A 57,043-nucleotide genomic window follows, 5' to 3' on the forward strand; every position below is an offset into this window, starting at 1 on the left:
CATCTCGGATGCGTCTTCTGGCGGCGCACCCCATGGATCTTCTAAAATTCCACATTCGTTGCTGCGTCCCCATAAGTTTTGATCGATTGAAAACGGGCTATCTAAATTAATTGGAATCGGTATATCATTTTCTTTTGCATATGCAATTTCTTCTTCACGTGACCATTTCCATTCACGTACGGGCGCAATAACTTCTAAATATGGATTCAACGCTTGAATAGAAACTTCAAAACGAACTTGGTCATTCCCTTTCCCTGTACATCCATGTGCAACTGCACTTGCGCCTTCCTGCTCTGCAATTTCTACTAATTTTTTTGCAATAAGCGGACGAGATAATGCAGAGACAAGAGGATATTTCCCTTCGTATAACGTGTGAGCTTGCATCGCTATCAATGCATATTCATTCGCATATTCTTCTTGAACATCAATCATATATGATTTAATTGCACCTACTGAAAGTGCTTTTTCTTTTACAAACGCTAAGTCTTTACCTTCCCCTAGATCTAAGCAAAGCGCGATAATATCATAATTCTTTTCTTGTAACCATTTAATCGCAACGGAAGTATCAAGACCTCCGGAATATGCTAACACAACTTTTTTCTTCTCCATTTTGCATCCCCCTAAAGAATAAATATTCATTTTATCTTATAATAATCCAAACTTTAACACCTTTCATAAAATGAATCAAGGGGAATCCATAAATTTTTTTCAAACAATTTCGTCGAATTTCTTTCTTTTTTTATGTAAAATAGAGGCAGGAAAATGGAGGGGTTTCTATGAAAAAGTATTTTATATACAATGAACATCTAGGGATTGAATTGCCGAACATACAAGAAAAATGGGAAGACATCTCTGAACAAGCGCAGCATTCTATTTTATTAAAATGGGAGCAAGTTCGCGGAAAAATACCTGATCGTATACAAGAGCTTGAACGTCATATTAATCAAAAACAACATTGCTTAAATAACGAAGAGAATTTCGAAATTTCCTGTAGGCTTAATTCAGAAATTGCCGATCTTGCTTCAATTATTAATGATCTTTGGCTTTGGTATCGTCTAACCCAAAACGTATCTGAGGGAAAAGCACACCAATGAAAAAAGCATGCCCCTCAATTACTTTGGGTCATGCTTTTTTGTCGTAACACGATTTACAATATATTTCTTGTGCTGTTTTCGCCAAACACACATCAAACGGACCAACTAATATACTTCTTTCTTTTGGCAACTTTACAAAAGCAACTAGCTCTTCTTCATATTGAATCTTTTTCTGACATGAAACACATTTTAATTCTTTTCTTTTAAACATGTCTTTTAGCATATCTCCATTCTCCCCCTCATCTATCTATATTAATATACTCTCATAATAGTTAGAACTTGTAAAAAAATGGCACATTCCGAAACAAATTATTCATATACTATGTACAAAAGGAGGTCTCAAACTTATGCGAGCTTTCATTATTATCGCTTTAACTTTTTTAAGTATCATTAGCTGGGATGCATTTTTTAAAGATAAAAGTGATGAGAACAATACAATTGAATAAAAACCCTTCTTTTCTTACTTATTGGACAAACTTCTAAAAGTTGTCCAGTTCTACGAAATAACTTAGGCTTTTCTACAAAAATATTTAAACATAACATTTTTTGTAGATTCCCTCCGGTTATTGTCGGTTTCCATCCGCATGCATTTTTTGAAAGTATGATATAATAATATAAATCTTGAAGGAAGGGATTTTGATATCATGATCGCTCGAAGGAGCATGTGGCATCGTATTGACGAATCATACACGTAGCGTATTTTTCAGCTCAGATACTTTAGTCTAGCGAAAAAAATACGAGAGTGGGGAAATTATGATTGCCCGAAGGATAATTTGGCAAAAAAAAGACTCTTCTTACACATAGCGTTTTGTTTAGGACTTAATTGTTACTAGCTAAACAAAACAAAGAAGAGCAGGATTGCTAAATGAAGAATCCTACTCCACGTTTTGTTTAGTCGTTTTAAGACTTAAACTAAAACGAAGGTAGGGAGAATTGATGGACGAGAGGATTATTCGTTATTTCTTCAGCGACATATAGCGTAGTTAGTTTTTTTCGTAAACTAACTGAAAGCTACATGTGAGCTCGTAGTTAGTTTACAACACAACAAGGACTACTAACTACGGAAAGAAGGAATAACGATGAGGAACATCCAAAGTCGACAAATTATTAAAGAAGTTTTTATGGTTTTAATCGGTTCATTTATTTTAGCAGCAGCGCTATATCACATTCACTTCCAAAACCACTTAACAGAAGGTGGCTTTGTAGGTATTGCACTATTTATCCAAAATTTTTATGATATTTCACCATCCATTTCAACTGTAGTAATGGATATCCCTATTATTTTACTATGTGCTTCATTTTTAGGTAGAAAAATGGTTGGCTACTCATTCCTAGGTTCGATTTCATTCGGAGTATTTTATTCTTTTATGGAAAATTATTCTCCATTTACGGTCGATTTATCAAATAATTTATTTATAGCTGCAGTAGTTGGCGGTGCGTTAGCTGGTATTGGACTCGGTTTTATATTGCGATTTGGCGGTGCAACCGGCGGAGACGATATTTTAACAATTATATTAAGTAAACGAACTCGGTTTACAATTGGGCAAATTTTCTTCGTCTTTGACGCGATTGTTCTTGCGCTTTCATTATATTATTTAAATTGGACAGAAATTGCTTTTACTATTCTTTCGATTGCCGTACAGGCAAAAACATTGGATTTAATTTATTATCCAAAAGCAGAAAAGAAAGCAGAAAAGCAACCAGTATCTATTCCAATGTCCAAAAAGCATGCAACAAATTAAAAAAGCGAAAGGCCTCGGCCTCTCGCTTTTTTTATGCTCTTTTTTCCTTCTCGACTATGTGGCGCACTTGATAAAATCTATTTGCAAATTCAGTAACGCTTCTTGTTAAACGATAGTTCACTGTAGACCCAATTGCCATTCCAATGACCGGAATACCTTGGAATAATTTACGACGAAGAGCATAAATCGAAAACGTCTTCAAAATTTGTTTTAACACAACCTCAGTAGAAGCTGGCTTTAACACCTCTTCGTCTCCTTCATAAAAGAATGAATCTTCTTGCTCAAGTTCTCTCAGTAAATTGTACCATGCATATTGCTGAAGTCTCGCCGGCAATAATGCCGCGTGGAATACCTTTAACGCAAGCATCATTTCATACGGCTTGTTCACATCATGTCCAAATGATGTTGCAATAAGTTGAACAGCTTTCACATTTAACGCGATCATAACCGGAAAATCAGCTGTTAATAATAATAACCCCCCAGCACCCGTTGCTCCGCCTTGTACGAATGAATATAGGCGATGTCTTGCTGTTTGCTGCTCTGCTATGTATGTTAATTGATCAATAGATAACGCCTTCAAATCTTCAAGTTGCTCAATTGATTCATCAAATAATCTCGATGTTCCTAAAATGCGATTACGTGCATCTAACTGTGATTGTGAACTTTGAATAAGTGCATGCAAATGAAAGAGCCATCCATCTGCTTTCGTAAAGAAATCTTTTCGTTTTTTCTCAGGCAATTTCGCAATTGTAGTATGTACCCATTTATCAAACATTTTTTGAAAATCGGTCGCTTCTTGCTCAACTAATTGCGATTCCCATTCTTTTATATTGTCTAAAATGGCTTGTTCTCGCTTCGATCGCATCGCAACAACCACCTCGTTCGATTTTTTTCTATTGTAACATATTTCCGCTTGTTCTTTGCAAATATGCTTGTCTATCTTTATTCACATACCATTTTTTAATGACATAAAATATTAGCAAAAAGGACGAGATGAATCACATGAATCTATCCAATATAAAAAAAGAATATAATGCAATATTCAGCTTAGGACAAAACTGCTGGCCTGCTTGGGCTTTATATCAATTCGAATTATCACCATTTTTTGGTGTTATCGATTTTATGCTAAGCCCTTCATTAGAAAAAGTGAATTTATTATTACAAAATCGATTTGACCGTTTTTTACAGTTCGAAAACTTATCCTTCATCTCATTTTGGGATGATGATGCGAAATTAAGACTACGTGACAGCCTATATGAAATCGACTCCTGTCACGACTTTAAAACAGATGTAAACACACCAACATCCTGGCCTTCTTATACAGAAATTAAGTTAAACTATGAGCATCGAATTAATCGTTTTCTAACTACAATCGAAACGGCAGAATCCACATTGTTTATTCGGACGGGAGGAACATACGAAGAAGCACGTTCCTTGGAACAAATTTTATCTCAAATAGTTAAACATACATTCTCTGTCCTATTACTCATTCCTGAAGATGTACCAACTATCGACCAAGAAGATTGGGGATTACAAAACATTTGTGTTATAAAATGCCCTATTATGGATGTATATCAGTACAATGAAGCATTTTGGAATGACTTATTTGATGGAATCACGATTCGGCCAAACGCTTAAATACACGTCACCTTTTATCACACCCTGCCTTATAATCATCCTTATACAAAATAAATAAGGAGTGATTATATATGTATCCACGTGCAAAAGCTTTTGGCATTGCTATACATCACGGTCGCCTTCTCGTACAAGAATATCATACAGGCGATGAAACATATTACCGACCTCTTGGCGGATCAATTGAACTTGGTGAAAAATCAGCACATACTGTTATTCGCGAATTTCAAGAAGAGCTTCACACAGAAGTGGAAATCACCAATTATTTAGGCTGCTTAGAAAATATCTTTCATCTTGATGGAGAAATTGGTCATGAAATCATTCAGCTATATTCTTTACGCTTATTAGACACATCACTATATGAAATGGAAAAAATGAATATACAAGATGAGCAAACCGTATCGTATGCGAAATGGATTCCCATTACAGCTTTCATTCAGAAGGAAAAAGTGCTATATCCAGGTGGAATTTTAAACTATATCCAAAAGAAAAAAGACGAAATCCTATAGGATCTCGTCTTTTTTTATATAGTATATTAACCAATATCTCCAAGACGTAATACGTCACGAGCAATCATAACTTCTTCGTCAGTTGGAATTACGATAATTTTTACTGGAGAGTGTGGGAAGCTAATGAATGCTTCTTCACCGAATACGTTATTGCGTTTTACGTCGAAGTATACGCCCATGTACTCAAGGCCTTCTAATACGCGCTCACGAATAATTGCACTGTTTTCACCTACACCAGCTGTAAAGATGATAGCGTCAACGCCTTTCATACGAGCTGTGTAAGAACCGATGTATTTATGGATACGGCTCACGAACACGTCAAGTGCTACTTTCGCACGGTGGTCGCCTTCTTCTTCTTTCGCAATGATGTCACGTAGGTCACTAGAGTAACCAGTAAGACCTAACATACCACTCTTCTTGTTTAATACGCTAACTACTTCTTCTACAGTTTGGCCTGTTTTTTCCATGATGTATGGAATTAACGCAGGGTCAATGTTACCAGAACGTGTACCCATTGTTACACCAGCAAGTGGAGTGAAGCCCATAGAAGTATCGATAGACTTACCGCCTTCTACTGCTGCGATACTTGCACCGTTACCTAAGTGACAAGAAAGTAGGCTTAAGCTTTCAATTGGACGACCTAATAATTCAGCCGCACGCTCAGTTACATATTTATGAGAAGTTCCGTGGAAACCGTATTTACGGATGCCAAATTTCTCATAGTACTCATATGGTAAGCTGTATAGGAATGCAGATTCCGGCATTGTTTGGTGGAATGCTGTATCGAATACTGCTACTGCTGGTACGTTTGGTAGTACTTCTTGGAATGCTTTAATACCAACAAGGTTTGCTGGGTTGTGAAGTGGTGCTAAATCGCTTAATTCTTCGATATCAGCTAATACTTCAGCATCAATTAAAACAGAATCAGCAAATTTTTCACCGCCGTGTACAACACGGTGACCGATACCGCCAATCTCATCAAGAGATTTTACGATTCCGTTTTCAGTTAATTTCTTAAGAAGCATGTTAACTGCTACTGCATGATCTGGGATGTTTGTAATTTCTTTTTGTTTTTCGCCATTTACAGTAATTGTGAAGATACTATCTTCTAAACCGATACGTTCTACTAAACCTTTTGTTAATACTGTTTCACTTGGCATTTCAAATAATTGGAACTTTAACGAAGAGCTTCCTGCGTTAATCGCGATGATTTTTGACATCTAGTCTTTCGCCCCTTTTTCTCTTGGTAGTTGTGTGGATCATTCCACAAACCGCTCGATTTTATCTAATTAAATTCACTCATTATGAAAACGTTTCATCATTAGTAAATTTTATACTCACGATTTTAATTTAAACATCGTCCGACATATATTTCAAGTGAAAAAATTGTAACACCAAGAAAAAAAATATATTACAGATTTCAAAAAAATTCAGTTAAATCTTGTATATATTAAAAAACATTACATATCCTATAAAACTGTACTACATTAATTACTAACCCTGTTACATATATATCGTATTATTTATGTGTTGCAAACCAAGTATTCAATTGATCCATAATGTTCTCCATAGCCTTCATGTTAGAGAATTTAGGTAATTCCACTAGTAGTGCCTGTTTCGGCATTGTTACACCTTGGCCTTTCTTTTGGAGAACAAATATACTTTTTGCATTTTTCTCGTTTTTAAACATGGAAACAGGAAGCTGTAATAATCCTTGAATAAAACATGTCTCTTTAATGAATGCATGTAGCTTTGGCGCTTGATCACTTTCAAAAATGAAGTTTGGTACTAAGAAGAATAAATACCCGCCTTCTTTCGTATGTTTCACACTTTGTTCAATAAATAAGTGATGTGCATATGACATTCCTTCATTTGCTTTTAATGTATATTCACTTGCAACAATTTCATTTGGATAATAACCAATTGGTAAATCTGAAACGACTGCATCAACTGGATCAATATAAAGTGGTGCTAGTCCATCTTGGTGGAAGAATTCGATTGCATGCTTTTGTAAATTTGCATTTACTAAAGCAAGTTTAATTAACACCTCATCCACTTCCACACCAAATCCACTCATTGTTAGTTCTTCTTTGGCGCTATTAAACAATGTAGTCATTAAGTTACCAGTTCCAATTGCAGGGTCTAAAACAGTAATTTCTTTTTGACCTTGCATAAACTTATGGAATAAGTAGCTCATGAACATTCCAACTGCATCTGGCGTCATTTCGTGATTCGCTTGTACGCCCTCTTTCATTCCTTTTAAAATGGCTAGCTGAAATGCTTTACGAATTTCTTCCCCTTTATATGTTTCTTCATTAAACGTACTATATTCACGATTCAACCTTTCAATTGTTGATTCGGATAATTCCTCTTGTAAAATCGCTCCTTCAAACAAGTTATCACCTGTTTCTACAAGCGCCTCTAAATATGTTACATCTAATTCTTTACGTAAAACTACCGTAGAAGAATCAAAAATAGAAAATAATGTTTCTACTGCCTGACTCACGTACATTCCTCCTTCTCTCTTTTACACATAACTTATATCATACCATAATCTAAATTTTTCCCAAAAGAAAAAGCGACCTCTTGCAAAGAGCTCCCCTTCAAGTTGTTTATGATGTAACGTCTTTTCTCATATATTGGTTCAGTTAACAATATATGAGAAAAGACGACCTCTTCTAAAGTAAAACTTTAATGAGAGGTCGTCTTCATTTACATTACTTCGCAGATTTAGCTGCTTCTAATGCTGCTTCATAGTTTGGATGGCTTGTACCTTCGCCTACGTATTCTGCGTAAACTACTTTGTCATTGCTATCTACTACGAATACTGCACGAGCAAGTAAACGAAGTTCTTTCATTACTAAGCCGTAAGCTTCACCGAATGAAAGGTCACGGTGATCAGAAAGTGTTACAACATTTTCTAAACCGTTTGCTGCACACCAGCGTTTTTGAGCGAATGGTAAATCAGCGCTAATTGTTAATACTTTCGCGTTTTCAATACCTGCTGCATCTTCGTTAAAACGACGAGTTTGTGCATCACATACACCTGTGTCGATTGAAGGTACAACACTAATTAATTTCACTTCACCTTTGTATGTTTCTAAACTTACTGGAGATAAGTCATTTGCTAATACTTGGAAGTTAGGCGCTTGATCGCCAACTTTAACTTCTGTTCCAACTAAAGTCATTGGGTTACCTTTAAAAGTTACATTTGCCACTTAAAAATCCTCCCTTATTTTAAACAAAATATGTACAATGTAAATGATAGTTTGTCCCTATCGATAATGCAAATAAAATCGCTTTATTTACAAAAAAATTAAAGAAGCTAATCCACTGATCAGCTTCTTTATTCGTTAAATTTGAAATTCAGGATCATCTTCTTTTCGTTTATCCATCATTTCTTTCACTTTATCAACAGCTTGTGGCGCTAATTCAATTATTTTATCGATGACGTGTGTTTGCTTATCTAAGTGTAATACTTTCACACCTTCTCCATTTATAACAAGAAAGGCAACAGGATTAATAGAAACTCCTCCACCACTTCCCCCGCCAAATGGATGACGGCCTGAATGTTCTACTTTACCAAATTCACTTCCACCAGCAGCAAATCCAAAACTGACTTTCGAAACTGTAAGAATTACACTTCCATCTGCCGCTTTAATTGGGTCACCAACAATTGTATTTACATCAGTCATTTGTTTCAAATGCTGCATTGCGGTTGTCATTAAACCTTGAATTGGATGGTCCATTCTATATCCCCCCTATGCTTGAACAGATTTTTCTGTCATACCAGATCTTTGCTTTCTCATAAACATGAGTAATTTTATCGCTGTTTTTACAGTACGGAATATACGAAAAGATGCTGTTAACTCGCATCTTGATGCAAATCCCTTTCCTTGAAAAACAGGAGTAATTTCAAATTCTGGTATGTCGACAATATGCATATATTGTCCTACAACTCCAGCAGCCATTCCTTTTGTCCCCCATGCATATCCAGTGACAATTCCAGTACTAGCCGCGTCGCCTACTCCAATTTGCGTATGCCATTTCCAACCATTGATTTTCACTCTTTTGAGAAAATCTTTAACAATAGTATGAACGTCTTGAAGCTTTTTTATCAGTTCCCCTATACTATCGAGTTGTGCCATAATTTTATTATCTATTCCGCCGTCCTCTTCAGCTTTTTTAATTTTTTGTCCTGTCTTCTTCTGCTGTTTTTCAATTCTTTCCAATACATCAAACGTATATCGAATCATCCATATTTTCACTTGAAATAAACATTGTTTTTCCATTTCTGAATATAAAAACGTCACCTTAAGCGATATTTTCGATAATAGTATAAGCAAAATAAAAAGTAGAAGAATTATCATTCCAATTACGAGCCACTTCATTCGTACCATCCTTTCACTCCATACCCATTATCGACAAGTTTATTCATCATTAAACAGACTTTGATAAAATTGAATATAAAAATTTTTCTAAAAATAAAAAGGAATTTTGACAATTTATATCGAAATATACTATTTGAACATATCATCCAGAAACATACTCTGACGATATGTAGCACTAAGACTAGAAAATTTAACTGCAGTGGAGGGATACATAATGGCAAATCGTCGCAATTTATTTTTCTTTTATGGTGATGACAAAGTAACGCTCGTTGAAAAAATGAAACCAGTATATCGTATTTTAGAGGAGAATGGATTTACCATATTAGATCATCCAAAAAATGCAAACGCTATCGTCAGCGTTGGAGATGATGGGACTTTCTTACAAGCCGTTCGTAAAACCGGCTTTAGAGAAGATTGCTTATACGCAGGTATTTCTACGAAAGATGAAATTTCTTTCTACTGCGATTTCCACATCGATCACGTTGATACAGCCCTTCAAGAAATTACAAAAAACGAAATTGAAGTGCGAAAATATCCAACAATTAAAGTAGATGTAGATCACGGTACATCTTTCCATTGTTTAAATGAATTCACATTACGCTCTAGTATCATTAAAACATTTGTCGTAGATGTACACGTCGACAATTTACATTTCGAAACCTTTAGAGGTGATGGATTAGTTATCTCCACACCAACAGGAAGTACCGCTTACAATAAATCATTACATGGTGCAGTTGTCGATCCACTTATCCCATGTTTCCAAGTAAGCGAACTAGCATCTTTAAATAACAACACATACCGTACACTCGGATCACCGTTTCTTTTAAATCACGAGCGTACGTTAACTTTAACACTTAAACCAGATGGCAATGATTATCCTGTTATCGGCATGGATAACGAAGCGCTTAGCATTAAACAAGTGGAGAAAGCCGTTGTTCGTTTAAGCGATAAACAAATTAAAACTGTTAAATTAAAAAACAACTCTTTCTGGGAAAAAGTACAGAGAACATTTTTATAGTATTAAAATAACCGCAGAATTATGGGATTCCATAATTCTGCGGTCTTTTATTTCCCCCGATTGGTGTGGGCAGCCATCTCTTACTATGCAGTCGCCATTATTGTCAGCTTTTGTCGGTAAGTCGATATATTTTAATAATCGCTGATATATTTCAAGTTATGGTCGATATATTTCAATAATCGCTGATATATTTTCACACGTCTTTTCTATAAACAATCTTCCCATCAATGACGGTCATTTCTGCCTGTACTTCTTTTATTTCTTCCGCCTCAATTTCAAAAACATTGCGGTCTAATATCGTAAAGTCTGCTTCATATCCTTTTGTAATTTGTCCTCGCTTTCCTTCTTTTCCAATTGCATACGCACTTCCTGTTGTAAATAAAGAAACAGCCTCATACACCGTTAATCTTTCTTCTGGGATATAACATACACCATCAATAAAACTTCTACGTGTAACAGCACTATATATACCTAAAAACGGATTCACTTGTTCAATTGGAGCATCAGAGCCTCCATTACAGTGTAATCCTGCGTCCAGTAACGTCTTCCAAGCATACGCATAACGAAGACGATGGTCTCCTAGTTTTTCAATCACTGATGGAAAATCTGACGAAACAAAGACTGGCTGAATATCAATAATAGCTGGCAAGTGTTTCATTCTTTCAATCAACTCTTCACGAGCTAGCTGACAATGAATAATACGGTCACGTAATCCTTCTGCTGGTGGATGTAATTCAAGCGCATCAATGACATATTCAAGCGATAAATCACCAATTGTATGAATCGCAACTGGCATATGTAAATCTCGTGCTTTTTTCACTAAACCTGCAAGCTCTTCACGTGAGAAAATGGCAACTCCATTTGTTTCCTTCGCATCTTCATACGGTTCACTTAATAAAGCTGTTCTTCCACCAAAAGAGCCGTCAGAAAAAATTTTCATCGCACCAAATTCAATATAGTGCTCATTTTCATATTCTTTTCGTTCATTCGCTACTTCATGGTGAACGAGTAAATGCGCTTTAAACCGCATTTCTTTTATAACGTGTGAAAACGCATTGTACGTTTTTTGAAAGCCGCCATAATAATTTAAGTCTTCCGTATGTCCGCCAACGAGTCCGTATTGCCAGCAGTCTGAAATCGCTGTTTGCAGAACACTTTGCAAATACACTCCATCTATTTCGGGCTGAACATGTTTAATTAACTCTTGCCCTTGCTCATATAAAAGTCCTGTTAAATTATTTGACGCATCACGGCTAATTTTCCCGCCCTTTAGATCTTGCGTCGCTTCTGTTATATTCGCTTCTTTCAATATGTATGAATTCACCCATGTCACGTGACGACAAACACGCTTTAATAAAATCGGATGTTCTTTAGAGATTTCATCTAAATCACGTACATGAACTTGTTTTGTATCTGTAAAATTATTTTCATTCCATCCTTCTCCGATAATCCAAGATCCTTTTGGCGCTTCTTCTACGCGCTTCTGAACAAGAGTAAGCACTTCTTTATAAGATGTACAATTTGATAAATCTAGACGAAGTAACCTCTCCCCATGCCCAATAAGATGCATATGGCTATCAACAAGACCTGGAATCATCGTTTTCCCTTTTAAATCGTACAACTTCACCGCAGAATATCGGTTCTCTAACGCTTCTTTATTCCCCACATCAACAATGACGCCATCTTCGACGTAAGCGGCTTCTACTTTTTCATTCTCTTCTCGCATTGTGTAAATGGTGCCGCCATACCAAATTTCTCCCATATGCCCATCCCCTTTTTCCTTTAGTCTACGAAATTAGTACGTATAAAAAAAGCACCATTTCGATTAAAAATGGTACTTTTCCAAAAATTAATTTTGTTCAGTAGGGTTCGTTGTAATTTGCCATTCAATGCTAAATTTATCTTTTAATTGTCCGTATGCTGGGCTCCAGAACGTTTCTTGAAGTGGCATAATAACTTCTCCACCTTCTTGTAACTTATCAAATACTTCTTTCGCTTTTTCTGCATTATTAATTTGAATTGCGATTGTTACTTGAGATCCGATTGCATGCCCTTGACCTGGGAATGTATCAGAAATCATAAGGTCCGTATTACCAACTTTTAAAGTAGCATGTAAAACGCGCTCTTTCGCTTCAGCTGGAATTGGGTATTCTGGATTTTCAGGCATGTCACCAAAAGTTTGCATTACTTCTACTTTTGCGTCTAACGCCTCTTTGTAAAACTGTACAGCTTCTTGCCCACTACCATCTAAAACTAAGTACGGATTAATACCTAAAATCATACGGACACCTCTTTTTTAAATTTATAAAATCGAACTTGTGTTCGTTTTTATAATATCATCGTTTTACATTTCATTCAACTATTTACTTCCCTATTTTCAAAATTATTTTGAAGGAAGCTCCATTTCTTGTTTTCTAAGTTCAATACGGCGAATTTTTCCGGAAATCGTTTTTGGTAGTTCATCTACAAATTCAATTTTGCGAGGGTATTTATATGGTGCAGTCAATTCTTTGACGTGTTGTTGGAGCACTGGAATTAATGTTTCTTCGTTCTTGTCTATATTCTCTCTTAATACGATAAATGCCTTCACGACACTTCCGCGAATTTCATCAGGGCTTGCAACAACCGCACATTCTCTTACGTAAGGATGTTTTACAAGCGCATCTTCTACTTCAAACGGACCGATTGTATAGCCGGAGCTAATAATAATATCATCACCGCGCCCTTCAAACCAGAAATAGCCTTCTTCATCTTTTTTCGCTTTATCACCCGTAATATAATAATCACCACGGAATTGCATCGCTGTGCGCTCATCATCTTTATAATATTGCTTAAAGAGGGCTGGTGTTTCAATGTGAACTGCAATATCGCCAACTTCTCCTACCTGTACAGGAGTTCCTTCTTCATTTACGATATCAACATGATTTCCTGGCGTCGGTTTTCCCATTGATCCTGGTCTAATGTCCATCCCTTTCATTATTCCAACAAGCAGTGTATTTTCCGTTTGCCCATAGCCGTCTCTTACTGTAATATCGAAATGCCTTTGGAACGTTTCAATGACTTCCCTGTTTAACGGCTCACCTGCCGATACAGCGCTATGTAAAGCTTCTAAATCGTACTCACTTAAGTTTTCTACCTTTGCCATTAATCTATACTCAGTCGGTGTACAGCAAAGTACATTCACCTTATTATCACCTAATAAATTTAAATATGTTTTTGGTTCAAATTTGCCGTTATATACAAATCCTGTTGCACCTGAACCGAGAGTCGCTACAAACGGGCTCCAAATCCATTTTTGCCAACCTGGACTAGCCGTTGCCCATACAACATCTTCTTCTTCGATTCCGAGCCAGTTCGGAGCGCTTGTACGTAAATGAGCGTATGCCCAGGCATGCGTATGAACAACTCCTTTTGGATTTCCTGTCGTCCCTGACGTATAAGATAAAAAGACCATATCTTCTTTATCCGTCTTCGCCATTTCTAACGTATCACTTTCCGTTTCTAATGCTGTTTTTAAATTCGTCCATCCATCTACTGATCGCTCGCTCAGGACGAATTTTTGAAGAGATTCCACCGCTTCTACGCCGTCAAATTGTCCAATATACGGTTCGTAACTTACGATAGCCTTTACTTCTCCGTGCCCAATACGATACTCGATATCTTTTTTACGCAACATTTCTGAGCTTGGAATAACGACAAATCCTGCTTTAATCGCAGCAATATACGTCATGTAAGCTTCAATTAAGCGCGGCATCATAATAAGGAGCTTGTCCCCTTTTTGTAAGCCACTTTTTATAAAAGTGTTTCCAATTCTATTCGCACCTTGCATTAATTCAAAATATGTAATCTCTCGTCTATTCCCTTTATCATCTTGCCAAATTAAAGCAAGCTTCTCTTTATCACTCGTATATTTCTCTATTTCCGAAACTAAATTATAAGACGGCGGCGCTAACAATTCCTCTCTCTTCATATAACATCCTCCTTTATTTCTATGCCTCCCTTATATAATAAAGAATTTTCAGTAAATTTTGAACCCTCTTCTTTTGACAATTTTTTTATATTTATGTCGAATTGATGTATGAATGTATAGCGACGATGTTTTTAACATAACGATTCATCGGCAAATAACGACGAAAACGACAAAAAGAAAGAGCGGGAGAACCCGCTCTTTCTAAGCCATCGTATATGGGATTATTTTTGGTAACCGCCTAATTGTTGCTCAGCTAGTGAAACTAGACGTTTAGTAATTTCGCCACCAACAGATCCGTTAGCGCGAGATGTTGCATCAGCTCCAAGTTGAACACCAAACTCTTGAGCGATTTCGTATTTCATTTGATCTAATGCTGCTTGAGCACCAGATACTGCTAATTTATTTGTGCTTGCCATGTTGTATCACCTCCTTGTGAGTATAGAGTGTGATAAACAACATGACTTCATGCACATTTGAACGTGGTAATTTATGGGTTTAGAAAAGTTCTTCGAATTTTTCTTCTTCAGCCACTACTTCTACTGTTTGTAATACCATTGTTTCTTTGTTCGCTACAGCCTCTTCAATTAACGGCGCGAAATCGTACTTCGCTTCAAAACGATTTGCTTTCTCACGCTTCGGTTTCGTCGATGGACTTGCTGGTGTAAACACTGTACAGCAGTCTTCATATGGACGAATTGAAATATCATACGTTCCAATTTCTTTTGCAATTTTAATAATTTCTAATTTATCCATCGTAATAAGCGGGCGAATAACAGGATAGTTTGTCACTTCGTTAATCGTATGCATACTATCTAACGTTTGGCTCGCTACTTGTCCAAGACTTTCACCAGTCGTAATTGCAAGTGCATTACGCTCCTCTGCAATACGCTCTGTAATACGCATCATCATACGACGCATAACTGTCATAGAATAGCTAGATGGAATTTCTTTATTAATCGTTTTTTGCACTTCAGTAAATGGAACAAGATGAAGTGTTACACGTTTACAGTATTGCGTTAACTCTTGTGCTAAATCGATTACTTTTTGTTTCGCGCGCTCGCTTGTGAAAGGTGGACTATGGAAGTGAACTGCTTCCACAGATACGCCGCGTTTCATCGTTAAGTACGTTGCTACCGGGCTATCGATACCACCAGAAAGAAGTACCATTACTTTTCCGCCAACGCCAACTGGTAAACCGCCAGCTCCCATGTGCTCACCACACATAATATAGCTGTAACCACTGCGAATTTCTATACGTACATTCACATCTGGATTATGAACATCTACTGTGATATCCTCTGTATTTTCTAAAATGTGCCCACCGATTTCTGGAAGTAACTCCATCGTCTTCATTGGGAAGCGCTTATCAGAGCGGTGCACTGTAATTTTAAATGTTTTCACATCACCTTTTACTTGTAAGAAAGCTGCTAATGCACCTTTTTTAATATCTTCTAATTCTGATGGTACTTTCATTGCTAAGTTAAACTTATGAATACCAAATACATCTTTCAATCTTTCAGAAATTGCTTCATGGTCTTCACCATTTAACTGAATGTACATACGATCATGTGTTGCATCAATTTTAATGTTTGGGAATTTTTTTAATTTGAATTTCACATTATCTTTTAACGTACTTACAAACTTAGAACGGTTCTTTCCTTTTGTCGTCATTTCTCCATAACGAACTAAAATATATTCATATGTCATCATATTTCTTTACCTCATCACTTCATATAATTTTGGCATCGTCTCTTTAACAATACCTTCAAATTGTTTTACTTCTTCCATCGTGTTGTCTGGTGCTAGACTAATGCGAATCGCACTTGTAGCTGCGGCGTGCGGTACTCCCATTGCCACTAGTACTCTGCTCACTTCATTTGCTTTTGAAGAACAAGCAGACTTCGTCGATACATATACACCATGCTCTTCTAAAGCATGAACGACTACTTCTGGTTTTAAACCGACAAATGATACATTTAAAATGTGCGGTGCCGCATATTCAAGTGATGTATTAATCGTTACAGTTTCCATCTCTTTAAAGAAACGGACCAGCTCTGTTTGTAAATTTTGCAAATGAACTATCTTTTCTTTCACTTGTTCCATCGTCATACGAAGTGCTTTCACCATCGCTACAATACCAGGTAAATTTTCTGTACCTGAACGATACTTGAGCTCTTGTTGACCACCTGATAAGATTGGATCTAATCTTACACCATCACGTACGTAAAGAAGACCTGTCCCCTTTACGCTATGAAATTTATGTCCAGATATTGAACAAAGGTCAATATGAGAAGCGTATAAATCAAGTGGTACTTTTCCTATCCCTTGTACATGGTCCACGTGGAATCTTATTTTCGGATAGTTCGTTAATAATGTTCCAATTTCAGTAACGGGCTGAATCGCTCCAGTCTCGTTGTTCACGTGAATAATTGACACAAGAATCGTATCTTCACGAAGTGCTCGTTTTACATCTTCTACCGATACAACACCGTGCTCGTTAACCGGTAAATACGTTACATCAAAACCGAGATCTTCTAATTGTTTATATGCTTCAAACACAGACGCGTGTTCAATATTTGTTGTAATGATATGTTTGCCGCGCGAACGATTCCTCATCGCTATCCCTTTAATCGCAAGGTTATTCCCTTCCGTTCCACCTGATGTGAAAATAATTTCAGCAGGTTTAACGTGAAGGAGCTGTGCCGCAATCGTTCTCGATTGTGTTAATAGACGCTCTGCCTCTCCTCCAAGCGAATGAATAGAAGAAGGATTACCAAAATATTTCCCTGCAACCGTTACGTACGATTGAAGCGCTTCTGGATATGGCTTCGTCGTCGCACTATTATCAAAATAGATCATCGTTCTTCCCCTTTCAGCGCTATCACATCATATAATCATATCACAAATACGTGTAATTACGCTAAGACTACTCAAAGGTTCCGTTTTTATATAAAAGTGTACATTTTCCCCGGCCATTTGCAGGCATACTGAGTGGTGAAGATTAATAATCAGTGGTGGATGAAACCCCATCACTTATGGTTTCACTTTATTTTGAAACGAACAACCTTACTGTATTCCGCTATTCATTATAGCAACATCGACTTCAAAATTACACAAAAAAACAAACCCTTTATTAAAGGGTTTGCTCATTGTCTACATATTCAGCTATTTTTTGAACAACACCAGGTTCAAGTTGCTCTAATATAGAAGCCGCTTGTTCTAAAGCTGCATCGTATTGATATTCACGGAATAATTTCTCCGCATAATTTAAGCTTTCTGCAAGATTCTCATCATGACTGCGGTATCGGTTACCGTATTGAATTAGTTTTTCAACTAAATAAGCTTGTCCAATTAATTCTTCTGTCATTTCAGATACACCATTCACAACTGTGTATGCTTCTTCTAAACTGCTATTTACAGTATTCATATTTAACGGCTTTACTTCTAATTGCTCATATACAGCTTGCATCGCCATTTGCCCTTTTTGTAAATCTTCCATAATACTCTCTGGAAGACCTGGTAAATTCGACTTTTGCATAAAACGTTTCGTCTCAAAAATTGTATTTCGCATTTCTTGTAACTTCTCACGTGCTTCAAATTCTTCTTTGCGCATCGTTTGTAGCATTTCTTTATATTCTGCATGAAGTACTTTTAAAGTTTCACATTGCTCATAAACCTCTTCTAGTTCCTCACGAATGATAGAGAATGCAATATCTTGTTCAGCAACGCGTATTTGTAACACTTCAAAACGTTTCATTAAAATATGCATTTGTTTTTCAATTACTTTTTGTGACTCAATATCTTTGTCTTGTAATTGATAACTTTGTTTCACAAGTTGTGTTTCTATTTTCGTTTCAATTGTTTCTGTACGAATTTCTTCTAAATCTTCATAAACAGACAGTGTTTTTTGCTCCACATAATGTTTCGCATGCACTTCTTGTTCAAGTTGATCATAAAAACTGTCTAAACGAGTTTTTAAGTTCTCTACTTTTTCTGCTGCTTCTGTTATATGAAGTTCCTGTATATCCATTAAACATGTGTGTAGTTGTGTCGTCATATCGCGGACTTCTTTAGGGATTTCCAAATACTCTAATACATAGCCTTGTCTTATCATATCATCATGACCTTGTAATAAATCTTCCAGCTGAACTGGTAATGTCGCTTGACACTCTACCAATAAATCCGGAATTTGATGAATAACGATTTCTAAACTTGCTAAACCTTCTTCTAAACTAATAACAATTTCTCTCGCTTTTAAATAATCACCATTATCTGTTGCCTCTTCAAAAGTTTTGAACTTCTCGGATTCAACATCTAACATCTCTTCAATTTTTTGCTCAGCTGCTCCATACATGTGTCGATGAGCAAGAACGCTCTTTTTCATACTACGATATGTATCACGTAACCCTTCAATTTCCGCGCTATTTTTCTCATGGCTTTCTAACAGTTGCTGTAATTCATTTAAAATGTCTGTAATACGATTATCAGCGTCATCTAAACCACTTATGGATTCTTTCATCGCATGCTTTGCTTTGCGGAAGGAGAATTGCGAGGCGAATTTTCGCGCTTGCCCTAAATCTTTTTCAGCTTTCGGAAGAGTTGTTGATACAATTTCATCCCACTCTTCACGCCATTTACCAAACAGCTCTTCTGTTTGACCTGTCATATTTAAATCTTTTACCCGCTTTAGTTCATCTGCCACAGGTTTATCTTTTATCTCTTGTTTCCACTGCTCCAGTGCTTCAATATCTTTATATGAACGATTTCTTATCACAAGCTCTATCATGAGCAGCACTAGAATAGAGCTTACTACAATGATAACGATCGTCAGGATAGAATCCATGCAAAAAAGCCTCCTAGTTATATCTCTTTTTTTGTCCGTTCCGTTTATGAAATGGAAGGCATTATGTATAAAAAGGGAATTCCCCTATATTTAACAACTAACAATGTTCTAATCATACCATGTAATGACGTGTTTTTGACCTAGTTTTTTTTAAAATTTCATGTTTCTTTACATGTGATTGTAATATTTCTTAATATTCCACTTATTCCATTATCCGTCCTCAAATAAATGCAATAAAGGTAAGGCTTTTACGGGCAGTTAATGCAGGATAACGAGCTCTCTTTCATACGAGAGACGAAATAAATCTTTCGCATTAGTGGTGGTTCTACAGAAATCGCACGTACGTTACCTTGCATTACGGCTTACTGTAAAGCGGTTTCCGGAAGCAATGTTATACCAAGTCCAGCCCCTACCATCGCAATCATCGGTTCTGCATAAGATGTTTCAACCGCAATTATTGGTTTCGCGCCCATACATTGAAACACATTCATAATCATTTTCCTTACATCACATATTTCTGGGTATACAATTAGCTGTTCATTAACAATTATTGCGCTAGTATGCAACAATTTATGGCAAAGAAAACAACATATAAAAATCCCCACCTCAGTTCGTTAGGTGGGGATTTTTCACATATGAACAGCTCTTGGTAGTTCATAATACATACTCGCTTTATATAATGTTCGTTCCATCCATTGCTCAATTTCCTTCGTATACATTTCTAAGAAAAACGTCTCAGACGGAAATGAGTGTAGCACCTCAGATATATATTGTGGATATAAAAACGGCATATTCATCATGCCTTTTAATTGTGTCATAAACATTGTAAAAGATACCTTTTTAAATTCTTGATTCATTTGTCCTTGTTTAATGATTTGCTCTATATAATATCTTTCTCTAGAAAAATAAACGGTCATCACTTCACGAATTAATGTCGTATCAAGCGAAAGCTCTCTATAAAAAAAACGTGTCAGTTCTCTATTATCAAATTGATATCGTAAAATCCCGCGCACCATTTGCACCATCACATCTTTAGCCGATAAATATTCTCTCTGTTCAAATGACGTTTCAATTACGTGAATATATCCTTCTAAAAAATCAGTAATAAGCTGTTCTAATAACCCTTGCTTTCCAGCAAAATAATATGAAATATTCGCTACATTCACATCCGCTCGCTTTGCAATTTCTCGCACCGACGTTCCATCATAACCTTTCGTATTAAACAACGATATTGCCGCATCAATTACTTTTTGTTTCGTCTGTTTCATGCGCTCACTTCCTCTCAATGAACAGCTATAGTCTAAATTTCTTGACTTTTAAGACAAATTCCTTTAATTTTCTATCGACAAAGTCATGTGAAATACATCGTATTTTGCTAATATTTTACACATCTCGATAAAAAGGGAGTTGTTTCCATGTTTACAAAAGAAAGTTATGCAGGTTCTCGCGTGCAGCAATACGAGACAGTAATTAAACAACTGGATGCATTATTAACTGGCGAACCGAACTTAGTCGCAAACTTATCAAATGCGTCCGCACTATTAAATCAATTTTTAGATCACGTTAATTGGGTTGGCTTTTATGTAACAGAAGGAAATCAGCTTGTTCTTGGACCTTTCCAAGGAATGCCCGCTTGCGTGCGTATTCCGTTCGGACGAGGCGTTTGCGGCGTTGCAGCTGAAACAAAAACGACGCAGCTTGTAGCAGACGTTCACCAATTCCCAGGACATATCGCTTGCGATAGTGCTTCGAATTCAGAAATCGTTGTACCGATCGTGAAAGAAGGAACTGTCATTGGTGTACTTGATATTGATAGCCCTGAAAAAAATCGTTTTGATGAAGTAGATCAGCGCTATTTAGAAAAGTTTGTGGAAACACTCCTAAAACATATTTAAAAAAGAAAAGAGCGAGTTATCGATTGAGTACATCACGTACGAAACCGATAGCTCACTCTTTTTTATTGATTACTAACAGTAGATATTTTCTTTAGTGCCTGCTCTAAATCAGAAACGATATCCTCCCATGATTCTAAACCGACAGATAAACGTATTAAATTATCGTAAATACCCATTTCTTGTCTTAGCTCAGCTGGAATCGCAGCGTGCGTCATCGTTGCCGGATGCTGAATTAACGTTTCTGTATCACCTAAACTTACGGCAATTGTAATAAAATGCAGGTCATTGATAAACGACTGTGTTTCCTCTTTCACGCCTTTAATTGAAAAAGAAATAACGCCCCCACCTCGTTTCATTTGCCGAGATGCTAGTTCTCCCTCCGGATACCAAACACCTTCTACTGCTTCATGATTTTTCAAAAACGATACAATTTTTTCTGCATTATCACAATGACGATCCATTCTTACTGCTAATGTTTTTAATCCACGTAACAATAACCACGCGTCAAACGGTGCCATAATACCTCCGATATCTTTTCGCATCGGACGGATTTTGTCAGCTAACGTTTTCGTTCTACAAATTGTTACACCCGCTACAACATCCCCGTGACCACCAATATATTTTGTCGCACTGTGAACGACGGCGTCACAACCAAGCTCAAGAGGTCTTTGTAAATAAGGTGAACAAAACGTATTATCGACAATAACAAGCAAGTCATTTCGCTTCGCTACCCCGATCACCTTTTCTAAATCAATTAATTTCATCGTTGGATTAATCGGTGTTTCAACGAAAATGAGCTTTGTATTTGGACGAATTTTATTTTCAATATCAGTCTCTGTCTCCATATCACAAAACGAATGAGTAATCATAAATTTCTCTTCTAATACTTCTAAAAAACCGTACGTACATCCATATAATCCATTTGAACAAATAATATGATCTCCAGCCTTTAGAAAACCGATTAACGTTGCTGAAATGGCTGCCATACCTGAACCGAACGCCAGCGCTTCCTCTCCACCTTCTAAAACAGCCATACGTTCTTCAAATAATTTCACAGTTGGATTCCCAAGCCTTGAATAAATATAAGATGGATCTTCTCCCGCAAAACTCGCTTCTCCTTGCTGTGCTGTCTCAAACGTAAATGTAGAAGTTTGAAATAAAGGTGGTGTTAAACTCCCTTTATTTTCATTTGATTCATATCCGTGATGAATTAATGCTGTCTCTATATGTTTCTTTTTCATAAAAACATCCCCCTTATGTCTTTATTTGCACATATCCACCAGGAAAAATCTGATGAACGTCTTTACTACATTTTATGTAAGCGTTTTATTTGTGTTTCTATCTTTTCTTTTATATTGTTTTAAATTCCTTCTTGTTAATTTCCAAAATTTATCTGCATAAAACAAAAAGGGAGTCTCTTGACGAAACTGTAAGTAAAAGATATAATAGCGTTTGTGTAAAATAAAAAGGCAGCCTTGTAATGTGAGTTTATCGTTTGTATTTTGTTCCTCTGCGGAGGTGTATCTCGTAACTCCCTGCTGCTGGAGCGAAGGTACATGAAAACAAAATACCCGTAAATATCGATTACGTCTGTTTTTATTTTACGAAAATAAAAACATTTTTAAAGGAGGAGTCAACTATGGCTCGTTATACAGGTCCAGCATGGAAACTGTCTCGTCGTCTTGGAATCTCTCTAAGCGGCACAGGAAAAGAATTAGAAAAACGCCCTTACGCACCAGGTCCTCACGGTCCTAACCAACGTAAGAAACTTTCAGAATACGGTTTACAATTACAAGAGAAACAAAAACTTCGTCACATGTACGGCATGACTGAACGTCAATTCCGTCGCACATTTGACCAAGCAGGTAAAATGCCTGGTAAGCACGGCGAAAACTTCATGATCCTTCTTGAAGCTCGTCTTGACAACTTAGTTTACCGTATGGGCTTAGCTCGCACTCGTCGTGCAGCTCGCCAATTAGTAAACCACGGTCACATCATGGTTGATGGCGCTCGCGTAGATATCCCATCTTACCGCGTTAAACCTAACCAAACTATCAGCGTTCGCGAAAAATCTAACAGCCTTGTTGTTGTTAAAGAAGCGATCGAAGTTAACAACTTCGTACCAGAATACTTAACTTTCGATGCTGATAAGTTAGAAGCTACTTACACTCGTCACGCTGAGCGTTCTGAGTTAGCAGCTGAAATCAACGAAGCATTAATCGTAGAGTTCTACTCTCGTTAATCTCGGTACTCTGCAAAGAGTATTATTAAAAGCCTTAGGAACCTTGTTTATCAAGGGGCCTGGGCTTTTTTTATTTATATAAATGTCGTATGTATAGTAAGATACTTCAAGGAAGTTTTTTCATGAGTTATGGATAATCGTCCTTACTTCTCTTTTATTCATTCCAACGATTGGATTCTCTTTAATACTGGCTCCGTTTATTGTGCAAAATTTTATAATCCATCTTCATTACATGCTGTTATACTTATTCCCTTAAACATATAATCATTTCGTTTTCAGACTACTCCTTTTTTCATTACTTCCAAATTATATCTCAATAGAAAAAGCTACCAAAGAAACTAAAACTTTCTCTCTGGTAGCTTTTATTTATATATTAAAATTATTTATTTTCCTCTTTTTGAACATATACATAAGCATCTTTCTGCTCTTTATGTACATCAACCTTCGAATGCTCTGCAAGCTGACCAGCGTTTAGCAAAGAAAAAATAATGAGCGCTTCTAGTGACATTTTGTTTTACCACTCCTTTCTATTTGTTATACATTTATCATACCGCTTACATGTGATTTCCGTATGAACTCGAAAAGGAGATTACAACAAAAAGGTTACAGGAATACGAATGCACGCTATAATAACCATTAAATAGGAGGTTGTTTCATTTTGACAATAAACCAAATGGTTCAGTTAGGCAGTGCATTTATGCTGTTTATTACTTCAGCACTTATGAGTTGGTATCAAGGGAGTAATTTAATAGATAATCCTGATGAATGGAAATATAGCGCTAAGTTTACGAATTATTTTAAAGGGTACGTTTCACATTATGACGATATTTATCAAATCGATTTCTTTATATATGCGGCAAAATTTTATCCCGGAGCATTTGTCGTTATGCTAATTAGCTTACTTTACATGCTCGTATTAATTCTTCATATTCTATTTAAAAGAAATCATGAGGCAATTTAAATGCATACATAAAAACCCCGAACGATAGACTTTTCAGCCTACCATTCGGGGTACTATTTGTTTTACATTCGTTTCTGATTAGTAACGAATTAAGAAATATTTCTTCTTACCGCGGCGAATGATTGTGAATTTACCTTCGATGCGGTCGTTTTCTGTTACAACGTAGTCTAACGCTTGTGTACGCTCACCGTTTACGTAGATTGCACCGTTAGTTACATCTTCACGTGCTTGACGTTTAGATGGTGAAATTTTACTTTCTACAAGTAAGTCGATTAATACTGTATCTTCTGCAGTGCGTTCTACAGATGGTACGTCTTTGAATCCTTGCTCGATTTCGCTTGCAGTAAGTTCTGCTACAGAGCCACTGAATAATGCAGCTGAAATTTTAATTGCTTGCTCTAACGCTTCTTCGCCGTGAACAAGTTTTGTCATTTCAGATCCTAATGATTTTTGTGCTGCACGTTTTTCTGGTGCTTCAGTTACTTGCTTTTCAAGCTCAAGAATTTCTTCATGAGATAAGAATGTGAAGTATTTTAAGTATTTAACAACGTCGCGGTCATCTGTATTGATCCAGAATTGGTAGAACTCGTAAGGAGTTGTTTTCTCTGGGTCTAACCAAATTGCGCCGCCCTCTGTTTTACCAAACTTCGTACCATCAGATTTTGTAACTAGCGGAATTGTTAAACCGAATGCTTTCGCATCTTCTTCTGATTTACGGATTAATTCAAGACCAGCTGTAATGTTACCCCATTGGTCACTACCACCGATTTGAAGACGGCAATTATGGTTTTGGTATAAGTTTAAGAAGTCGTATGATTGTAAAATCATATAACTAAACTCAGTAAATGAAATACCAGTATCTAAACGAGATGCTACTGTATCTTTTGCTAACATATAGTTTAAACCGAAGTTTTTACCGATATCGCGTAAGAATGAAATTACATCTAAGTTACCAAGCCAATCATAGTTGTTAGCCATCGTTGCTGGGTTGTCCACGTTTTCAAACTCTAAGAAATTTGAAAGTTGGTTTTTAATGCTTTCTGTGTAGTAAGCAACTGTATCTTTCGTATTTAATGTACGCTCTGCTTTTTTACCACTTGGGTCACCGATCATGCCAGTACCACCGCCAACAAGTGCAATTGGTTGGTGACCAGCTAATTGGAAACGACGTAACATTAATACTGGTAACATATGACCGATGTGTAAGCTATCCGCTGTCGGGTCGAAACCACAGTATAATTTAACGCTTTCTTTTTCTAATAATTGCTCAAGTCCCTCAGCATCTGTTTGCTGATTAATTAAACCGCGAAATTCAAGATCTTGTAAAATACCCATATCCTACATACTCTCCTTTAAGTTCATTACTGGCGTGAAGGTTGAAAACATAAAAAATCGCCCCTTAAATAAGGGACGATTTTGATTATCGCGTTACCACCCTAGTTGCAGGCAAAAAAAGCCTACCACCTTATTTACATAACGGCTTAGCACCGTCTTTTCCCTTTTGAATACACTTCAATCGAAAAAAGATGCTCTAGGGGCGTAATTCGCGATCATCTATGTGCTGATTTCCACCGACCATCAGCTCTCTAAAACAGGGAAATGATCACTACTTCTCCCTTTCCACGCTCAATTATTCATATACTTTTCTTTATACCATCATTTATATAGGCGTGTCAAATAGAGGTATGAGTTCTTTCACTACCAATCCTTTATAAAGTCGCAAGGAATATCGTAATAAGAGAAAGAACTGGAACCCCAACTAATAACGATACATGAAACACAACCGATAAATCATTCCCAATCGTCGCTTCCACAGGATCTTTCGCTGGAGAAGCAAGAAATCCAAGTAATCGCTCGAAGCGGCTTACCGTTTTTGGAAAATCCGGTATTTCTACATGATCGCTATCTAAATGCTGCTTTAATTTATATTCATTCTTAAAAGGATTTTCGCTCAATTTCATCCACCTCCAGCAATTGTTTCAATTTCTTTATCCCGTTATGAAGTCTCGACTTCACTGTTCCAACAGGAATATCTAGTACCTCTGCAATTTCTTTTTGCTGCATATCATGATAATAAGAAAGAATCAGGACCGCTCGCTGTTCTTCAGGAACTTTCAAAATTGCTTCTCTTACCGTAAGTCGGTCTTCGTGGGAAAACTCTACCTCTTGCATTGGTACTAAAAACGGTAAGAGCGAACGCCACTTTTTTCTTCTATTTAATTTATTAATCATAAGACGGTAACCGATTTGAAATAAATACGTTTTAATTTTTCCTTTTCGGGTTTCATACATATGTTTCTTACGCTCTAGAGTCAAAAACGTATCTTGAACGAGATCTATACTCAGTTGTTCATCACGATTAAATCGATACAAAAATGTATATAGCGCTGGTTTGATTAAAACATATAGTTTTTCTCCAGCTTGCTTATCTCCATTTTGGTACGCAAGCATGAGCTCCTCCTCAATCCCAATCTGCGCCATTTTTTTTGATCTCCTTTATTCCTTTTAACGTTAATGAAATACGGGAAATTAAATATACACTTGCGACAATGACCCATGCTTGTGACTGATTCGTAAAAAATTGAACATATGGGTTTTGAATCGTATGGCCGGTTGAAACTAAAATATTTAACGCCAGCACACATATACATGCATACACTGCAAGACAGACCGAAATTGTATCAAATACATTCCAACGAAAATATATTTTTGTTTTTGTAAAATCAATTTTATTTCCATTTTTTCGTACAATATACTTCTTATCCAACGGAATAAGGATTGAAAAAATAACAATCATAATAATCCCAAATGTAATCATTGAAATTTTAAATCCAATTGGTATAGGTAATAACATACCACAAGAAAACACAACTATAATTCCAATTAAAGCAAAAGTCAGCATCAATTTATTAGACATAAAAAAGCCTCCCTCATCTATTCTTTCATAAATGTATACAGACGAGGAAGGCGCTTCGTTCAAATATTATTTTATTTTTTTTATGATTCTTGCAGGATTCCCGCCAACTACTACATTACCTGGCACATCTTTCGTTACAACAGCGCCAGATGCGATGACTGCATTGTCTCCAATTGTTACGCCCGGATTAATGATAGCTCTTCCGCCAATCCATACGTTATCGCCAATTGTAACTGGTTTTCCGTATTCTGATCCGCTTATGCGCTCTACTGGATCAAGCGGGTGCGTTGCTGTATAAATGTGAACACCTGGAGCTAACATACAGTTCACTCCGATTGTAACTGGGCATACGTCTAAAATCGTACAGTCAAAGTTTGCGTAAAAGTTTTCACCAACGTGAATGTTATAACCGTAATCACATCTAAAAGAAGATTCAAGATGAATGTTATCTCCAGTCGTTCCGAATAATTCTTTTACGATTGCACTACGTTCTTCTAGTTTTACTTCTGGTGTTTCATTTAATTTTCTCGTTAATATACGAGCTTGCTCCCTCCCTTGAACTAAAACGGGATCAGCCGGTATGTACATTTCCCCAAGTATCATCTTTTCTTTTTCTGTTTTCATTTCCTTCTCCCCTTTAACTCGTATGTATAAGTTTATGATACCATAAAAAAAGAAAGGTCTGAACATATTACTTGTTCAGACCCTTCCTTCTTAATCTTCCATCGTTGATAAGTCACCTGTTGGTAAGTTTAGCTCCCAAGCTTTTAATACGCGGCGCATAATTTTACCACTTCTCGTTTTCGGTAATTTATCTCTAAATTCAATTTGTCTTGGCGCTGCATGAGCTGCTAAGCCTTTTTTCACAAATTGACGAATCTCTTCTTTTAATTCATCAGATGGTTCGTACCCCACGCGAAGCGCGATAAATGCTTTGATGATTTCCCCGCGTACTGGATCAGGAATACCAATTACACCAGCTTCTGCTACAGCAGCATGCTCGATTAATTTACTTTCTACTTCAAACGGACCAACACGCTCACCTGACGTCATAATTACATCGTCAATACGTCCTTGGAACCAGAAGTATCCATCTTCATCCATATAAGCAGAGTCACCTGATACGTACCAATCTCCCGGCATGAAGTAAGACTCATATTTTTGCGGGTTATTCCAAACCGCACGCATCATAGATGGCCAACCTTTACCAATTGCTAAGTTCCCCATTGTGTATGGAGGCACTTCATTTCCTTCATTATCAACAATCGCTGCTTTCACACCTGGAATTGGTTTCCCCATTGAACCTGGACGGATTTCCATACAAGGATAGTTACAAATAACTTGTCCACCTGTTTCTGTCATCCACCACGTATCATGAATACGAAGTCCAAATGCGCTCATACCCCAGCGAATTACTTCTGGATTTAATGGCTCACCAACACTTAATACGTGACGCACTTGTGATAAATCATATTTTTTAATTGCGTCTTGTCCAGCTCCCATTAACATACGGAACGCTGTCGGTGCACTATACCAAACTGTTACACCGTAATCTTGCAGTGCTTCATACCATGCCTCTGGACTAAATCTCCCGCCTAAAATAACATTTGATGCTCCCACTAACCACGGTGCAAAAATACCGTAAGCTGTTCCAGTTACCCAGCCTGGGTCAGCTGTACACCAATATACATCATCTTCTTTTAAATCTAATACCCATTTCGCTGTTTGATAGTGCTGAACCATTGCGTTTTGAGCATGAAGGACGCCTTTTGGCTTACCAGTAGAACCAGATGTGTAATGTAGAATTAAACCGTCTTCACGGCCTAACCATTCGATATGTAATTCTTTTGAAGCTTGTTCAAATAAAGGATTGAAGGCTACAGTTTTACCGCCTTCTTCTGCATTCTCTCCAACAAGGAAGACTGTTTTTAAAGCAGGTAAATCATTTAATGGTATGCGCTCTAACAATTCAGGAGTTGTAATTAACACCTTCGCTTCGCTATCTTCTAAACGATCGCGAACTGCGCCTTCCATAAATGCTTCAAATAATGGTCCAACAATTGCCCCTAATTTCACTGCACCTAAAAGTGCGAAATATAATTCTGGGGAACGCGGCATAAAAATAAAAACGCGATCGCCTTTCTCAACATCGCCATAGTTTTTCAGGACATTTCCTGCTTTATTAGAAAAATCCTTCATTTCCTTAAACGTATATTTCTCTTTTCGCGATCCATCTTGATAATAAAGTGCTACTTTATTCTTTCGATCGGATTTCGCATGCTTATCAATTGCCTCATACGCCATATTTACTCTTCCTGTTTCATTCCAAGTAAAATTTTTATTAACCTCTTCCCAGTTAAAATTCACGTATGCCTCTTCATAATTCGGCAAATTATTTTCTCCTTTAATGACAGGAAGCGTTTCCACTTTCATACTTTACATCCCCCTCCTATGTATTCTATTATCTATTATAATGACATTATTTAAAATTTTCAGTATTTTTGTTGATTTTTAGACAAATTTTTAATGACAAAATTCGATTCACATCGCATATATTATAAAGTACGATATTAATAGATTCACAAACCCTCAAGGTGGTGAGCAATAAATTGATTCATAAAAAAATATATAATGCCAGAAACTTAAAAACAGCGAAAGGCACTTTAATTATTGAAGGTCCTGTCTCTACACATAATCTTGAAATGTATGAATTTCATCCAGACTTAATTGCGTTTCGTCCTGCCGAGCAGCAATATAAAGCAATTGTCGAAATTTCTAAGTTACCAGAAGCTCGTCTCATTATTGCTAGACATGATCAAACGATTGTTGGATATGTTACATACTTGTATCCTGATCCGCTCGAGCGATGGTCAGAAGGAAAGATTGAAAACTTAATTGAGCTTGGGGCGATTGAAGTTGTCCCAGCCTTTCGCGGTTGCTCTGTCGGAAAAAATTTATTAGAAGTTTCAATGATGGACGATCATATGGAAGATTACATTATATTAACGACTGAATATTATTGGCACTGGGATTTAAAACAAACAGGCTTAAATGTTTGGGAATACCGAAAAGTAATGGAAAAAATGATGAATGCTGGTGGTTTACAATGGATGGCTACAGATGATCCTGAAATTTGTTCACATCCTGCCAACTGTTTAATGGTCCGCATCGGTAAACGTGTTGATACAGATTCCATTCAAGCATTTGATCGTCTACGTTTTCACAATCGTTTTATGTATTAATAAAGGGGGCAACTGGAATGATTGTAGAAGAAATTATGAATCAAGATGTAGTGACACTGCATCCAAACGATACAATTGAAACAGCAATCCGAACAATACGTACGAAAGGCATTCGGCACATTCCAATTGTCGATCAAAATAATCATGTCGTAGGCATTATTTCTGATCGGGATGTAAGAGATGCAAGTCCGTCTATTTTAGATGAACAAGTTTCACTCGATATGCTGAAGCAACCACTTGAACTCATAATGAAACACCCTGTTATGACTTGTCACCCTCTCGATTTCGTTGAGGAAATTGCGACTTTATTTTTTGAAAATAAAATAGGCTGTCTTCCTGTTACGAAAGCTGGAAAACTCGTAGGTATCATTTCTGAATCTACAGTGCTGCACACGTTAGTAAAATTAACAGGAGCTCATCAACCGAGTTCACAAATTGAAATTCAAGTGAAAAATGAACCTGGTATTCTTGGAAAAGTCGTTGCTATTTTTAGTGATTTACAAATAAATATTGTGAGCGTTCTCGTCTATCCAGCAAAAGATGAGAATGATAAAGTACTCGTTTTCCGCATTCAAACGATGAATCCTCTAAAAGTGATTGATGCACTCGAAGCAGAGGGCTACCGCGTATTATGGCCAAACATAATGGGGATGCAAGCATGAGCAGCGCCTTCATTTATTCGGATGACTTTCGGGGCTATTCATTTAGCCCTGATCATCCTTTTAACCAACTGCGTGTCACACTCACGTATGATTTATTACAAAAGAGCGGTTTTATCTCTCCCTCTCAAGTCATCGCGCCACGGATGGCTACAGATGAAGAGATTGCCTACGTTCATACAGAGGAGTACATAAATGCGGTAAAACGTGCTGGAGAAGGTAAGTTAGAAAAATCAATTGCGATGACATATGGACTTGGAACAGAAGATACACCAATGTTTCCAAATATGCATGAAGCAAGTGCATTACTCGTTGGTGGAACATTAACAGCTGTCGATGCTGTTATTTCCGGAAAAGTAAAGCACGCCCTCAATTTAGGCGGCGGCTTACATCATGGCTTCCGTGGTAAAGCATCTGGCTTTTGTATTTATAACGATAGCTCTATCGCAATGAAATATATTCAGAAGAAATACGGTTTACGCGTTTTATATATTGATACAGATGCTCATCACGGTGACGGGGTACAATGGTCTTTTTACGACGATCCTAACGTATGCACCATTTCATTACACGAAACTGGGCGTTATTTATTTCCTGGAACTGGCGCAGTAAATGAACGTGGACAAGGAAATGGATATAATTATTCTTTTAACGTTCCACTCGACGCTTTTACAGAAGACGCATCGTTTTTAGATTCATATCGAACAGTTGTAAAAGAAGTGGCAGCATACTTTAAACCGGATATTATTTTAACGCAAAATGGTGCTGATGCACATTATTACGATCCACTTACACACCTTTGCGCAACGATGAACATTTACCGTGAAATACCGAAGCTCGCTCGTGAAATCGCTAATGAATATTGCGACGGTCGCTGGATTGCTGTCGGCGGTGGTGGCTATGATCACTGGCGCGTCGTACCAAGAGCTTGGGCACTCATTTGGCTCGAAATGAACAACATCCAAAACATCTCAGGTTATCTCCCTCCAGAATGGATTGACGCTTGGAAAGGACAAGCAGAAACAGAACTTCCCCTCACATGGGAAGATCCAGACAACATGTATCAACCTATCCCTAGAAAACCAGAAATCGAAGAAAAAAATGCATTAACTGTAGCGAAATCTCTCGAAATTATTCGGAATAATATGACAAAATCTTTATATTAAACAGAGAGGAGGCTCGCTTTTTGAATAGCCTCCTTTCTTTTATAGTTTGTTTGCTACTATTGTTGTGTTTTGTCGTTAAATCGATATTCCGTGTCGAATCGATGATATATTTTTTATTTATTAATGAACTAACCCCAACTCTAATGAGAAAAGGTAGTGACACTATGTGGACACAACAAATAATCAACACGAAACGTGGCACATTTGAAATCTTTACAAAAGGAAATGGCGAACCGCTTTGCATTACACATCACTATTCACAATTTAATGAAACTGGCGATTACTTTGCGGATGTTTTCACTGCTACGCATCGTGTATTGCTCATTAATTTACGAAACGCTGGTAACTCAGCAAAAGCCCATTCAGAAAAAAAATTAAGTATGATTGAAACCGTTCACGACTTAGAAGCAATACGAGAAGCTTTACAACTTCCAACATGGCATTTCGCTGGCCACTCAACAGGCGGTATGCTTGGACTTTTATATGCGATTACATATCCAAATTCCTTACAATCATTAGTCATGGCCGGAGCCGCAGCAAGTAACTATACCGAAACACTATTTTGCATTTATCACCCAGCACATCCTCAGTTTCATTATATGCAACAACTCATCGAAAACTTGAAAAGCCCTCATCTTACAAATGCAGAACGAAAAGAATTATCTACTAAGAGAACAAAATTATCATTGTATAAACCAGAAAACTACAACTCTTATTTTTGTAAACCAATCCAAAAAACAATGTCCGCTAGCCGGATGAACACTTTCGCCAATGAATATCCGTCATTTGATTTAAGAGAGAATTTACCTTCCATCCAAACAAAGACCCTTATTATATGCGGAAGACATGATGTACAGTGCCCGATTCAATATTCTATTGAGATACATGAGGGCATTCGTAATTCTATCTTTGTACCATTTGAGTGCAGTAACCATTATCCTTTTTTAGAAGAAGCCAGTCGGTTTACTTCTATTACTCAAGAATTTTTTGGGATTAAAAAGAAAATTAAGGACTCACAAAGGCAATAAGTCTAGGAAGAGAGAACAAGTTTATTAGTGCTGTTTTGCTAAAGGAGGGAAATAGGGTGAAAGAAAAATTATTAAGAGTTGGAACGACTTATATTCCAGTTACCAACGTAGAACTTTCTTCAAATTGGTATGTGAACAAATTGGGAGCAGAGTTGAACTTTAAAGACGAAGACAAAGCTATTATTAACTTTGCAAATCAAAGCTTTTTTCTAGTTAAATCCCAAGATAATCAAACCTTAAATTTTTTTGATTTTCACGGTGAAGAACGCTTTTCTATAACATTCGAAGTTAATGGATTACATACACTAAAATCAATTCATAGTGAATTTATTGAAAAGGAAATTCTAGTTGGAGAGATTGAAAACAGAGGGCATGCTGGGAAGAATTTTGTTTTTTATGATTTAGATGGTAATAAATTTGATGTTTGGAGTGAATTAAGTCCTATTTTCAAAGAAAAACACCTAATATAGAGTAATTTTTTACAATCAGACGCAAGTATTAAATAACACAGAAAGATACGAGGCTTATTCCATTAAAGCCTCGTTAATGAATATATTAACCTTCAAGAAAAATATTTCACACTAGAAACAACCAAAAGAAGAACAACAAAAACTACTAAACCTAAATCAATAAATACTGACTTTTTATCTCCTTCTTTTAAAGTTATCATAAAATTAGAAAATATTTTAATTCCAAAAAAGACCATCATAAATAACCCACCGAAATGATCATTTGTAGAATCTTCATCATAAAACATTTGTATTGCACCGATAATTAATAAAATAAGTACGATATTAGTTCCAATCTTTACAGCCTTGTTTAATTTATTATCCTTTAATTCAGCCCCCAAAATCTAGCACTCCCTCTCAAACTATCGTGCGTGTTGGCACAGATCTTTTATTCCCCTTTAAATTTCAACATAAATTACCTTATATATCCTTTTCCTTACAGTCATAGGCATTCCGACAATAATGATACTCCCTTCATTACAACATGCTCGCGCTCATAACTTTGCAGAAATAGAAAAGATTTTGTTAGAAGGACGTAAGTAAAAAGCTAACTTTTGCCTTCCTCCCCCACCCTATGCTACATTTAACCCGTTACATTAATATTAATAGGGTGGGAATAAACATGAACAAACCTAAAATTGGGATGATTGGACTTGGAAGTATTGCGCAAAAGGCCTATCTTCCAACACTTACAAAAGAAACAGATTGGAATTTTGTAGGGGCGTTTACACCTAACGCAGAGAAAAGGAAACAAGTTTGCCAACAATACCGCATTCAAGACTTCCATTCTATTGAAACGTTAGCTTCGGAATGTGATGCAATCTTCGTTCACAGTTCAACTGCTACACATTATGAAATCGTTTCTGAACTTCTGAAAAAAGGAATCGACGTTTATGTTGATAAACCGCTAGCAGCTACAGTGGAACAAGCTGAGCAACTAGTCGAGTTGAGCGAAAAGCATAACCGAAAGTTAATGGTCGGATTTAATCGCCGATTCGTTCCTATGTATGTTGCTGCAAAAGAGCAAGCTCATGATATTTCATGGGTTCGAATTGAAAAACACCGCACAAATAAAGTCGGGCCATATACGTACGACTTTACTATGTTAGATGATTACTTACATATTGTAGATACTGCTCGCTGGTTAGCTAATGATGATCTTAACGTCGTTCATAATATGATGCAAATTAATGAAAAGAATGAACTTCTTTACGGACATCATACATATACAACTGCAAGTGGACTGTTACTTTCTACAGCGATGCATCGCCATGTCGGTACAAACTTAGAACAAATTGAACTTGTAACGACAGGGAAAATTATTCGCGTAAAAAATATGAACACATTTGAAATTGAACAAGAAAACTCCGTTTCGCAAAGCGGTTCACCATCATGGGATACGACGTTAAAACAGCGCGGTTTTGAAGATGCTGTTCATCATTTTATCGAATGTGTTCACGGAGATACAAAACCTGTTGTAGATGGATTAGAAGGCTTAAAAACGCAGCAACTGTTGCAATCTCTACTGGAGAATGCAACTAAAAATTAAAACGGATACATTTTTCAGAATTTACTTTCATTCCCATTTTCTCTTTATTTCTCTCGCAAATTTCTATAGAATATGTTGATAGGAATTATAAATTTCATATTGAATCGTGGAAAGGATGGGATTAACACATGTGGAATGAATTTAAAAAGTTCGCTTTAAAGGGAAACGTCATTGATCTAGCTGTCGGGGTTGTAATCGGTGCTGCATTCGGTAAAATCGTTAGTTCTTTAGTAAAAGATATCATTACACCATTAATAGGTTTATTAATGGGAGGAATTAACTTCACAGGATTAAAATTCACAGTAGGCGAGGCCTCTATTAAATATGGTAACTTTATCCAAACGATATTTGACTTCCTAATTGTTGCATTTGCAATCTTCATTTTCGTTAAAGTCTTTAACAAAATGACTTTAAAAAGAGAAGCTGAAAAGAAAGAAGAAAAAGCAACAAAAGAAGAAGTTCTTCTTAGCGAAATTCGCGACTTACTAAAACAACAAAACTCTTCTAAAGATAGAGCATAATTGAACGGATAAAAAGGCATGCCCCCTCGGGACATGCCTTTTCTATATGCTATAAAGTTTCCGAATTCATATGAATAAATAAAATAATACCAGCAACCATAAGTACCATAATACTACCTGCAAATAGTGTAATACCCATAAACATTAAACTTGTGCTCATGTCCACTGATACACTTTCAATAAAAATAGAAATTACATACGTGATAAGGGCGATTCCTGCAAGAATACTTCCTGGAACAAATCGCTTTAAGCCATTTTGTTTTAACGTCATATATGCAAAAATAGCGGTCATGCAAAGCGTAATTATCCAAAGAACGATCATCTCTTCTCCCCCCTCACAAGCCTTTTCTTCCTATTATACATGACATTGCCCTATAATAGTTAAATTTGCACTTGTGTGACATATAACAAGGAATTAGCGAAAGCATTACAACATACACTTACACAATAAGGAGGCTTTCATTTGGAATACACTACCACATGCAATTTGGAGCTATCCGAAAGATTCGATTATGTTACGATTGACTTAGAAAAACAGTTTTTTTGCATCGACGTTGTAAATTTGCAAAGCAATACAGCTGTACTAAAAATATCAATTAACTTGGAAAAAGATGAAACAATGGTAGAGGGAAATATAATTCAGTACGATACTTTGTACATAGACACATTATTACAAGGATTAAAATGTATTGCTCAAACATGTATTGATCGCAATTTAAGAAACCAAGAGGAACTGTTCGCATTTTTAGAAGAAAATTAGTCCTAATAATAAATGGTTATTTTTTCTTTTTATTGATATAATTGTTATATAGAAACATTCTTTGTAAGGGAGTGTTCATAATGATTTGGATTTCACTAATCGTATTAGCCTATTTCATCATTCTCGTCCCAATACAGTACAACTATATTAAGATGCTCAAGGAAAAACAGAAAAAAATGAACGTGTCTCAAAATGAACTTTACGACAAAATGTCTTATGAAGAATCCCAAGTACATTATCATTATCAAAGTAACGTATTTACAATACCGGCTTCACTTATCGCGAGTATTGTTTATAAAATAAAGCATTCAGCATAAGGAGACTGATCTCATGTGTATGCTGTAAAATTATTATTTGAATCTGTCCATTCAGGTAAACCTAATCCTAGTAAAATTGATGAACATTATGAAGAGAATCACGATACACTTTTTGAAGAAAGTATCATTCTCGTTAAGGCGAACAGTTTAGAGGAAGCTCATGAACTAGGTGAAAAGATAGCTCTACAGTCTGAAGATACGTACGATAATATGTACGGTGAGCAAGTAACATGGACGTTTAGAAAAGTGTTGCATGTTTTCGAATTAGATGACACACCATTTGAGACAGGAAAAGAATTATATGCACGCTTTTTACATGTTAAGAAAACTGAAAGTGTAGATACAGTAGTTAAACACCATTATCCTGAATATGAATAAAAGCTCACAGCTATCGCTGTGAGCTCTCTTATTCTTACTTCGTTGAATCTCTAAATTGGATACGGTGAGGTAAGATAACTGAGTGATCTTCTACTTTTTCTTTGTTCATATATTTCGTTAGTAGACGCATTGCTACTGCACCGATATCATACATTGGTTGTACAACTGTCGAAAGTTGCGGGCGAACCATTAATGCAAGACGTGTGTTGTCAAAACCAAGCACTTCGATATCCGTTGGTACGTTTAATCCCGCGTCTTGTGCTGCGTGGATTACACCTAGTGCCATTTCATCAGAAGATACGAAGATTGCTGTTGGTTTTTCATCCATGCCCCAAAGTCTTTCAAACGCTTCTATACCTGAATCATATGTGTAATCTCCATCAATTATAAGATTTTCATCATATGAAATACCTGCTTCTTCTAAAGCTTTTTTATAACCTTGTAACTTCTTCGCGCTTCCTGCTTTATTAATGAAAGGACCAGAGACGAAACCGATACGTTTATGTCCTTGCTCAATAAAATGCTTCATTGCATCGTAAGCTGCTTGTGTATAATCAATATTTACTGATGACGTTTCATTTTGTTCATCAAATGACGCTGCTAATACAATTGGTACTGGAGATTTTTTGAACTCTTCAACGTGAATATCTGTAATATCTTCACCCATGAAAACAATCCCGTCCACTTGTTTCCCAAGCATCGTATTTAATAAGTGGAACTCTTTCTCTTTGTTCTGGTCAGAGTTACTTAAAATGATGTTATATTTGTACATTGTTGCGATATCTTCAATTCCACGAGCAAGTTCTGCATAAAACGTATTTGAGATATCAGGAATAATAACACCCACTGTAGTTGTCTTCTTACTTGCTAGTCCACGTGCTACCGCATTCGGGCGGTATCCTAAACGATCAATTGCTTCTAATACTTTCTTTCTTGTTGTAGGCTTTACATTTGGGTTACCATTCACAACGCGTGATACGGTAGCCATTGAAACATTTGCTTCACGCGCTACATCATAGATTGTTACGTTCATCTCTTCGCACACTCCTTCTATTTATGTTATCTATTTTTATGTATCGGTTCACTTGAATGAAAAAAAGACATCAACTCTATTTGCAGATGCCAACAATCGTCCCGAGTTCTTCCTTTTACTAATGATACGCTAAAAACACAGGGTCATACAATATTTTCCCGCAAAAGTTTCGAAAAAATTCGCTTCTTTTCTCGTATTTTCGTATTTTTTATGCAAAAAAGGTCAATTTTTGTAAAAAAGCTATGTAACAAGGCTACATAGACTAAGAAATCTTTTTATAATTTACTTCCGAATGCTTTTAATTCTTTCATAAACTCATTGAATTCTGGAATGTCCATTTGCTGCGCTGCATCTGATAATGCAACTGCTGGGTCTGGATGTACTTCAGCCATAATAGCAAAAGCCCCAATTGCCATAGCCGCTTTTGCAAACGGTAATAGAAGGCCACATCGCCCTGTAGAATGCGTTACATCGACAACAACAGGTAAATGTGTTTCTTTCTTTTAAATTGGCACAGCGGAAATATCAAGCGTATTACGCGTTGCTGTTTCATATGTGCGAATACCACGCTCACATAAAATGATAGTACCATTCCCCTCTGCCATACTATATTCTGCTGCATTAATAAATTCTTCAATTGTTGCTGATAAACCACCCTTTAATAATATTGGTTTATTTACAGCACCAGCTGCCTTTAACAGTTCAAAGTTTTGCATATTGCGAGCGCCAATTTGAATAACATCAACATAATCTGACACTTTAAAGAAGGCACTGAAAGAGTCTATTTCATAAGAAAAAAGAGGTCATTCCCTATCATGTACAGGTAATGACCTCCTTTCTTCTTTCAACATCTTTAGGAAATTCGAAATGTTTTTCTCGAAGTATTCACTTTTTCAGTAGCCTCAGCTTAAAAACTGTCTTTTTTTATTATAGGAAAGAAACAAACGGTTTATCGCTATTCTTCTCTTTTATAATAACAGCCTCGATTTTATTCTCGGACTTTATTTGTAATTGAACTTTAGCATCTTTAGGAAATTGTTCTAACATACTTTGAGCAGCCGTTTGAGAGAGTGCCATTAATTCTGACTTACCGTTATATTTAACGACAATATCCATCTTTAATTTATCCATCTTATTTTGCTTATAAGAAATCTTAGCATTAACAGGGATATAATCTCCTGGAGAAAATGCCTTCATTGCTTCAGAAAATTTCTTTAGCTTATCATTATCTTCTCCATGTGCCCCCCCAAATTCTTGAGAAGGATACGAATACGACTTTTCATCAATAGTATCCCAATTTCCAAGATTAGTCTCGTTCTTTTGAACAGTAGCGCTTGAAATATAAGTACCATTCTTTAAAGAACTTGTACTTTCTTGCTTAAATATAGCAAATGTAATTGGAGATTTGTTATATTTATCATTTTTATTAATAGCTTCTATAAGCCCCTTAGCGACTTCAGTACCTTTAGAAATAGCTTCCTCATTAGATACACTTGAAGACATAGATAAACCAATAACAACACCAGATAAGCTTAGTTCATTTGAATTTTGTTTGCCGAAGTAGTCCTGTTCTATAATATTAGTCAAAACTGGTACTTCTTGTTTCGTAACTAATTCATCAATTGTTTTCTCTGGAATATATTGATTTAATTGTAATACGTAATTTTCTGTATCGAATTGTTTTGAAGCAATATCCATTAAACCATTTTCATATTCTGCTAAATCTAGTTTAGAATTAGTTTTAACATTAACTGTATTAATTACCTTTTGTTCTTTTAAAGGAATAACAGTTCTATAGTAATCCTTAGAAACAGCATTTCTTGGAATCATACTTTTTTCTTTCGTATCTTTCTGTACAACTTCATCCTTCTTCTCAATAGTATTATTGCTGCAAGCCCCCAGTAATAAACTTAAACTTGCGATGCATAATGCCATTTTCTTCATTGCTTAAAACCCACTTTCAAAAGTCAATTTACTTAGTTTTAAAGTATCTCTAGTGTACCACTAAACATATTGCAACAAAATAAAAAAGAAGCAAGCCCTTCGCTTGCCTCCCCCTATTTTACATTCTCTTCTAAAGCTTCTTTTTTAATATTCCAGTGCGATGTGTGCCATACTACCATTCCATCTTTTATGTATAACACTTGCGGAGATTCATGCTTAATGCTGTACTGCTCTGCAACATGGTTCGAAACATCTCTCGCCTCTTGTACGTATAAGTAATATGCTGGCACTTCTCTTTCTTCACCGCAATACGCTTGAAACTCTGTATATGCCCCGTGACTAATTGGACATGTCGTACTATGTTTAAAAAGAACGTAAGGCTCGTTCTTTTCTACTAACGCTTCAAGTTCTTCAATCGTTTCAATCTTCATCATACTCATCATTACTCACCTCTCATGCGAAGTCTAGAGCGCTTCTCTCTCTTTTCAGCCTTCTGCTCAGCTTTCTCAAGTTTACGCTCTTCTTTTTCAATCTTTTTCTCTTGTCTCGTAGTACGGTAATGATTATATACTTCAATTGCTGCACTGCTCCACTGTACAACTTGTGCTACTTTATCTGCATTATTTTCAATTTCGTCCGTAACAGACTCTGAAACGTTGCGAAGCTTCGTATTTAAAGAGTGAATCGTCGTCCCGATTCCATCCACACCTTCTACTACTTTATTTAGCGACTGTGACTTCTGTTGAATATCATCAGCTAACGCATTTGTCTTATGTAATAATTGCTCCGTCTCTACGCTTATTCCTTGCATTTGCTTTTCTAAACCTTCTAACGTGCTCGCAACGTTTTCTAACGTCTTCTGAACCGATAACAACGTTCTGCATACATACACTACTAATACTGCGAAAGCAACCGCGATAATAGCCGCACTTACATATAGAAGAACTTGCATTTCATCACTTCCTTTATCTTTTTCATACTTTCTCCCATTATACAATCATTTTCCGTTTCATTCTAATCCCTATCTTTTCATTAGAATTTTCATACTTATTCGTTAACTTTAACATAAATGATTCAACAAATTCCACTAAGTAGGTTACAATAGGAGAGGATACATAATTAGTAGGGAGGCTTTACATATGAAAGATCCACGCATTGAAAAGTTAGCATACAATTTAATTAACTACTCTATTCGTTTACAAAAAGGCGAAAAAGTATTAATTGAAAACTTTGGCTTACAAAAAGAACTTGTAACTGCACTTGTAAAAGAAGCATATGCAGCTGGTGGTTTCCCATTCGTTTCTTTAAAAGATCATCAAGTAGATCGCTCTTTATTAATGGGTGCTACTGAAGAACATTTCGAACAAATCGCTGCATATGAAGCTAGTGTAATGAAAGATATGGATGCTTACATTGGCCTTCGCTCTGGCGATAACATTAACGAACAGGCTGACGTTCCAAGTGAACGTATGAAAGTTCACGGCCAAACAGTTGGCAAAAAAGTTCATAGAGACATCCGTGTTCCGAAAACACGCTGGGTTGTTCTTCGCTACCCAAATGCTTCTATGGCGCAGCTTGCTAAAATGAGCACAGAAGCTTTCGAAGACTTCTACTTCGAAGTTTGTAACTTAGACTACGGTAAAATGGATAAGGCGATGGATAGCCTTGTTACATTAATGAATAAAACAGATAAGGTTCGCTTAACTGGCCCTGGAACTGATTTAACATTCTCTATTAAAGACATTCCAGCTATTAAATGCTCGGGTCATTTAAACATTCCAGATGGTGAAGTATACTCTGCACCAGTTCGCGATTCTGTTAACGGTACAGTTTCTTACAACACACCATCTCCTTACAACGGTTATACATTTGAAAATGTACAACTTAAATTTGAGAATGGCCAAATCGTTGACGCAACTGCAAACGATTCAGAGCGCATTAACAAAATCTTCGATACGGACGAAGGCGCACGCTACGTTGGTGAGTTCGCAATCGGCGTAAACCCATACATCTTACATCCAATGGGTGACATTCTATTCGATGAAAAAATCGATGGCAGCTTCCACTTCACACCTGGACAAGCTTATGATGATGCATGGAACGGCAACAACTCTAACATTCACTGGGATTTAGTATGCATTCAGCGCCCTGAATACGGCGGCGGTGAAATTTACTTCGACGACGTATTAATCCGTAAAGACGGACGCTTCGTTGTAACTGAACTAGAAGCTTTAAATCCTGAGAACTTAAAATAATATGAAAAGCGCTCGGATAGAATCCCGAGCGCTTTTTTATTAATACTCTAATAATTTTTTAGCCACATCTTCTGGTACTTTAAAACTATTTTTATTTTTTATTTTATTAATTTTCAATTCAACCTCAACATAAGGGACATCTTTATATACTGTCATAGTACCAATTTCATATAACTCTTTTTTATCTTTACTCGAATCCAATAATTCCGGTGTATCCTCTTGATACATTTTAAACGTTTTCCCTTGCGGAGTATCCATAGGAGCCGATTCCATTTCCCACTCATCCATTTTGATTGATTCAAACAACTTTGTGATTTCTTTCTTATCAGTAATTGTTTTTTTATCACTCGAATCAATAAGGGATTCTATTTCAATTTTTTGTGCCTTTTCTAAACTAACATCAGACTTCTCTTTCTTCGCACTACATCCTATTAAAAGAATCGATGTCGTTAATAAAAATAAACAGAGCGCACATATTTTTTTCATTCCAAATCCCTCCCTACACTATATAGAACTACTTTCCTCACTTTTTGTTTGCTGAAAATGAAAATAAAATAAAAGCGTCACTGCGATAGTACCTATTAATATTGGAACATATAAGGGCAGATCCCATTTCATATATACTCTAGTGCAACCAACAAGTACAAACAAAATTTCCAAACAAAATAAAGGTTTTACATATTTCATTTTTACCCTACCATTTCTATTTTTACACTTGGATTCTCTTTTTCTACAAGCGATAAAAACTGCGTCATATGTTGCGGCATCGCGATCATATGTACTTTATATGCATTCGTCGTAATTTCAAGGGATTTCCCAACTTGACGAACAATTATTATATCTTTTAATACAACATCATCATTTAAAATACCGTACTTTAATACGCCATTTTCCACTTTATGTTTTTTAATAAATATTTCCCAAACGATTGGTACATTTACAATGAAGCATAAACCCATTCCAATCAACGCTGACATCCACTGCTCTTTATTCGTGAAAAGCATGACAATTGGATACACAAACATAAAAGCTAATGTGAGACTAACGAAAATTACCGCTGATTTACTTCTTTGAATTGGAAAATCCATACACGCACCCCCTAACTAAATTATACCATTTTTTCCATTTTAGTTCATGAAAAAAGGCCATTTATGAATGACCTTTTAAACAGTATACCTATAAAATTTCTTATCTACCTCTAGCACTGGAAAACTTTTTGGCAACTCTTCTATACTCACGCTTTGAAAACCATTCTTTTCGTAGAAACGGTGTGCTGCTAGAAATTTAACTGTTGTTCCTAAATAAATGTCTTCCAAGTTCTTTTCTTTCGCCCAAGAAATTGCCGTTTGAAGTAGCGTATGTGATGCGCCCCATTCTTTTCCGCGGAACTCTTTCTTCACGAACATTTTTCTTAGCGCTACTTGATGCTTTCCAATATCTAATAAAGCTACCGTTCCAACTACTTTACCATCATAAGTTGCTACCCAAAAATTTCCGTTGTCCCTTTGATAGAACGTTTCTATTTCAAGTAAGTCAGGCTACTCTTCTTTCGTAATAGGGACCTTGTACTCTTTTCGCTGAATATGAACGATAAGATCTACTACTTCCTCTTGAAACATACTTTCATACGGAATAATACAAATCTTCTCGTTCATCGAATCTTCTTCCATTCTGAAGCTAGTAAACTATACACAGCGATATCTTGGAAATGATCATATATCCATTCTTCATCTCTTAAAATACCATCTAATTTAAAACCTAAACGTTCTGGAATCGCACGGCTTTTCGCATTTTCAACACCACAACGAATTTCAATTTTATTCAGCTTTAAATTATCAAATGCATAATGAAGCACAGTCTTCACACTTCGCGTCATAATACCTTTCGCGCCAGCATCTTCTGCAAGATAATAACCAAGACTCGTAGCTTTCTTACCCCAGCTCACCGGATGAATACCTACCATCCCAACAAGCTTTCCTTTATAGCGTATACCAGCCTCAAACCCATCTCCCTCTGCAAATTTCTTTAACCACATCGGAAAAATCTCATTATACGCATCAGCTGATTTCGTCCCATCTACCCACGGAAGCCATCTTCTTAAATGGTTACGGTTTTGATCTATTAATTGATATAGTTCCTCTTTATGATGCTTCTCTAATAACTGTAATTCGATTTCGTCATCTACTCGGAGTGTGAACATGTTTTTTAGCCCCTTTTAATTTTCCTATTATTCTAACACTTATAGGTGAAAAAAAGTTAAACATTCGCACTTTTTCGGTTTTATATAAGAACAATCACTATATATGATTGATATCTAGATATGAATCATATATAGTTAAAGTATGGAAAAAAATGATAATTTTATAATTCAATTACGTAAAGGTGTTTTTGATCTCGCTATTTTGTCTTTAATAAGCAAACAACCTATGTATGGATACGAAATTACAAGTGCCTTACAAGATATCCCTGTGTTTCATATCCCGAACGGTTCGATTTATCCTATATTAAATCGAATCACGAAAAACAATTGGGCTGTTTCCTATTGGGAAGAGTCCGGTGATGGGCCAAAAAGAAAATACTATCGCATTACAGACGAAGGGAGAGAAATTTTAAATAGTCGCTTACATGATTATGATGCAGTATACCAAGCTCTAATGTTACTAGCTAAAGGAGAGGATAAAAAATGAACAAGGAACAATTCTTTTCAAATGAACTCATTGTTTCTTTCTTACACGATCTTCATAAAGGTTTAATGAACTTACCTACGTCAGCAAGAGAACAACATGTGCTAGAAATCAAATCCGATTTATATGAAAATGCATTAAGTAAAGAAAGTGAAGGGATACCATCAGCAAGCATTCCTTCACAAGTGATTGAAGAATTTCTTCCTCCAAAAGAATTAGCAAAGGAAATTACAGTAGAATATACAGATGTTATTCAAGATGCACAGCAATCTACAAATACATTTATTAAATATTATTCCGGTCTATCTATCGGTCCACTGGGTGCTCTATCAGTTCCTATCGTATTAGGTTTCATCAATATTTCATCTAATTTACCATTTGTACTAGCATTTATTGCAAGCAACATTTGGTTTATCTGTAGAGAAAATCATTGGAATACAGATTTATTAAAATACTTTAAAACAATTATTTTCATCAGTTCAAGACTGTTAATCGCTCTTCCATTCACCTTTTTCGCGATTCGAATTATGATAACAAAACAATTCGATATGTTTTCATTCTATTATTTAATTGGATATGTACTTTTTAGTTCACTATATATATTCTTATTAAAACAACTATACAAAAAAAATGAACAATACCAACATATCAACGCTTTTTAAAAGATATCGAACACAACAAAAAAGACGCACAGCCACAGCTATGCGTCTTTTTTCTTACTTCTCTGCAACTTGAACTTCTTTTACGTAAGCTGCTTCGAATTTTTGGATGTCACCTGCGCCCATGAAAATAAGAACGCCGTTTTTATGTTTCTTTAACACATCCGTTGTTGTATCTGTAATTAGTTCTGCGCCATCGATACGTTTTTGCAGATCTTCAATTGTTAATTCACCTTTGTTTTCACGTGCTGATCCGAAAATATCACATAAGTATACTTGGTCAGCTTTACTTAAGCTTTCCGCGAACTCATCTAAAAATTTCTCTGTACGTGAGAATGTATGTGGTTGGAATACAGCGACAACTTCACGCTCTGGATGTTTTTGACGTGCTGCTTCAATCGTTGCATTAATTTCTGTCGGATGGTGTGCATAGTCATCAATGATAACTTGTTCTCCCATTGGCTTTTCATTAAAGCGACGTTTTACGCCTTCAAAAGTTGTTAGCTGATGCTTAACTGCTTCTACATCAACGTTTTCATAATGGCAAAGCGCGATTACTGCTAATGCATTTAATACGCTGTGATCGCCGTATCCTGTAATTTTGAACGTGTCATAATACGTATTACGAACGAATACATCGAATATAGTACCATCAGTTCTCTTTTGAATGTTACGTGCTTGGAAATCATTATCTTCTCCAAATCCATAGAAAATAACAGGTACTTTCGCTTGAACTTTTTGAAGTTCTTCATCATCACCACATGCAATAATACCTTTTTTCACTTGCAATGCCATCTCTTGGAATGCATTAAATACATCATTGATGTCTGCAAAGTAATCTGGGTGATCGAAATCGATATTTGTCATGATTGCATAGTCTGGATAGTAAGACAAGAAATGACGACGATACTCACAAGCTTCAAATACAAAATACTTACTATTTTCTACCCCATGCCCCGTTCCATCTCCAATAAGGTATGATGTTGGGTGTGCACCTTGCATTACATGGGCTAACAAACCAGTTGTTGATGTTTTTCCATGTGCACCAGTTACAGCAACACTTGTGTACTGATTCATAAGATCACCTAAGAAGTGATGGTAACGATGTACTGGGATATTTAATTCTTTTGCTGCTACGATTTCTTCATGCGTATCAGGAAATGCATTTCCTGCGATAATCACTTGTCCTTCTTTAATATTATTCTTATCAAAAGGAAGGATGGAAATACCACGCTTTTCCAATGCTGTTTGTGTAAAGAAACGCTTTTCATAATCAGACCCTTGAACAGTATGCTTCATGTCATGAAGAATTTGTGCTAATGAACTCATTCCTGTTCCTTTAATTCCTACAAAATGGTAAACTGTCATCTTAAAGAACCTCCAACATTTCGAACTAATACAACGGCCTATCTATAAGACAGTATATGAATCTTTTCTTATTTTGGTAATCATCATACATTTCTGATGCAGTGAATTTCTTTTTATATTCACTTATCAGTGATAAACTCGTACGTACTTCTTTTATGTCCATAACACATTTATTATAGCAAAAAACAAGCCGCTATACTATGATAACAGAAAAACTGATAGGGTCAATCACCTATCAGTTTTTCTCGCTTTTACATATCTTCTTTTGTTTCTAATTGAACACGCTCTAGACGTGAATTTGGACGGTATTTACGACCAGCTTTTGCTTCTGGTTTTCCATTTAATTCTACGTTATCACCAGTAAAACCAATATTCATTTTTAATAAGCTACTTCCTACTCCGTATATATCGACAGGAACATTTTGAGCTTCAAATTCACGAATACGCTTCTCATCAAACCCACCAGTTACAACGATATCTACATGTTGGAACCCTTCCTCATCAAGAGCCTTACGAAGTGCAAATACAAGTGATGGATTTACACCACGTGGATCGAATGTTCCAAGTACTTCTGGGTGACGAATGAAGTATTGATCAATCATTGTGCGAGACGTATCGACACGTACACCTTTTAATGTTGATCCAAATTCACGCGCTACGCGAAGTGCATCTGTAATGACATCATTGTTATAATCAATTAGTACGACTAATTCATCTTCTGGGAATTTTTTATGATATGCCTTTGCAGCTTCAACAACATCACCATTAAACATTTGAATTAAAGCATGAGGCATCGTCCCCATACCACTTCTGCCCCACCATTCATTCATTGCATGCGTCGCTTGCGCGCTCATACCTCCGATGTATGCCGCATAGCCGTCACCAGCTTGTTGCGTATAATGATCGTCACGATCTCCCATGAAAATAACCGGTTTTTCTTTATCTACACTACGTGCAGCTTGGACAACGTTATATACGTTTGTCGCAACCGATGTACGACGAGCTAAAATCCCATCAATTACACCTTCTAAAAAGCCGAAGTATTCATAAGGACCATGAATTGTTAAAACTGTTTCAAACGGACTAATATTATCGCCATCCTTTAAAGAATGAATTTCTAATTCCTCAGGATTTTTGGCAAATGTTTGTAGCAATGCGATTACCTCATCTGCTCCGCAAAGAACTGCATGTTCTTTTTGAAAAAACTGCATTGTTACAACACTTTTCGGGCGAAATTCTTCAATGATTTCTCTAGTTTTTAAAAAGTAAACGGCAGAGAACCAGCCTTCTCCAACACGTTCATCAAATTTAAATGTTTTATTTGTTAGTCGATTTATTTCACCTTTTAATTTTAATTCAATTTCTTTCATGTCGCTTTACTCCCTACTTTACTATCCAACATTTTCTATTAGTATACAGCAAAACCGTTTCCTATACATTTGTTTCCTGCATAGCAGCGAATTCATCCTCAGAAATAAGGACATCTCTCGGTTTCGTTCCTCTTCCTTCAGAAATAATCCCTTGCGACTCCATCTCTTCAATTAGACGTGCCGCGCGATTATAACCTATGCGGAATTTTCTCTGTACAGAAGATGTGGACGCTCCCCCTTGCTCTACAACAAATTGACATGCATCAAAAAATAGTTCATCTTCAGACTCACTCTGCTCTGATTTTGCTAATAAATCCTCTTGCTTAAATAAGTAGTTTGGCTTCATTTGCTTTTTCACATGATCAACTGTTCTTTCAATCTCATCATCTGATACGTATACACCTTGTACACGAACTGGTTTAGATGTGCCGTTTCCTAAAAATAGCATATCACCACGACCAAGTAACTTCTCCGCGCCCCCAATATCGATAATCGTACGCGAATCAACTTGAGATGATACTGTAAACGCAATACGCGTTGGAATGTTTGATTTAATTAAACCTGTAATAACGTCTACAGATGGACGCTGCGTCGCAACTAATAAGTGAATACCACAAGCACGCGCTTTTTGTGCAATACGACAAATCGCTTCCTCCACATCACCAGGAGCAACCATCATTAAGTCCGCTAACTCGTCAATGACAATTACAATATAAGGTAATGTCTCACCTGGGATTTCTCTACCACTTACAATCGTATTGTAACGAGTTAAATCACGAGCACCAGCATGAGCAAACAATTCATAACGACGTTCCATCTCTTCAACCGCCCACTTTAACGCAGCTGTAGCTGCTTTTACGTCAGTAATAACAGGTGCTACAAGATGTGGAACAGAATTGTATGGTGCAAGCTCAACCATCTTCGGATCAATTAGTATCAACTTCACTTCATGCGGCTTCGCTTTATATAAAATGCTCGTTAAAATCGCGTTAATGCACACACTTTTCCCTGAACCAGTTGCACCCGCAATAAGTCCATGTGGCATTTTTCGAATATCCGTTACAATTGGATCACCTGAAATATCAAGCCCCAGCGCAACTGTAAGCGGTGATTCACTCTTTGTAAATACAGGACTTCTTAAAATTTCACGCAGGAATACTGGCTTACTTTCCTTGTTTGGAACTTCAATTCCAATTGCACTCTTCCCTGGAATTGGCGCTTCAATTCGAATATCTTTCGCAGCTAAACTTAACTTAATATCATCACTTAAATTTGTAATTTTATTTACTTTCACACCTGGGTCTGGTTGTACTTCAAAACGAGTTACCGCCGGCCCTTGTGACACATTAATAACATGTGCTCCAACATGGAAATTATTAAATGTCGTATTTAATAATTCTTCCTGTTCTTCTAGCCACTCCGTATTATCTAATGCTGCCTGCTGTGGAATTGACAACAACGTTAATGGCGGAAGTTCATACTTCGGTGGCGCTTGTAGTACGTTGCGCATATCGTTCTCTTTTTGATTTACAACATATGCTTTCTCTTGTACTTCCGTACTTGAAATTGGCTCTTGTACTTGTCCAGCCACCACTACTTGTTGCATCGGTTTTTCTTCCACTTGGGCTTCTACTACCACTTGCTGCACTGGACTTTCTTCCACTTGCGGGTCTACTACCACTTGCTGCACTGGTTTTTCTTCCACTTGCGGGTCTACTACCATTTGCTGCATTGGCTTTTCTTCTGCTTGTGGTTCTACTACCACTTGCTGCATTGGCTTTTCTTCCACTCGTTCACTGACAGTTGATTGCATTACGTTCGTTCTTGCCGCATGTCTTTCCATTAATTTCTTTCTATCCTGCTTTAACATGACAACATTAAATGGGACATGACGTTTTTTCTCACGTTTCGGTTCTTCTATTTGTAAAGCAGGCTGTTCTTCAGCAACTTGCTTCTTTTCTTCCGCTTCTTCAACTAAAACGTTCGCAAAGTTTTGAACATCTTTCTTTGTTTGCTCATCCGTTTCTGAAACTGGTACGCATACTTCACTTTCTTCCTTGAACGTAATTGTTTCTTGTTGAGAAATCACTGGTTGCTCTGCAACTGGTGTATTTTCCACTAAATCTGTATTCATCGTTTCTTCAATTACTGTTTCTTGAGAAGTTGGTTCTTCTTCCTTAGTACCCTCTAACTCCGCAACTTCTTCTGTCGCTTCCTCAGCTTCCTCTAATTCCACAACTTCTTCTGTCGCTTCCTTAGTTTCTTCTAATTCCACAACTTCTTCTGTCGCTTCCTCAGATTTCTCTAATTCTACAACTTCTTCTGCTGCTTCCTCAGCTTCCTCTAATTCTGCAACTTCTTCTGTCGCTTCCTTAGTTTCTTCTAATTCCACAACTTCTTCTGTCACTTCCTCAGATTTCTCTAATTCCACAACTTCTTCTGCTGCTTCCTTAGTTTCTTCTAATTCCACAACTTCTTCTGTCGCTTCCTTAGTTTCTTCTAATTCCACAACTTCTTCTGTCACTTCCTCAGGTTTCTCTAATTCCACAACTTCTTCTGCTGCTTCCTTAGTTTCTTCTAATTCCACAACTTCTTCTGCTGCTTCCTCAGATTTCTCTAATTCCACAACTTCTTCTATCGCTTCCTCAGTTTCTTCTAATTCCACAACTTCTTCTGCTTCCTTAGCTTCTTCAAAAGCATCTGGTATTTCTATAGTAATTGTTTCTTCAAGCTTTTCATCTGCTTTTACAATCACTACATCCTCTAATGTTTCTTCTTCGACTTGATTTGCTGCAACTTCAGCAACAGTTTCTTCTATTTCTGTATTACATTCATTTTCTTCTGTTAATATCGAATACACATGCTCTACTTTAGAATCTATTGACTCTTCTTGTAAAGTTTCTTCGTTATCTTCTGTAGATGATAACGCCACTACATCTTGCTCCTGCTTCAAGGCTTGTACAATTGTAGCCTCTTCTTCCACATGCTGTCCTACTGTTTTATGAAGCAACTCATCACTTAGGCTTTCTTCTAATGAAGGGGCTTGACGTTCAACTTCGTAACCGTTTTTCTCTAACCATGTATCCACAACCGATTTTTCTTCTACTCTATTACTTCGTTCGTTCACTCCGTTCTTAACAGATGAACTTCCTTGTAGAACTCCCGAAAAGTCGGATAATGTATATCCCTTTTTCTCTAACCATGCGTCAACAACAGCTTTTCCTTCAACAGATATTTCAAGATCTTCTCTTTCCTTTTCTTCCTCCTGCACAACCTTCGTTTCTACTGAAGGACGGTTATATCCATAAATCGGAGAAATCATTTCTGTTGGACGAAATGGTCTACGGTTACTTTCTTGCGACGGTACGAATGCTTTTTTTACGACAGGCTCTGGTTCCGGTTCATATTGCAATTCCGGTTCCTCATATGTAGGTGCTTCTGTTTCCACATACGGTCGTCTGCTTCTTTCCACTTTTATTCCTCTTTGAGTAGGCTGTTCTTCATATACTCCTCTTTGAATAGGTTGTTCTTCAAAGTTAGGCAGTTCTCTTACATCCTCCTCATCAAATCCATTATCTGGTATTAATGGAAAACGACATTTCCCTGCATTCCGACTTGCCATTTGTGCTTCTCTTGCTTCAGTGTAGTGGTTTACACGAGGAATTTTCGGCTGACTTTCAATTTGTGCCGGTACTTCTTTATTCATCACTGTTTTTTCTTCCTCTTTGTTAAACAGCTTTTTCATCCAATCTAACATGTTTACCACTCTTTCTACTAAATAGTAACATCCTTTATTGTATCAGCATTCGGCAAAAAGTGCAGGTAAAATTAAGCATATTAGTTTTATCCATAATATTCTAATTCACGATTGTTTTTCATATAGAAAAACGAGGTCTTACATGTAAGACCTCGTTTAATCTTTACCCTTCCGATATTCATCCACACTATCCGTTACACTTTGCAATAAAGAATTTACATACTGTGGGTCAGATAATTTTTTGTCTTCTTCAGGGTTTGACATAAATCCAAGTTCTAATAGTACTCCTGGAACTTTTGACCAATTAAATCCAGAAAGGTCATCCCGAAATTTAATTCCATTTACTTTCACTTGATGATTCTCTCTCATTTTATTTACTATCGTTTGAGAGATTTGAAGACTTTCAGCATAAATCTCTTTCGTATACGGACTTCCTTCTGCCGGTGTCAATACAGCAAATCCACTTTGATTTGGATTTTCAGAACCATCTGCGTGAAGGCGCAAAAATAAATTCGTTTTATGATCATTCGCGAATGTTGCTCGTTCCTTATTACTTATATCAACCTCATGTGACGTTCTCGTCATCAATACTTGTATACCTTTTGCTTCCAGTTTTTCTTTCAATATAAAAGCCATCTCTAATACAAGAACTGATTCCCTCTTTTTCGTTACAACTCCCGCTGTTCCGTCTGTTACTTTATATTTTTGCGTAGTTGCTCCTGGACCAATTGCCTCTAAATTTAAATTCGCTTTTTGTTGATGCCCTGGATCAATAACGACGAGAAACTTTTCTTGTTTTTCATTACTCTCTACTTTTTGTTCATTATTTTGCAGCGGTTGCTCAGTTGGCTGCAGCGGCGTAGTTTCCTCTTTCTTTTCCTCGGTCGGCACTTCCTCCTGCTTATGTTCCACTTTCTCATTCGTTTGAATTGCTTGCGCCTGTTCTTTCTTTTCTTGTTCTTCTTGCTGCTTTTCTACCGGTGCGTCTTCCTTATTATCTTTGTTTTTTTCTTGTATAGAAGATGTTGTTTCTTTTTTCGGCTCTTCTTGCGAACAACCTCCCATATATATTCCAATGACTGCAATAGCGCTCATTATTTTTATATACTTCATTTTTCTCTCCTATCACTTTGCACCGGGCTCAAAGTATTTCTTATAATTGTTTTATAATTTCATCCATATTTCCAATATGAACGGGTTGCCACGTTTCTGTACCACGCTCTGCGGTATAGACTAGATAAGCATCATCAGCTACATTTACGAAAACAGGATCCCCCATATCCGTTTCATATCCGATAACAATCCATTCCTCTTTCCATTTTCCACTTTCTTCACTTATTAATGAATTTTTATGTTTATCATATCGATAACCGATTTGTCCTTTTTCTAATTCATTTTCGCTAAACACATATATTTCATAGGAACCTAGTTCGATATCTTGCTGTTTTGAAGTTTCAATTCGTTTCAGAAGTTCTGCAATTTTTGGTTGTTGCTTCATACGTCTACCCCTTCTTTTTTCTAAATTTTACCTAATCCGTTTTTGAAATACAATATAGATTTTGAGAGGAAACGTTACAATCCTAGGAATTTCGCACAAAAAAATAGCCTCACATATGCGAGACTACTTTTTCTAACATCAATTAAAATTTAAATTCTTGTCCAACTTCAAAGCTATCTTCTAATACAAGAATACCTTTTTCTTCTGGAGCATCTGGAAGCTCTAACTCACGTGCAGAGCAAATCATTCCAGAAGAAGGAACACCGCGAAGTTCAGCTGGTTTAATTAACATACCACTTGGCATTACAGCACCGATTTTTGCAACAACAACTTTTTGTCCTGCATCAACGTTTGGTGCACCACATACGATTTGTAATGTTTCTGTACCGATTTCTACTGTACAAATGTTTAATTTATCAGCATTTGGATGCTTCTCTTTTTCAGCTACATAGCCTACAACAAATTTCGGCGTGAAATCAGCTTCTACTTTTTCTTCAAAGCCATTCTTCGCTAAAATTCCGTTAATTTTTTCAACAAACTCTTTCGTTAATGTAACGTTTCCGTTGTCTGTTACTTCTACATAAGAAGACGCATTAAAGATGTTGAATCCTGCTGTTACGTTACTTTCACGATCGTATACGCGAGCAACATCTCCTTTACGGTCAAATGTACGGTTTTCTAAAGTAATATCTTGTAAGGTAACAATTAAAGTGTCACCAATTCCTTCAAGGTTGTAAAAAACGTTCACTTCGTTCATCCTTTCTCTTTTCCATCTGTCTTCTTCCGATTCTTCGCTAAAATAAAGATTGGTTCGAAGTCCCCATCTTCATATACGAATGAAAGTGATGTAATCGGAACATGCCCTTCGGCAAAAAATTTCATTGTCATTTGTGCAATAATATCATAACCGATTTCGTTGACGATATCAGCAATAATTAATACATCTTGGTGAGGAACTGCAACAACCATATCACCAGAGATCTTTTCACGCATCGAGTGTAGTAACGATTCGTTTAAAATACGACTCGCATCGTATCCATCATTTGTGTTTAAAAAGTAGAATGTATTACCTGCTACTGTCTCCTGCTTAAATTCATAGCCTAATGAGCGAGCATTAAATAATGCCATTTCACGTACTTGTTCCTCTGTAAGCTCTAATTTTTGCAATAGGCGCTCATCAATTAATCGATACGTTTTATTAGAATCTAGCGCATAGTAAATACGTGTTTCCGCCGTATGGTCCGTCATAATAAACGGATTTCCTTCTTCTGATTGTTTCGGGAAAGAAGTAGAGCGAATAACAGGTAAAATTTTCGCCGTGCTATTTTCTTCTTTATGCATTGCAATTAGCGCTTCTTGTACGTAATAAGCGACCTCTTCAATTGCTTTTTCTTTGTTCACTTCCCATTTTGCAACTACTCCTGGAAGTGATACGTTAATACCTTTTTTCGAGTCTGTTTGTTCAATACGAAGAACTTCTTTCTCGCTATCATAATGACAGTCCCATTCTGGTCGAGATAATTTCTTCATTAACTCGTCTTTCATCTTTTTACTTGTCATTTTCATCTCTTTTTCCTCCCTTCCAAAAAAATAACCTCCCCCGCGAAGGTAGAGGTTGTTTTTACAATTCAATTGGCTAATTGTCTTATTTTAAACCTTCAATAAACTCTTCGATTTGCTCTTGTGTTTTACGATCTTTATTTACATAGCGTCCAGTTTCTTCACCTTTATTGTACGCTACAAAGCTTGGAATGCCAAATACGTCTACTTTCACGCATAAATCAATAAATTCATCACGATCTACATAGTAAAATGAGAAATCACTATACTTCTCTTCTACTTCTGGCATAAATGGATCAACGAAACGGCAATCTGGGCACCATTCTGCTGAGAACATGAAGACTACATTCTCTTCATTTTTTAATTCTTGGAATTGTTCCATGCTTTCTAATGATTTCATCTATATTTCCTCCTCTAACGAGTGCACTTTTTCACACTATAATCTTTTCTTTATACTACCATACATCGCGCATGGTGCAAGGTTTATGCTTGCTTTTCATCATACTTATATTGCCCAACAAGTAACTTAACAACGTGTACAAATAATTCCGTTCGGTCGACATAATCATCTGTAAAAATACCGATAGCACCTTCGTGACTACGAATATCTTTTCGCTCTACAAACTCTTCCATCACTTCACTTAGCTCTTTTCCTTCTTCAAGCGGTGCTAAAAAATCATCTGGTAACTTAATACGCGCCCCGCCCGCAACAAATGTTTTACCTTCAATCGTCGCTAAAGCACCCCAGTTACACATAAATAACCCATGCTCCGTTTTCATAACGCCGCCTTCTAGCCCAATGCCGATATAAGCTGCACCTTCCTGCAATGCTCTCTTCGCTCTATTTACTGCTCCTTGCATCGTCTCTTCATCTGAAAAAGGCTGATTTGCTACTCCTGATGGAACAGAAAGAGATGTAATTTCAGCATCTTCCCAAACCTTCTCCACAGCCCCAACCTTCGTCTTATTCTTCGACCCAACTACTACCTTCATTTCATTCACCCCTATATAAATTCATCATTCTATCCTAATACTAGCCTCGAACACCAAATCAGTCTTCATGACTGAGATTTATACCGTAGTGCGCCTGACCGCACACACGCATCTCTGTGTCATCTCTCCCACCTAAAAAAAGAAAAGGTTTTCCAAAAACAGCCTTCCTCTCTCTTCCTATCCGCGGTCTTAATACATCGCTCGAGCACCAACTAGGCACTGACCGCTCCCATTCATCGCTGGGTCATCTATTCAACCTAAAAAAAGAAGGGTTTTTCACCCTTCCTCTTTACGCGTTATTCTTAATTGTCTCTAACGTCGTTTTGTCCGTCGCTCTCACAAGCTTCGTAATTAATTCCTTCGCTGCCGCATAATCATCAACATGTAAAATAGAAGCATGTGTATGAATGTAGCGTGCACAAACACCAATTACTGCTGATGGGATACCAGAGTTACTTGTATGCACACGGCCCGCATCTGTACCACCTTGTGAAATAAAGTATTGGTACGGAATGTTATGTGTTTCTGCTGTATCTAAAATGAATTCGCGCATTCCTCTATGTGTTACCATTGTAC

General features: G+C 36.7%; 66 protein-coding genes, 3 pseudogenes and 1 other annotated feature (1 of these 70 cut by a window edge). Of the genes and pseudogenes, 22 read left to right on the forward strand and 47 right to left on the reverse strand.

The annotated features are described in order from the left end of the window. The coding region (gene argG / locus MR066_RS22765) for an argininosuccinate synthase (RefSeq protein WP_396022285.1) at window positions 1-609 on the reverse strand (609 nt) is incomplete at its 3' end. 167 nt (window positions 610-776) lie between these two features. On the opposite strand from argG, the gene MR066_RS22770 reads away from it, so the two are divergent. Then, window positions 777-1,094, forward strand: a complete 318-nt coding sequence (locus MR066_RS22770; RefSeq protein ID WP_113935732.1) for a radical SAM protein — start codon at window positions 777-779, stop codon at window positions 1,092-1,094. Between the two features lie 28 nt (window positions 1,095-1,122). Here MR066_RS22770 and MR066_RS22775 read toward each other — a convergent pair whose 3' ends face one another. After that, a complete protein-coding gene (locus MR066_RS22775) occupies window positions 1,123-1,317 on the reverse strand; it encodes a hypothetical protein (RefSeq protein ID WP_002067549.1) in 195 nt (64 codons plus the stop codon). An 856-nt stretch (window positions 1,318-2,173) separates the two neighbouring features. Here MR066_RS22775 and MR066_RS22780 point away from each other — a divergent pair. Further along, complete coding sequence (locus MR066_RS22780) at window positions 2,174-2,836, forward strand: YitT family protein (protein ID WP_219303674.1); 663 nt, start codon at window positions 2,174-2,176, stop codon at window positions 2,834-2,836. A 31-nt stretch (window positions 2,837-2,867) separates the two neighbouring features. Here MR066_RS22780 and MR066_RS22785 read toward each other — a convergent pair whose 3' ends face one another. Then, a complete protein-coding gene (locus MR066_RS22785; RefSeq protein WP_113935734.1) occupies window positions 2,868-3,701 on the reverse strand; it encodes an EcsC family protein in 834 nt (277 codons plus the stop codon). A 137-nt stretch (window positions 3,702-3,838) separates the two neighbouring features. On the opposite strand from MR066_RS22785, the gene MR066_RS22790 reads away from it, so the two are divergent. Together MR066_RS22790 and MR066_RS22795 are read left to right on the forward strand one after the other, a co-directional pair. After that, window positions 3,839-4,474 (forward strand): DUF1796 family putative cysteine peptidase, encoded by a 636-nt coding sequence (locus MR066_RS22790; RefSeq protein ID WP_242248620.1) that lies wholly within the window; start codon window positions 3,839-3,841, stop codon window positions 4,472-4,474. Window positions 4,475-4,545: 71 nt separating this feature from the next. Next, complete coding sequence (locus MR066_RS22795) at window positions 4,546-4,980, forward strand: NUDIX hydrolase (protein WP_242248621.1); 435 nt, start codon at window positions 4,546-4,548, stop codon at window positions 4,978-4,980. Window positions 4,981-5,006: 26 nt separating this feature from the next. On the opposite strand, the gene ackA is transcribed toward MR066_RS22795, so the two are convergent. The 5 genes from ackA to MR066_RS22820 form a co-directional block, all read right to left on the reverse strand. After that, a complete protein-coding gene (gene ackA, locus MR066_RS22800) occupies window positions 5,007-6,200 on the reverse strand; it encodes an acetate kinase (protein WP_002015546.1) in 1,194 nt (397 codons plus the stop codon). Window positions 6,201-6,499: 299 nt separating this feature from the next. Beyond that, window positions 6,500-7,486: a class I SAM-dependent methyltransferase gene (locus MR066_RS22805; RefSeq protein ID WP_002015548.1), complete on the reverse strand. Its 987-nt coding sequence runs from the start codon at window positions 7,484-7,486 to the stop codon at window positions 6,500-6,502. Between the two features lie 211 nt (window positions 7,487-7,697). Continuing rightward, on the reverse strand, window positions 7,698-8,198 hold the full coding sequence (gene tpx, locus MR066_RS22810; RefSeq protein ID WP_002015549.1) for a thiol peroxidase: 501 nt from the start codon (window positions 8,196-8,198) through the stop codon (window positions 7,698-7,700). A gap of 135 nt (window positions 8,199-8,333) precedes the next feature. Next, on the reverse strand, window positions 8,334-8,729 hold the full coding sequence (ytfJ, locus tag MR066_RS22815; protein WP_000350005.1) for a GerW family sporulation protein: 396 nt from the start codon (window positions 8,727-8,729) through the stop codon (window positions 8,334-8,336). Window positions 8,730-8,741: 12 nt separating this feature from the next. Further along, entirely contained in the window at window positions 8,742-9,380 is a 639-nt protein-coding gene (locus MR066_RS22820) for a DUF2953 domain-containing protein (protein ID WP_242248622.1), read from the reverse strand. Window positions 9,381-9,585: 205 nt separating this feature from the next. Here MR066_RS22820 and MR066_RS22825 point away from each other — a divergent pair, with 205 nt between their 5' ends. Continuing rightward, on the forward strand, window positions 9,586-10,389 hold the full coding sequence (locus MR066_RS22825; protein ID WP_002015552.1) for an NAD kinase: 804 nt from the start codon (window positions 9,586-9,588) through the stop codon (window positions 10,387-10,389). Window positions 10,390-10,582: 193 nt separating this feature from the next. Here MR066_RS22825 and MR066_RS22830 read toward each other — a convergent pair whose 3' ends face one another. The 8 genes and pseudogenes from MR066_RS22830 to MR066_RS22865 form a co-directional block, all read right to left on the reverse strand. Then, window positions 10,583-12,151 (reverse strand): amidohydrolase, encoded by a 1,569-nt coding sequence (locus MR066_RS22830; RefSeq protein ID WP_242248623.1) that lies wholly within the window; start codon window positions 12,149-12,151, stop codon window positions 10,583-10,585. 87 nt (window positions 12,152-12,238) lie between these two features. Continuing rightward, window positions 12,239-12,670: a VOC family protein gene (locus MR066_RS22835; RefSeq protein ID WP_002129408.1), complete on the reverse strand. Its 432-nt coding sequence runs from the start codon at window positions 12,668-12,670 to the stop codon at window positions 12,239-12,241. 102 nt (window positions 12,671-12,772) lie between these two features. Continuing rightward, window positions 12,773-14,359, reverse strand: coding sequence for an acyl-CoA synthetase MbcS (gene mbcS / locus MR066_RS22840; RefSeq protein ID WP_242248624.1), 1,587 nt, complete (start codon window positions 14,357-14,359; stop codon window positions 12,773-12,775). A gap of 221 nt (window positions 14,360-14,580) precedes the next feature. Continuing rightward, window positions 14,581-14,775 (reverse strand): alpha/beta-type small acid-soluble spore protein, encoded by a 195-nt coding sequence (locus MR066_RS22845; protein WP_000168891.1) that lies wholly within the window; start codon window positions 14,773-14,775, stop codon window positions 14,581-14,583. 79 nt (window positions 14,776-14,854) lie between these two features. Next, the gene (gene thiI, locus MR066_RS22850) at window positions 14,855-16,069 is read right to left on the reverse strand and encodes a tRNA uracil 4-sulfurtransferase ThiI (protein WP_002034334.1); all 1,215 of its coding nucleotides are present in this window, start codon (window positions 16,067-16,069) and stop codon (window positions 14,855-14,857) included. A gap of 6 nt (window positions 16,070-16,075) precedes the next feature. Next, a complete protein-coding gene (locus tag MR066_RS22855; RefSeq protein WP_002015559.1) occupies window positions 16,076-17,218 on the reverse strand; it encodes a cysteine desulfurase family protein in 1,143 nt (380 codons plus the stop codon). Window positions 17,219-17,492: 274 nt separating this feature from the next. Beyond that, entirely contained in the window at window positions 17,493-19,202 is a 1,710-nt protein-coding gene (ezrA, locus tag MR066_RS22860; protein ID WP_002129414.1) for a septation ring formation regulator EzrA, read from the reverse strand. 248 nt (window positions 19,203-19,450) lie between these two features. Continuing rightward, window positions 19,451-19,744 (reverse strand): annotated as a pseudogene (locus tag MR066_RS22865) (LysR family transcriptional regulator substrate-binding protein); the annotation flags it as partial. On the opposite strand from MR066_RS22865, the pseudogene MR066_RS27440 reads away from it, so the two are divergent. After that, window positions 19,692-19,820 (forward strand): annotated as a pseudogene (locus MR066_RS27440) (EamA family transporter); the annotation flags it as partial. The pseudogenes MR066_RS22865 and MR066_RS27440 overlap by 53 nt on opposite strands. 11 nt (window positions 19,821-19,831) lie before the next feature. On the opposite strand, the gene refZ reads toward MR066_RS27440, so the two are convergent. Continuing rightward, window positions 19,832-20,470, reverse strand: coding sequence for a forespore capture DNA-binding protein RefZ (refZ, locus tag MR066_RS22870; RefSeq protein ID WP_002164973.1), 639 nt, complete (start codon window positions 20,468-20,470; stop codon window positions 19,832-19,834). A gap of 147 nt (window positions 20,471-20,617) precedes the next feature. On the opposite strand from refZ, the gene MR066_RS22875 reads away from it, so the two are divergent. Beyond that, a complete protein-coding gene (locus MR066_RS22875; protein WP_113935740.1) occupies window positions 20,618-21,097 on the forward strand; it encodes a GAF domain-containing protein in 480 nt (159 codons plus the stop codon). Between the two features lie 62 nt (window positions 21,098-21,159). Here MR066_RS22875 and megL read toward each other — a convergent pair whose 3' ends face one another. After that, window positions 21,160-22,338: a methionine gamma-lyase gene (gene megL / locus MR066_RS22880; RefSeq protein WP_219301246.1), complete on the reverse strand. Its 1,179-nt coding sequence runs from the start codon at window positions 22,336-22,338 to the stop codon at window positions 21,160-21,162. 398 nt (window positions 22,339-22,736) lie between these two features. Here megL and rpsD point away from each other — a divergent pair, with 398 nt between their 5' ends. After that, window positions 22,737-23,339 carry a 30S ribosomal protein S4 gene (rpsD, locus tag MR066_RS22885; RefSeq protein WP_097833087.1) on the forward strand — a complete coding sequence of 201 codons (603 nt, stop codon included), beginning with the start codon at window positions 22,737-22,739 and terminating at the stop codon, window positions 23,337-23,339. Window positions 23,340-23,718: 379 nt separating this feature from the next. Here the strand turns inward: rpsD and MR066_RS22890 are convergent, their stop codons facing one another. Next, on the reverse strand, window positions 23,719-23,847 hold the full coding sequence (locus MR066_RS22890; RefSeq protein WP_000050938.1) for a hypothetical protein: 129 nt from the start codon (window positions 23,845-23,847) through the stop codon (window positions 23,719-23,721). A 150-nt stretch (window positions 23,848-23,997) separates the two neighbouring features. Between MR066_RS22890 and MR066_RS22895 the strand changes: the two genes are divergently transcribed. Continuing rightward, entirely contained in the window at window positions 23,998-24,300 is a 303-nt protein-coding gene (locus tag MR066_RS22895) for a YjdJ family protein (protein ID WP_002167568.1), read from the forward strand. Window positions 24,301-24,378: 78 nt separating this feature from the next. On the opposite strand, the gene tyrS is transcribed toward MR066_RS22895, so the two are convergent. From tyrS to acsA, 6 genes are all read right to left on the reverse strand, one after another. After that, window positions 24,379-25,635: a tyrosine--tRNA ligase gene (gene tyrS / locus MR066_RS22900; RefSeq protein ID WP_002015575.1), complete on the reverse strand. Its 1,257-nt coding sequence runs from the start codon at window positions 25,633-25,635 to the stop codon at window positions 24,379-24,381. Between the two features lie 68 nt (window positions 25,636-25,703). After that, window positions 25,704-25,932: a binding site (T-box leader), on the reverse strand. A gap of 77 nt (window positions 25,933-26,009) precedes the next feature. Further along, window positions 26,010-26,255: a hypothetical protein gene (locus tag MR066_RS22905; RefSeq protein ID WP_242248625.1), complete on the reverse strand. Its 246-nt coding sequence runs from the start codon at window positions 26,253-26,255 to the stop codon at window positions 26,010-26,012. Next, window positions 26,236-26,781, reverse strand: a complete 546-nt coding sequence (locus MR066_RS22910) for an RNA polymerase sigma factor (RefSeq protein WP_016120899.1) — start codon at window positions 26,779-26,781, stop codon at window positions 26,236-26,238. The genes MR066_RS22905 and MR066_RS22910 overlap by 20 nt, the downstream gene beginning before the upstream one ends. Continuing rightward, window positions 26,762-27,217 carry a hypothetical protein gene (locus MR066_RS22915; RefSeq protein WP_242248626.1) on the reverse strand — a complete coding sequence of 152 codons (456 nt, stop codon included), beginning with the start codon at window positions 27,215-27,217 and terminating at the stop codon, window positions 26,762-26,764. The genes MR066_RS22910 and MR066_RS22915 overlap by 20 nt, the downstream gene beginning before the upstream one ends. Before the next feature lie 66 nt (window positions 27,218-27,283). After that, window positions 27,284-27,841, reverse strand: a complete 558-nt coding sequence (locus tag MR066_RS22920) for a maltose acetyltransferase domain-containing protein (protein WP_242248628.1) — start codon at window positions 27,839-27,841, stop codon at window positions 27,284-27,286. Window positions 27,842-27,931: 90 nt separating this feature from the next. Continuing rightward, a complete protein-coding gene (acsA, locus tag MR066_RS22925; RefSeq protein ID WP_242248630.1) occupies window positions 27,932-29,650 on the reverse strand; it encodes an acetate--CoA ligase in 1,719 nt (572 codons plus the stop codon). A 176-nt stretch (window positions 29,651-29,826) separates the two neighbouring features. Here acsA and acuA point away from each other — a divergent pair, with 176 nt between their 5' ends. From acuA to MR066_RS22950, 5 genes are all read left to right on the forward strand, one after another. After that, a complete protein-coding gene (gene acuA / locus MR066_RS22930; RefSeq protein ID WP_002112293.1) occupies window positions 29,827-30,459 on the forward strand; it encodes an acetoin utilization protein acetyltransferase AcuA in 633 nt (210 codons plus the stop codon). Window positions 30,460-30,476: 17 nt separating this feature from the next. Next, a complete protein-coding gene (locus MR066_RS22935) occupies window positions 30,477-31,121 on the forward strand; it encodes an acetoin utilization AcuB family protein (protein ID WP_000634566.1) in 645 nt (214 codons plus the stop codon). Further along, on the forward strand, window positions 31,118-32,284 hold the full coding sequence (acuC, locus tag MR066_RS22940) for an acetoin utilization protein AcuC (RefSeq protein WP_242248631.1): 1,167 nt from the start codon (window positions 31,118-31,120) through the stop codon (window positions 32,282-32,284). Before MR066_RS22935 ends, acuC begins: the two co-directional genes overlap by 4 nt. A gap of 164 nt (window positions 32,285-32,448) precedes the next feature. Then, on the forward strand, window positions 32,449-33,312 hold the full coding sequence (locus MR066_RS22945; protein WP_242248634.1) for an alpha/beta fold hydrolase: 864 nt from the start codon (window positions 32,449-32,451) through the stop codon (window positions 33,310-33,312). Between the two features lie 56 nt (window positions 33,313-33,368). Then, window positions 33,369-33,782: a VOC family protein gene (locus tag MR066_RS22950; protein WP_219301240.1), complete on the forward strand. Its 414-nt coding sequence runs from the start codon at window positions 33,369-33,371 to the stop codon at window positions 33,780-33,782. A gap of 92 nt (window positions 33,783-33,874) precedes the next feature. Here the strand turns inward: MR066_RS22950 and MR066_RS22955 are convergent, their stop codons facing one another. Beyond that, window positions 33,875-34,162: a hypothetical protein gene (locus tag MR066_RS22955; protein ID WP_242248636.1), complete on the reverse strand. Its 288-nt coding sequence runs from the start codon at window positions 34,160-34,162 to the stop codon at window positions 33,875-33,877. A 281-nt stretch (window positions 34,163-34,443) separates the two neighbouring features. On the opposite strand from MR066_RS22955, the gene MR066_RS22960 reads away from it, so the two are divergent. Together MR066_RS22960 and mscL are read left to right on the forward strand one after the other, a co-directional pair. Further along, window positions 34,444-35,370, forward strand: a complete 927-nt coding sequence (locus MR066_RS22960; protein ID WP_242248638.1) for a Gfo/Idh/MocA family protein — start codon at window positions 34,444-34,446, stop codon at window positions 35,368-35,370. Between the two features lie 128 nt (window positions 35,371-35,498). Continuing rightward, window positions 35,499-35,891 carry a large conductance mechanosensitive channel protein MscL gene (mscL, locus tag MR066_RS22965; RefSeq protein WP_002143414.1) on the forward strand — a complete coding sequence of 131 codons (393 nt, stop codon included), beginning with the start codon at window positions 35,499-35,501 and terminating at the stop codon, window positions 35,889-35,891. 49 nt (window positions 35,892-35,940) lie between these two features. Here the strand turns inward: mscL and MR066_RS22970 are convergent, their stop codons facing one another. Further along, window positions 35,941-36,213, reverse strand: a complete 273-nt coding sequence (locus MR066_RS22970; protein ID WP_000636592.1) for a DUF3917 domain-containing protein — start codon at window positions 36,211-36,213, stop codon at window positions 35,941-35,943. Between the two features lie 141 nt (window positions 36,214-36,354). Here MR066_RS22970 and dhp61 point away from each other — a divergent pair, with 141 nt between their 5' ends. The 3 genes from dhp61 (at window position 36,355) to MR066_RS22985 (ending at window position 37,346) form a co-directional block, all read left to right on the forward strand. Beyond that, window positions 36,355-36,651: a protein Dhp61 gene (dhp61, locus tag MR066_RS22975; protein WP_002143417.1), complete on the forward strand. Its 297-nt coding sequence runs from the start codon at window positions 36,355-36,357 to the stop codon at window positions 36,649-36,651. An 80-nt stretch (window positions 36,652-36,731) separates the two neighbouring features. Further along, the gene (locus MR066_RS22980; protein ID WP_088040255.1) at window positions 36,732-36,968 is read left to right on the forward strand and encodes a DUF3949 domain-containing protein; all 237 of its coding nucleotides are present in this window, start codon (window positions 36,732-36,734) and stop codon (window positions 36,966-36,968) included. A 15-nt stretch (window positions 36,969-36,983) separates the two neighbouring features. Further along, complete coding sequence (locus MR066_RS22985; protein WP_002184820.1) at window positions 36,984-37,346, forward strand: DUF4288 domain-containing protein; 363 nt, start codon at window positions 36,984-36,986, stop codon at window positions 37,344-37,346. 34 nt (window positions 37,347-37,380) lie between these two features. On the opposite strand, the gene ccpA is transcribed toward MR066_RS22985, so the two are convergent. From ccpA to MR066_RS23010, 5 genes and pseudogenes are all read right to left on the reverse strand, one after another. Next, window positions 37,381-38,379 carry a catabolite control protein A gene (gene ccpA / locus MR066_RS22990; RefSeq protein ID WP_002034370.1) on the reverse strand — a complete coding sequence of 333 codons (999 nt, stop codon included), beginning with the start codon at window positions 38,377-38,379 and terminating at the stop codon, window positions 37,381-37,383. 275 nt (window positions 38,380-38,654) lie between these two features. After that, window positions 38,655-39,134 (reverse strand): annotated as a pseudogene (locus MR066_RS22995) (bifunctional 3-deoxy-7-phosphoheptulonate synthase/chorismate mutase); the annotation flags it as partial. Between the two features lie 172 nt (window positions 39,135-39,306). Then, window positions 39,307-40,323, reverse strand: a complete 1,017-nt coding sequence (locus MR066_RS23000) for a CamS family sex pheromone protein (protein WP_012261839.1) — start codon at window positions 40,321-40,323, stop codon at window positions 39,307-39,309. Window positions 40,324-40,436: 113 nt separating this feature from the next. Continuing rightward, a complete protein-coding gene (gene ytxJ / locus MR066_RS23005) occupies window positions 40,437-40,763 on the reverse strand; it encodes a bacillithiol system redox-active protein YtxJ (protein ID WP_002067603.1) in 327 nt (108 codons plus the stop codon). A 2-nt stretch (window positions 40,764-40,765) separates the two neighbouring features. After that, entirely contained in the window at window positions 40,766-41,275 is a 510-nt protein-coding gene (locus tag MR066_RS23010) for a DUF948 domain-containing protein (RefSeq protein WP_012261840.1), read from the reverse strand. A gap of 187 nt (window positions 41,276-41,462) precedes the next feature. On the opposite strand from MR066_RS23010, the gene MR066_RS23015 reads away from it, so the two are divergent. Continuing rightward, complete coding sequence (locus MR066_RS23015) at window positions 41,463-42,578, forward strand: aminopeptidase (RefSeq protein ID WP_002034367.1); 1,116 nt, start codon at window positions 41,463-41,465, stop codon at window positions 42,576-42,578. Between the two features lie 39 nt (window positions 42,579-42,617). Here the strand turns inward: MR066_RS23015 and MR066_RS23020 are convergent, their stop codons facing one another. The 5 genes from MR066_RS23020 to MR066_RS23040 all read right to left on the reverse strand — a co-directional run bounded on the left by MR066_RS23020 (window position 42,618) and on the right by MR066_RS23040 (window position 44,778). Further along, complete coding sequence (locus MR066_RS23020) at window positions 42,618-43,064, reverse strand: hypothetical protein (RefSeq protein ID WP_078184647.1); 447 nt, start codon at window positions 43,062-43,064, stop codon at window positions 42,618-42,620. A gap of 18 nt (window positions 43,065-43,082) precedes the next feature. Then, window positions 43,083-43,265, reverse strand: coding sequence for a hypothetical protein (locus MR066_RS23025; protein ID WP_201053170.1), 183 nt, complete (start codon window positions 43,263-43,265; stop codon window positions 43,083-43,085). Between the two features lie 2 nt (window positions 43,266-43,267). Then, window positions 43,268-43,666 carry a PH domain-containing protein gene (locus MR066_RS23030; protein ID WP_113935754.1) on the reverse strand — a complete coding sequence of 133 codons (399 nt, stop codon included), beginning with the start codon at window positions 43,664-43,666 and terminating at the stop codon, window positions 43,268-43,270. Between the two features lie 75 nt (window positions 43,667-43,741). Then, on the reverse strand, window positions 43,742-44,101 hold the full coding sequence (locus MR066_RS23035) for a GNAT family N-acetyltransferase (protein WP_396022286.1): 360 nt from the start codon (window positions 44,099-44,101) through the stop codon (window positions 43,742-43,744). A gap of 128 nt (window positions 44,102-44,229) precedes the next feature. After that, a complete protein-coding gene (locus tag MR066_RS23040) occupies window positions 44,230-44,778 on the reverse strand; it encodes a GNAT family N-acetyltransferase (RefSeq protein ID WP_078175975.1) in 549 nt (182 codons plus the stop codon). A 142-nt stretch (window positions 44,779-44,920) separates the two neighbouring features. Between MR066_RS23040 and MR066_RS23045 the strand changes: the two genes are divergently transcribed. After that, window positions 44,921-45,265, forward strand: a complete 345-nt coding sequence (locus MR066_RS23045) for a PadR family transcriptional regulator (RefSeq protein WP_012261844.1) — start codon at window positions 44,921-44,923, stop codon at window positions 45,263-45,265. Continuing rightward, on the forward strand, window positions 45,262-45,924 hold the full coding sequence (locus MR066_RS23050; RefSeq protein WP_113935757.1) for an HAAS signaling domain-containing protein: 663 nt from the start codon (window positions 45,262-45,264) through the stop codon (window positions 45,922-45,924). Before MR066_RS23045 ends, MR066_RS23050 begins: the two co-directional genes overlap by 4 nt. 54 nt (window positions 45,925-45,978) lie before the next feature. Here the strand turns inward: MR066_RS23050 and murC are convergent, their stop codons facing one another. From murC to MR066_RS23100, 10 genes are all read right to left on the reverse strand, one after another. Further along, window positions 45,979-47,289, reverse strand: a complete 1,311-nt coding sequence (gene murC / locus MR066_RS23055) for a UDP-N-acetylmuramate--L-alanine ligase (RefSeq protein WP_002015598.1) — start codon at window positions 47,287-47,289, stop codon at window positions 45,979-45,981. 251 nt (window positions 47,290-47,540) lie between these two features. Continuing rightward, entirely contained in the window at window positions 47,541-48,659 is a 1,119-nt protein-coding gene (locus MR066_RS23060; RefSeq protein ID WP_002015597.1) for a nicotinate phosphoribosyltransferase, read from the reverse strand. Window positions 48,660-48,720: 61 nt separating this feature from the next. Beyond that, window positions 48,721-52,416, reverse strand: coding sequence for a DNA translocase FtsK (locus MR066_RS23065; RefSeq protein ID WP_242248640.1), 3,696 nt, complete (start codon window positions 52,414-52,416; stop codon window positions 48,721-48,723). 156 nt (window positions 52,417-52,572) lie between these two features. Beyond that, the gene (locus MR066_RS23070; protein WP_242248642.1) at window positions 52,573-53,529 is read right to left on the reverse strand and encodes an N-acetylmuramoyl-L-alanine amidase; all 957 of its coding nucleotides are present in this window, start codon (window positions 53,527-53,529) and stop codon (window positions 52,573-52,575) included. Between the two features lie 40 nt (window positions 53,530-53,569). Then, a complete protein-coding gene (locus tag MR066_RS23075; RefSeq protein ID WP_002015616.1) occupies window positions 53,570-53,914 on the reverse strand; it encodes a hypothetical protein in 345 nt (114 codons plus the stop codon). Between the two features lie 142 nt (window positions 53,915-54,056). After that, window positions 54,057-54,671 carry a YtpR family tRNA-binding protein gene (gene ytpR, locus MR066_RS23080; RefSeq protein WP_002089041.1) on the reverse strand — a complete coding sequence of 205 codons (615 nt, stop codon included), beginning with the start codon at window positions 54,669-54,671 and terminating at the stop codon, window positions 54,057-54,059. Further along, the gene (locus MR066_RS23085; protein WP_002089043.1) at window positions 54,668-55,480 is read right to left on the reverse strand and encodes a DUF1444 domain-containing protein; all 813 of its coding nucleotides are present in this window, start codon (window positions 55,478-55,480) and stop codon (window positions 54,668-54,670) included. The genes ytpR and MR066_RS23085 overlap by 4 nt, the downstream gene beginning before the upstream one ends. Window positions 55,481-55,559: 79 nt before the next feature. After that, window positions 55,560-55,874 (reverse strand): thioredoxin family protein, encoded by a 315-nt coding sequence (locus tag MR066_RS23090; protein ID WP_002015619.1) that lies wholly within the window; start codon window positions 55,872-55,874, stop codon window positions 55,560-55,562. A gap of 83 nt (window positions 55,875-55,957) precedes the next feature. Next, on the reverse strand, window positions 55,958-56,467 hold the full coding sequence (locus MR066_RS23095; RefSeq protein ID WP_242248644.1) for a DUF84 family protein: 510 nt from the start codon (window positions 56,465-56,467) through the stop codon (window positions 55,958-55,960). Window positions 56,468-56,756: 289 nt separating this feature from the next. After that, on the reverse strand, window positions 56,757-57,043 hold the 3' portion of the coding sequence (locus MR066_RS23100) for a M42 family metallopeptidase (protein WP_078184718.1). It continues 787 nt past the right edge of the window; 287 of the gene's 1,074 nt are visible here — the last part of the coding sequence; its start codon lies beyond the right edge, outside the window; the stop codon is at window positions 56,757-56,759.

The sequence above is a fragment of the Bacillus cereus group sp. BfR-BA-01523 genome (assembly GCF_022662615.1).
In the GTDB taxonomy this organism is placed as follows: Bacteria; Bacillota; Bacilli; order Bacillales; family Bacillaceae_G; genus Bacillus_A; species Bacillus_A mycoides.

Excerpts from the sequence above, each read along its gene's own strand:
- MR066_RS22875 (WP_113935740.1), top strand. The coding sequence starts at position 20,618 with ATGTTTACAAAAGAAAGTTATGCAGGTTCTCGCGTGCAGCAATACGAG.
- refZ (WP_002164973.1), bottom strand. The coding sequence starts at position 20,470 with ATGAAACAGACGAAACAAAAAGTAATTGATGCGGCAATATCGTTGTTT.
- MR066_RS22835 (WP_002129408.1), bottom strand. The coding sequence starts at position 12,670 with ATGATTTTAGGTATTAATCCGTACTTAGTTTTAGATGGTAGTGGGCAA.
- MR066_RS23045 (WP_012261844.1), top strand. The coding sequence starts at position 44,921 with ATGGAAAAAAATGATAATTTTATAATTCAATTACGTAAAGGTGTTTTT.
- MR066_RS23065 (WP_242248640.1), bottom strand. The coding sequence starts at position 52,416 with ATGTTAGATTGGATGAAAAAGCTGTTTAACAAAGAGGAAGAAAAAACA.
- MR066_RS22855 (WP_002015559.1), bottom strand. The coding sequence starts at position 17,218 with ATGATCTATTTTGATAATAGTGCGACGACGAAGCCATATCCAGAAGCG.
- MR066_RS22790 (WP_242248620.1), top strand. The coding sequence starts at position 3,839 with ATGAATCTATCCAATATAAAAAAAGAATATAATGCAATATTCAGCTTA.
- MR066_RS22915 (WP_242248626.1), bottom strand. The coding sequence starts at position 27,217 with ATGTCTAATAAATTGATGCTGACTTTTGCTTTAATTGGAATTATAGTT.
- MR066_RS23060 (WP_002015597.1), bottom strand. The coding sequence starts at position 48,659 with ATGAAAGAAATTGAATTAAAATTAAAAGGTGAAATAAATCGACTAACA.
- MR066_RS22960 (WP_242248638.1), top strand. The coding sequence starts at position 34,444 with ATGAACAAACCTAAAATTGGGATGATTGGACTTGGAAGTATTGCGCAA.
- ytpR (WP_002089041.1), bottom strand. The coding sequence starts at position 54,671 with ATGAACGAAGTGAACGTTTTTTACAACCTTGAAGGAATTGGTGACACT.
- MR066_RS23030 (WP_113935754.1), bottom strand. The coding sequence starts at position 43,666 with ATGGATTTTCCAATTCAAAGAAGTAAATCAGCGGTAATTTTCGTTAGT.
- MR066_RS23020 (WP_078184647.1), bottom strand. The coding sequence starts at position 43,064 with ATGAAAAAAATATGTGCGCTCTGTTTATTTTTATTAACGACATCGATT.
- MR066_RS22785 (WP_113935734.1), bottom strand. The coding sequence starts at position 3,701 with ATGCGATCGAAGCGAGAACAAGCCATTTTAGACAATATAAAAGAATGG.
- mscL (WP_002143414.1), top strand. The coding sequence starts at position 35,499 with ATGTGGAATGAATTTAAAAAGTTCGCTTTAAAGGGAAACGTCATTGAT.
- MR066_RS23050 (WP_113935757.1), top strand. The coding sequence starts at position 45,262 with ATGAACAAGGAACAATTCTTTTCAAATGAACTCATTGTTTCTTTCTTA.
- MR066_RS22970 (WP_000636592.1), bottom strand. The coding sequence starts at position 36,213 with ATGATCGTTCTTTGGATAATTACGCTTTGCATGACCGCTATTTTTGCA.
- MR066_RS23090 (WP_002015619.1), bottom strand. The coding sequence starts at position 55,874 with ATGAAATCATTAGAAAGCATGGAACAATTCCAAGAATTAAAAAATGAA.
- thiI (WP_002034334.1), bottom strand. The coding sequence starts at position 16,069 with ATGATGACATATGAATATATTTTAGTTCGTTATGGAGAAATGACGACA.
- MR066_RS23095 (WP_242248644.1), bottom strand. The coding sequence starts at position 56,467 with ATGAAGGTAGTAGTTGGGTCGAAGAATAAGACGAAGGTTGGGGCTGTG.
- MR066_RS22890 (WP_000050938.1), bottom strand. The coding sequence starts at position 23,847 with ATGTCACTAGAAGCGCTCATTATTTTTTCTTTGCTAAACGCTGGTCAG.
- MR066_RS23000 (WP_012261839.1), bottom strand. The coding sequence starts at position 40,323 with ATGAAGAAAATGGCATTATGCATCGCAAGTTTAAGTTTATTACTGGGG.
- MR066_RS22795 (WP_242248621.1), top strand. The coding sequence starts at position 4,546 with ATGTATCCACGTGCAAAAGCTTTTGGCATTGCTATACATCACGGTCGC.
- acuC (WP_242248631.1), top strand. The coding sequence starts at position 31,118 with ATGAGCAGCGCCTTCATTTATTCGGATGACTTTCGGGGCTATTCATTT.
- MR066_RS23010 (WP_012261840.1), bottom strand. The coding sequence starts at position 41,275 with ATGCAAGTTCTTCTATATGTAAGTGCGGCTATTATCGCGGTTGCTTTC.
- ytxJ (WP_002067603.1), bottom strand. The coding sequence starts at position 40,763 with ATGAGTATGATGAAGATTGAAACGATTGAAGAACTTGAAGCGTTAGTA.
- tyrS (WP_002015575.1), bottom strand. The coding sequence starts at position 25,635 with ATGGGTATTTTACAAGATCTTGAATTTCGCGGTTTAATTAATCAGCAA.
- murC (WP_002015598.1), bottom strand. The coding sequence starts at position 47,289 with ATGACAGTTTACCATTTTGTAGGAATTAAAGGAACAGGAATGAGTTCA.
- MR066_RS22820 (WP_242248622.1), bottom strand. The coding sequence starts at position 9,380 with ATGGTACGAATGAAGTGGCTCGTAATTGGAATGATAATTCTTCTACTT.
- ccpA (WP_002034370.1), bottom strand. The coding sequence starts at position 38,379 with ATGAACGTAACAATCTATGATGTAGCGCGTGAAGCAAATGTTTCAATG.
- MR066_RS22945 (WP_242248634.1), top strand. The coding sequence starts at position 32,449 with ATGTGGACACAACAAATAATCAACACGAAACGTGGCACATTTGAAATC.
- mbcS (WP_242248624.1), bottom strand. The coding sequence starts at position 14,359 with ATGAAGAGAGAGGAATTGTTAGCGCCGCCGTCTTATAATTTAGTTTCG.
- MR066_RS22770 (WP_113935732.1), top strand. The coding sequence starts at position 777 with ATGAAAAAGTATTTTATATACAATGAACATCTAGGGATTGAATTGCCG.
- megL (WP_219301246.1), bottom strand. The coding sequence starts at position 22,338 with ATGAAAAAGAAACATATAGAGACAGCATTAATTCATCACGGATATGAA.
- MR066_RS22775 (WP_002067549.1), bottom strand. The coding sequence starts at position 1,317 with ATGCTAAAAGACATGTTTAAAAGAAAAGAATTAAAATGTGTTTCATGT.
- MR066_RS22910 (WP_016120899.1), bottom strand. The coding sequence starts at position 26,781 with ATGGCGCAGATTGGGATTGAGGAGGAGCTCATGCTTGCGTACCAAAAT.
- ytfJ (WP_000350005.1), bottom strand. The coding sequence starts at position 8,729 with ATGGACCATCCAATTCAAGGTTTAATGACAACCGCAATGCAGCATTTG.
- MR066_RS22830 (WP_242248623.1), bottom strand. The coding sequence starts at position 12,151 with ATGGGAGAAATTTGGTATGGCGGCACCATTTACACAATGCGAGAAGAG.
- MR066_RS23040 (WP_078175975.1), bottom strand. The coding sequence starts at position 44,778 with ATGTTCACACTCCGAGTAGATGACGAAATCGAATTACAGTTATTAGAG.
- MR066_RS23015 (WP_002034367.1), top strand. The coding sequence starts at position 41,463 with ATGAAAGATCCACGCATTGAAAAGTTAGCATACAATTTAATTAACTAC.
- MR066_RS22980 (WP_088040255.1), top strand. The coding sequence starts at position 36,732 with ATGATTTGGATTTCACTAATCGTATTAGCCTATTTCATCATTCTCGTC.
- MR066_RS22935 (WP_000634566.1), top strand. The coding sequence starts at position 30,477 with ATGATTGTAGAAGAAATTATGAATCAAGATGTAGTGACACTGCATCCA.
- ezrA (WP_002129414.1), bottom strand. The coding sequence starts at position 19,202 with ATGGATTCTATCCTGACGATCGTTATCATTGTAGTAAGCTCTATTCTA.
- MR066_RS22845 (WP_000168891.1), bottom strand. The coding sequence starts at position 14,775 with ATGGCAAGCACAAATAAATTAGCAGTATCTGGTGCTCAAGCAGCATTA.
- MR066_RS23075 (WP_002015616.1), bottom strand. The coding sequence starts at position 53,914 with ATGAAGCAACAACCAAAAATTGCAGAACTTCTGAAACGAATTGAAACT.
- acsA (WP_242248630.1), bottom strand. The coding sequence starts at position 29,650 with ATGAAAGTGGAAACGCTTCCTGTCATTAAAGGAGAAAATAATTTGCCG.
- MR066_RS23025 (WP_201053170.1), bottom strand. The coding sequence starts at position 43,265 with ATGAAATATGTAAAACCTTTATTTTGTTTGGAAATTTTGTTTGTACTT.
- MR066_RS22825 (WP_002015552.1), top strand. The coding sequence starts at position 9,586 with ATGGCAAATCGTCGCAATTTATTTTTCTTTTATGGTGATGACAAAGTA.
- MR066_RS23070 (WP_242248642.1), bottom strand. The coding sequence starts at position 53,529 with ATGAAGTATATAAAAATAATGAGCGCTATTGCAGTCATTGGAATATAT.
- rpsD (WP_097833087.1), top strand. The coding sequence starts at position 22,737 with ATGGCTCGTTATACAGGTCCAGCATGGAAACTGTCTCGTCGTCTTGGA.
- MR066_RS22780 (WP_219303674.1), top strand. The coding sequence starts at position 2,174 with ATGAGGAACATCCAAAGTCGACAAATTATTAAAGAAGTTTTTATGGTT.
- MR066_RS23085 (WP_002089043.1), bottom strand. The coding sequence starts at position 55,480 with ATGAAAATGACAAGTAAAAAGATGAAAGACGAGTTAATGAAGAAATTA.
- MR066_RS22920 (WP_242248628.1), bottom strand. The coding sequence starts at position 27,841 with ATGAAAACAGAAAAAGAAAAGATGATACTTGGGGAAATGTACATACCG.
- ackA (WP_002015546.1), bottom strand. The coding sequence starts at position 6,200 with ATGTCAAAAATCATCGCGATTAACGCAGGAAGCTCTTCGTTAAAGTTC.